This window comes from Streptomyces spiroverticillatus (assembly GCA_014650415.1).
Taxonomy (GTDB): Bacteria; Actinomycetota; Actinomycetes; order Streptomycetales; family Streptomycetaceae; genus Streptomyces; species Streptomyces spiroverticillatus.
On record BMUX01000022.1, the window covers coordinates 57,251 to 110,136 of the forward strand.

A 52,886-nucleotide genomic window follows, 5' to 3' on the forward strand; every position below is an offset into this window, starting at 1 on the left:
GCGGGATCAGCCCCTTCGCCTTCCCGGCGGTCAGGATCGCCCGCGCCTGGTCCCCGTCAAAGGCCCCCTTCTCACAGAACACGTCGATCCACCGGGCGTACGGCGCGCACGCCTCCAGCATGTCCCCGGTGACGAGGTCGACGTACGCGGCCGGATCCTCGGCATAGTCGGGGCTCACGATGTGCGCGCCGAGGTAGGTGACCTCCGACGTCTGCTCGCTCGCGATGCGCAGGGCGCGGGCCTCGTCCTCGACGGTGAGCCCGTACCCGGACTTGGTTTCGAACGTGGTCGTGCCCTGGCGGAGGGCCTCGTGCAGGTGCTTGGCCAGATTGGCCGCCAGCTCCTCGTCGCTCGCGGCGCGGGTCGCGGCGACCGTCGTCCTGATCCCGCCCGCCTTGTACGGCTGGCCGGACATGCGGGCGTTGAACTCCTGCGTCCGGTCCCCGGCGAAGACCAGGTGCGAGTGCGAGTCCACGAAGCCGGGGATCACGGCCTGCCCCTGGGCGTCGTACGCGCTGTCGGCCTGCGGTGCCTTGCTGCTCGGCCCGACCCAGGCGATGCGCTCGCCCTCGACGAGGACGGCGGCGTCCTCGACGAGCCCGAGGGGGCCGGTGCCGAGGGCGGGGTCGTTGGTGACGAGGGAGCGGATGCTGTGGATGAGGGTGGAGGGCATGTTCCTTGTCCGGGGTCGGGGTGGGGGGTGGGAAGCTCCGTGCTCCGCCCCTACCCGTGCAGGGCTGCGATGGAGGCGGACAGGGCGTGCGCGGTGTCCGGCACGGACGCATGGGTCCCGTCGCGGACCACGTGGCGGCCGCCGACGACCGTGTGGCGGACGTCCGCGCCCGTGGCGGCGAAGACGGCGGTCTCGGCGCCCAGTATCGGGACCGGGCCCGCCGTGCGGACCGTGTCCAGGGCGATGGTGGTGAAGTCGGCGAGCGCACCGGGCTCGATGACGCCCGCGCCGGCCCAGCCGAGGGCCGCGTGGCCGTCGGCGGAGGCGGCACGCAGCAGGGCCGCCGCGGTCCAGTGGCCCCGGGTGCGGGTCCGCAGGCGCTCGTTCAGCTCCATGGCCCGCGCCTCCTCGAAGAGGTCGATCACGGCGTGGCTGTCGCTGCCGAGGGAGAGCGGGGAGCCCGCCCGCTGGAGGGCGACGGCCGGGCCGATGCCGTCGGCGAGGTCGCGTTCGGTGGTGGGGCACATGCAGGTGCCCGTGCCGGAGGTGCCGAGGAGTTTGATGTCGGCGTCGGTGAGGTGGGTGTTGTGGACGCCGGTGGTTCCGGGGCCCAGCACACCGTGGTCCGCGAGGAGTTGGGTGGGGGTGCAGCCGTGGGCCGCCTGGCAGGCGTCGTTCTCCGCCGTCTGCTCGGAGAGGTGGACGTGCAGCGGTGCGCCCCGGTCCTGCGCCCACCGGGCGACGGTCGCCAGCTCGGCGGCGGGTACGGCCCGTACGGAATGAATGGCCGCCCCGTGCCGCACGAGAGCGGAGTCGGCGAGGCCGGACACCCGCTCGGCCCACCGCTGGGCCGTCCCGTCCGAGAAGCGGAGCTGGTGGGAGTTGGGCGGTGCGCCGAAGCCGGAGGACAGGTACGCGGTGTCCAGCAGCGTCAGCCGGATGCCCGCGTCCTCGGCCGCCGCGATCAGCGCCGCCCCCATCGCGTTGGGGTCGGCGTACGGGGTGCCGCCCGGCGCGTGGTGCACGTAGTGGAACTCGCCCACCGAGGTGATCCCGGCGAGGGCCATCTCCGCGTACACGGCCCGCGCGAGCGCGTAGTACGAGTCGGGGGTGAGCCGGGACGCGACGCCGTACATGACCTCGCGCCAGGTCCAGAAGGTCCCGGAGCCGACCTGGACGGCCCCGCGCAGGGCCCGGTGGAAGGCGTGCGAGTGGGCGTTGGAGAGGCCGGGGAGGGTGAGCCCGCGCAGGGCGAGAGCCCCTGCCTCCGGGGTGTCGACCCCCTTGCGCACGGCGGTGATCCGCCCGTCGGACACGTCCACGGCCACCCCCGGCTCGACGTACGTGTCGAGCCAGGCGTGTTCCATCCAGTAAGTCGTGGTGCTCGTCATGCGCAGGCGAGACCTTCCGTGACGTCGGCGAGCGCGCGGACTCCGGCGACGCAGTCGTCCTCGGCTGCGTACTCCGCCGGGGAGTGCGAGACGCCGGTGGGGTTGCGTACGAACAGCATGGCGGTCGGCACGGACGCGGAGAGGATTCCGGCGTCGTGTCCGGCGCCCGTACCCAGTACGGGAATCCCGCCGCCGAGCAGCCGCCCGAGCTCGTCGCGCAGCGCGTGCTCGAACTCCACGACGGGCGTGAAGGACTCCCGTACGACCTTCAGGTCGATCCCGGCACGGTTCGCCGCCTCGTGGGCGGCGGCCTCGATGCCCTCGATGACCTTGTCCAGGGTGTCCTGGTCGGCGGCGCGCGAGTCGAGCCAGCCCCGTACCAGCGACGGGATGGCGTTGACGCCGTTCGGCTCGACGGAGATCTTGCCGAAGGTGGCGAGCGCGCCGGTGAGCTGCGCCTGCTCGCGGGCGGCGAGGACGGTCTCGGCGTACGTGAGCATGGGGTCGCGCCGGTCGACCAGGCGGGTCGTGCCGGCGTGGTTGGCCTCGCCGTGGAAGTCGTACCGCCAGCGGCCGTGCGGCCAGATCGCGGAGGCGATGCCGACGGCGTCGCCGGACAGGTCCAGCGCGCGCCCCTGCTCGACGTGGAGTTCGACGAACGCGCCGATGCGGGCGAGGCGTTCGGGGTCGGGGCCGATGGCGGAGGGGTCGTACCCGGCCGCCTCCATGGCCTGCGGCAGTGAGATCCCGTCGCCGTCGCGGAGCTCGTACGCCTTCTCGGGCGTGAGCTGTCCGGCCGCGAGCCGGGACCCGACACACGCGAGCCCGAAGCGGGCCCCCTCCTCGTCACCGAAGTTGGTGATGGCGACCGGCTTGGTGAACTCCGCTCCCCTGCGGCGGAGTTCGTCGAGCGCGGCGAAGGAGGAGACGACACCGAGGGGGCCGTCGAAGGCACCGCCGTCGGGCACGGAGTCCAGGTGCGAGCCGATGACGACGGCGTCGCCCGCTTCCGCGTCCCCGTGCCAGGCCCACTGGTTGCCGTTGCGGTCGAGCTCGTACGTCAGTCCGCGCGACTCGGCCTGCGCCTGGAACCAGGCCCGGCAGTCGGCGTCGGCGGCGGTCCAGGCGTAACGCCGGTATCCGCCGGAGGCGGAGCTGCGGCCGATCGGCAGCAGCTCCGCCCACAGCTCGTGGAACGAGGAGGTCACGCGTCCCCGCCCTCGCGCATCGGCACGCGGACGCCCTGGGCGTGGGCGGTCCGCTCGGCGATGTCGTACCCGGCGTCGACGTGCCGGATGACACCCATGCCGGGGTCGTTGGTCAGCACGCGGCGGATCTTCTCGCCCGCGAGCTTGGTGCCGTCGGCCACCGACACCTGACCGGCGTGGATGGACCGGCCCATGCCGACGCCGCCACCGTGGTGGATGGACACCCAGGAGGCACCCGAGGCGACATTCACCATGGCGTTGAGCAGCGGCCAGTCCGCGATGGCGTCGGAGCCGTCGAGCATGCCCTCGGTCTCGCGGTACGGGGAGGCGACGGAGCCGGTGTCGAGGTGGTCGCGCCCGATGGCGAGCGGGGCGGCGAGGGTGCCGTCGGCGACCATGTTGTTGAAGAGCTCACCGGCCTTGTCGCGCTCGCCCTGGCCGAGCCAGCAGATGCGGGCGGGCAGGCCCTGGAAGTGGACGCGCTCACCGGCCATCTTGATCCAGCGGTGCAGGGACTCGTTCTCGGGGAAGAGCTTGAGCAGCTCGCGGTCCGTCTTGTGGATGTCGGACGCCTCGCCGGAGAGGGCGGCCCAGCGGAACGGGCCCTTGCCCTCGCAGAAGAGCGGGCGGATGTACGCGGGGACGAAGCCGGGGAAGTCGAACGCCCGGGAGTAGCCCGCGAGTTGGGCCTCGCCGCGGATCGAGTTGCCGTAGTCGAAGACCTCCGCGCCGGCGTCCATGAAGCCGACCATCGCCTCGACGTGCTGGGCCATGGACTCGCGGGCGCGGGTGGTGAAGCCCGCCGGGTCCTTGGCGGCGGCGTCCGCCATGTCGTCGAAGTCGATGCCGATGGGGAGGTAGGCGAGCGGGTCGTGCGCGGAGGTCTGGTCGGTGACGATGTCGATGGGCGCACCCTCGGCGAGCATGCGCGGCAGCAGCTCCGCGGCGTTGCCGAGCAGACCGATCGACAGCGGACGGCGGGCGTCGCGCGCCTCGACGGCGAGCTGGAGGGCGTGCTCCAGCGAGTCGGCCTTCACGTCCAGGTACTTGTGCTCGATGCGGCGCTCGATGGCGCGCGGGTCGACGTCGATACAGATGGCGACGCCGTCGTTCATCGTCACGGCGAGCGGCTGGGCGCCGCCCATGCCGCCGAGGCCGGCGGTGAGGGTGATGGTCCCGGCGAGGGTGCCGTTGAACCGCTTCGCGGCGACGGCGGCGAAGGTCTCGTACGTCCCCTGAAGGATCCCCTGCGTACCGATGTAGATCCACGACCCGGCGGTCATCTGCCCGTACATGGTGAGCCCGAGGGCCTCCAGGCGCCGGAACTCCTCCCAGTTCGCCCAGTCCCCCACCAGGTTGGAGTTGGCGATCAGAACGCGCGGGGCCCACTCGTGCGTCTGCATGACACCGACCGGACGCCCGGACTGGACGAGCATCGTCTCGTCCTGCTTGAGCGTCTTGAGCGTGCGGACCATGGCGTCGAACGACCGCCAGTCACGGGCGGCCTTCCCCGTCCCGCCGTAGACGACCAGCTTGTCGGGGTGCTCGGCGACCTCGGGGTCGAGGTTGTTCTGGAGCATGCGCAGGGCGGCCTCCTGCTGCCATCCCAGGGCGCTGAGCTCCGTACCGCGGGGGGCTCGTACGGGTCGGGGTCCTGACATGGGTGCCTCCTGGTCGCGACGCATGACGACGCATGGCGACGCACGAGGTCGCCATGATGTTGTTATTCACATCCTGATCTCTTGAATAGAACTAGTCAACACCTCCGTTCCGATGAGTTCCGGGCCGCCGCGGGGTCTTCTCTCCCATGACGGACACGAAGCACACCCCTGCCCGAGAGCCCGTACGCACCGAGCTGTGCACCGACTTCAGCGAGGCGGAGGCGGTGGCGGCGCCCTGGTCGCGGGCCGTGGAGATCCTCCGGTCGGCGGAACTCTTCTGGATCTCGACGGTACGGAGCGACGGCCGCCCGCACGTGACACCGCTCCCCGCCGTGTGGCGGGACGACCGCCTGCACTTCTGCACGGGCCCGGGAGAACAGAAGGCGGTGAACCTCGGCCGCAACCCGCACCTGGTCCTCACCACCGGCTCCAACCGCTGGAACGAGGGCTTCGACCTGGTGGTGGAGGGCGAGGCCCGCCGCATCACGGACGACGACCGGCTGAAGGTCCTGGCGGGGGCGTGGCTGGAGAAGTACGGCAGCGAGTGGGACTTCGAGGTCGCGGACGGCCACTTCGGCCACGGCCCGGGCAAGGCGGTGGTCTTCGAGGTGGCCCCGGTGAAGGTGCTGGGCTTCGGCAAGGGGTCGCCTTTCAGCCAGACGCGGTGGACGTTCGGCGTACCAGATGTACATCCCGCACACTCGGTACACTTGGTGCATGAGTGAACCCGTAGTCGAGTCCATGGCCGAAGTCCGCAAACACCTCGCCGACGCCATAGACCGCGCTCGCCGCGAAGACACCCCCACGGTCATCACGCGGCGCGGCAAGGAGGAGGCCGTACTGGTAGACATCGACGAGTACCGGCGGCTGCGACGCATCGAGGAGCAGGCCGAGGAGGACTGGCTGAATCAGCTCGCCGATGCGGCCGAGGCGGAGGGTACGGAGGGGTCCGTCTCCCTGGAGGAGATGGCCGCGGAGATCCGGGCGCGGCGGGACTGAGGCCATGGGACACGTCACGCGGTTCACCCCGCACGCCCAGCGCGACCTGCTCAAAATCCCCCAGCCCGACGCCCTGCGCGTCCTGCGCCGGCTCGCCGAACTCCAGAAGGCCATGGATCAGGGGGACACTTCGGCGTTCGACATCAAGGCTCTTCAGGGCCACTCCGCGCGGTGGCGGCTGCGCATCGGCGACTACCGGGCCGTCTACACGGTCGAGGACGGCAAGCTCATCCTCTGGGTGCTGACTGTCGCCAACCGCCGCGACGTCTACCGGCAGATGTAGGGGCCCCTCCGGGGAACAAACCCCTCCGCAGCACTACGGACGGTGACACACCGGAGCCTCCGCGCACAGGCTAGTCCGGAATCGCCCGCTCCGATGGAATATGCCAGAACTCCCTTCCAAAGAGCCCCAGTTGGCTAATCTCAGCCACACCACGCAAGCCCGGAGGGGACCCGGGGGAGGGGAGTTCTGCGTGTCCGGAATCGACGCATGCCTGGTCGAAGCGATGGAGTTGCCCGGTGCACGCGGCGCCGCCGTCGTCGACTGGACCAGCGGCCTCGCCCTCGGCACCGCGGGGGAGGCCGCCGGCGGCGACAGCGAGACCGCCGCCGCCGAATCCGCCGAGCTGGCGCGGATGGCCGCCGAGCACGGCACCTTCGCCCCCGGCCCCGGCCGGCACCGGCGCAACGCGCAGGGGCAGGACGACAAGGGCCTGCCCGTCGAGGACGTCATCATCACCACCCGCACCGACTACCACCTCCTGCGCTACGTCGAGACCTCCTTCGACAGCAGCGTCTTCCTCCACCTGTGGCTCGACCGCGACCAGGGCAACCTCGCCCTCGCCCGGCTGCGCCTCGCCGAGCTCGCCGAACGGCTGGTGCTGGGATGACCACCGCCACTCTGGTTCCGCCCCCTCCCCCGCTCTCCCCGATGCTGGCCCGCCTCGCCGACGAGCGCGCCACCGGCGCCCTGCTGCGCGACCACGGCACCCTCTACCTGGACGACGGCCAGGTGGTGCACGCCGAGAGCCCGGCCGCACCCGGCCTGGAAGTGCTGCTCGACGGGCGGCTGCCGCAGGAGGGCTGGCAGGAGGCGTTCGACCTGGCCGGGCCCGACGGAAGGGTCGGCCGGTACCTGGTGGACAGCGGACGCCTCGCCGACGGGGAGCTCGAACTCGCCCATCTGGGCGTCCTGTTCGACGCCGCGTACTTCGTGCTCGGCCCCGGCGGCGGACCGACCCGCTTCCGGCACGGCGTCGCGCACTGGATGGGTCCGGTGCGCCCGGTGCCGACCCGGGTGCTGGCCCGCGAGTGCCTGCGCCGCAGGGAACTGCTGGACGCCCTGTGGCCGTACCCCGAGACCGACGACTCCCCCGTCGTACGCGCCGACACCGACTTCCCCTACCCCGTCACCCGCCGCCAGCAGGACGTGCTCGACCTCGCCGACGGGGTGCGCACCCCCGCCGACATCGCCCGCCTGCTGGGCCGGGCGGCCTTCCACACCCTGGTCGACGTGCGCCGCCTCGCGGCGGTGGGCGCCGTCGCCACGCCGCAGGAGACGCCCGTGCCCGCGCCCGTCGCACTGCCGCAGTGGATGCCGCAGGTGACCGAGGACCCGGACGTCGCCCTGCTGCGCAGACTCCGCAACGCCCTGGAGGCACTGTGAAACGCGCCCTGCGCACCCGCGCGATACGGGCCGACAAGCGGGCGGAGCGGAGGTCCCCTCCCATGACACTGCCGAAGCCCCCGGACCCCGAAGTCCTCGCGGAACTCGGCAGGTTGCGGGCCCGGCTGCCCCAGCTGACCGGCGCGGTCGCCGCCAGCGTGGACGGCCTGGTGCTCGCCGAGGACGCCCCCGGCATCGAACCGGAGGGCGTCGCCGCCCTCACCGCCGCCGCCCTCGGGGTGTCCCTGCGGCTCACCGACGCCACCGGGCAGGGCGGCTTCCGGGAACTACTGGTGCGCGGCGAGGACGGCTATGTCGCCACGTACGCGGCCGGCGCCTCCGCCGTGCTGACCCTGCTGGCCGAGCCCCGGATCAACGTGGGCCGGCTGCACCTCGAAGCCCGCCGGGCGGGAGCCCGTATCGGCGAGCTGATGGACCGTACGAACGCACCACCACAGGAACAGACCACGAACCCGAACCCGACACCCAACTGACCCACACCGAAGGAAGTGCGACCGCCATGGCCAACACCGAAGCCGCCCTCAAGGAAGCAATGACCAGCATCGAGGGCACCGTCGGCGTCGCCCTCGTCGACTACACCAGCGGCATGGCCCTGGGCACCGCGGGCGGCAGCAAGGAGCTCGACCTCACGGTCGCCGCCGCCGGGAACACCGACGTGGTCCGGGCCAAGGTCCGCACCATGGAGCTGCTCGGGCTCAACGAGGACATCGAGGACATACTCATCACCCTCGACAGCCAGTACCACCTGATCCGCCTGCTGAAGGGCCGCGGCAACAACGGGCTCTTCCTCTACCTGGCACTCGACAAGGGCCGCGCGAACCTCGCGATGGCCCGGCACCAGCTCAAGAAGATCGAGAACGAGCTGGAGGTCTGAGCGCCCTCCGGGGCGGGGGCGCACTCCCCGGCACAGCGCCCCCGCCCACCCCCACCCCCGGGGTCATTCCACGAACAGCCCCCGCGCCGTCGCCCGCACGTCGAACTCCTCCAGCCGCGCCTGCGCCTCCGGGATCCCGTCGCACATCGCCTCCAGCAGCACCCGCCCCAGCAGCATCGGCGCGCACGCCGTGTCGAAGGCGAGGCCCGTCCCGACGGCCGCCGGGATCAGCAGGTCGCTGTGGCGCGCGACCGGCGCGAACGCGGAGTCCGCGACGGTCACCACCGTCATCCCCTGCTCCCGCGCGTACGCCAGCGCCTCCACGACCTCCTTGGGGTGCCGGGGCAGCGCGAAGCACAGCAGCACGTCCGCCCCCGCCCGCCGGGCCGCGTCGATCCGGTCGGCGAGCATAGAGCCGCCCTCGTCGAGCAGCCGCACATCGGGGTGCACCTTCGCCGCGAAGTACGCGAAGCCGCGCGCCTGCGAGGACGCCGCCCGCAGCCCGAGCACCGGCAACACCCTGGAGGACGCCAGGAGTTGACCGGCCCGTTCGACGGGCGTTGGGTCGGCGAGGATCTCGGCCAGGTGCCGCAGGTTCTCGATCTCGCCGAGCACGGCCTGCTGGTACTCGTTGTACGAGACCTCCTGCGCCGGCCCCGCCCCCGGGCCCTCCGCCGGGGCCACCTCCCGCAGGTGCTTGCGCAGCGCCGGGTACCCGTCGAAGCCGAGCGCGACCGCGAACCGGGTCACCGACGGCTGGCTGACCCCGGCCAGCTCCGCCAGCTCCACGCTCGACAGGAACGGCACCTCCCCGGCCCGCCGCACCATGCTGTGCGCGATCCGCCGCTGGGTCGGGGTGAGCCGCCGCCCCTCGAACAGCTGCTGCAACCGCGCGGTGGCCGACCCGGCACCCGCCTCGCTGCTGGTTCCACCCATGTCCGACCCCGTCTCCGTGTTGTCCAGCCCGGCCGCGCCGTCTATTCAGTCCCGCAGCACCCTGCATGACCATATACAGGACGGCGGCCGGGGGGTGCTCCCCCAAGCAGAATCGGGGGTTACCCCCACTGACCCGGCGGCCCCAAATCCGTAGCGTCGAAGCATGGACGCAACAGGCCGCGCTCGCGACCCCGAGCTGAAGAAGGACCTCGACGCCACCGTGCACGCCCGGAGGGAACTCGGGGCGGACTACGAGGCGGCCCTGGTCGAATCGTTCCTGGAGAAGGTCGAGCAGCGCCTCGACTCCACGGTCGACCGGCGGGTGCGCCGGCAACTGGCCGAGCAGCAGATGGTCGTCGCCCGGGGCTCGCACCCCGCCCGGCCGTCCTCGGGCGACGGCGGTTTCGGCGAGCGCTTCGGCCTGGCCATCGTCACGCTGGTGCTGGCCGTCCCGCTCTCCGCCATCGCCGTCGTGAACGCCGGACTGCTCGGCCTGCTCGTGTGCTGGCTGGGCATCTTCGGGGTGAACGCGGTGCACTCGTCGTGGCGCGGCCCCTGGAGTGAGGGGCGCAAGCGGGACCGGGACTGGGAGGACTGAGCCCGCCCGGAACGTACGGACGCGGGGACCGCCGCACCCCCGGCTGACCCGGGGGGCGGGACGACGACGGTCCCCGCGCGGGACACGGTCCGGGTCAGGGCCGGTGCTCCGTGTCCAAGACGTCCGCGGAGGTCCGGGAGCCGCTCCGGTTGTCCGTGACGCCGACGAACACCACTGTGCCGGGCCCGTGTTAAGCGGGTGCTGCCGCAACGTGTCGCGTGCGTACCGTTTGCGCGAAGCCGCCGTTGCTACGGGCTCTTCCTGTACGTACGAGGAGCGCTTCCGTTCGTGTACGACCTGGTCAGCACCGTGCCGGAGGCCTTCAGGGTGGAGGCGGAGCCCATCTCGCAGCCCGCGCTGGACGCCCCCTTGTCCACCACGGCGGGCCCGATGCGGGCCGAGCCGCCGGACGCGGTGAAGAGGTTGGCGTACGACACGCACTTCTTGCCGCCGCCGGAGTCGGACACGAGGCTCACCGCCCGTGCACCCGGGGCCGCCTGACGGACCGTCACCCGTTGACTGCCGCCCTTCTCCAGCTTGCGCACCCAGGTGCCGAGGAGATCGGCGGGGACCCGCTCGCTGCCGGACGGGACGCGGCGGAGCACGGCGGTGCGGTCGAGGCCCTTCCACACCAGGGTGCCGTCCGCGCCCTTGCGCAGGCTCTGCGCCTTGATGATGTTGCACAGGGAGCGCGGGGCGCCGGACACGAAGCTGCCCATGATCGCGACGGTTCCCTGGTGCACGGAGGTCAGCGAGCCGCTGCTGGTGCACTCGTACGCCGAATCGACGCTGGTGCTGCGCATCACGGCGTCCCCGGTGCCGCCCGCGGTGATCGTGAACCGCCGCTCCTGGCCGATCGGTCTGCCGCCCTTGATCACGCTCCCGATCCAGGTGCCCAGGAACTCCTGGGGCACCCGGGCGGCGGTCGCGTCCGGCGTCTGCTGGTTCTTGTCCTTCGCCTTCTTCCCGCCCGCCGACGGGGAGGGCGGGTCGGCGCTCTCCCCCGGCGGGGCCGCGTCGGTGCCGGGCGGCGCGGTGGGCACGGTCCGCCCGCCCTGCGCCCCGACGGGCTCCTCCCCCTTCAGCAGCGGTACGGCGACGGCCACCCCGACGGCCAGCACACCGGCCACCGCCGCCCCGACGACGAGCCCGCGCCGGGTGCCGCGGCCGCTCCGGGCGGGGGTGCCGGTGGTGACGGGGGCGGCGGGACTGTGCGGGACGACGGCGGGACCGTACGGGACGGCAGCGGGGCTGTGCGGGACGGCAGCGGGACCGAACTCGCCGCTGCGGGGCGCCGCTTGAGGGGCGGGCGGGCCCAGCCGCATCGTGCCCGGCGCCGCACCTCCCGGCGTCTCCCCTCCCGTCGGCTCGACGTCCAGCAGACGGGCCGCACGCTGCCCGAGGTCGGCGATGAGGGCGGGCGGCAGCCACGGCGAGACACCCGGCCCCGCGGTGGCCATCCGTACCAGCTCGGCCGGCTCCGGACGGTCCCCCGGCTCCTTCGCGCAGCAGGCCCGCACCAGCGCGGCCACCGCATCCGGCACCCCCGCCAGGTCCGGCTGCTCGGCGGTGATGCGGAACATCACCGCGTGCAGCCCGCCCGAACCGCTGCCGTCGCCGAACGGGAGCCGTCCCGTGGCCGCGTACGCCAGCACCGTGCCCAGCGCGAACACATCGCTCGCGGGCCCGAGTTCCTCGTCCCGTATCTGCTCGGGCGACATGCAGCCGGGCGAGCCGACGACGACCCCGGTGCTGGTCAGGCCGGTGGCGGCGAGCGTCGCCCCGGCCACGCCCTTGGCGATGCCGAAGTCGATGACCTTGGGGCCGCCGATGGTGATGAGTACGTTGCCGGGCTTGAGGTCGCGGTGGACGAGCCCGGCGGCATGGATGTCGGTCAGGGCGTGCGCGAGACCGGCGGCGAGGGTGCGTACCGAATGCTCGGGCAGCGGCCCGTACGCGCCGACGACCTCGGGGAGCGAGGGCCCGGGAACGTACCCCGTGACCACCCACGGCACGTCGGCATCGCAGTCCGCGTCCAGCACGGGCGCGGTCCACTCCCCGCCGACCCGGCGGGCGGAGTCCACCTCCTGCCGGAACCGGCCCCGGAAGTCGGGCCGCCCGGCCAGCTCGGCCCGGATCAGCTTCACGGCGACGGTGCGCCCGGTGACGGACCGGCCCAGGTACACGCGGCCCATGCCGCCCTCGCCGAGCCGCCCCAGCAGGCGGTACGTGCCGATGGCGAGCGGATCGCCGTCCCCCAGGCTCTCCACGACGCGACCGACCCCTTCCCCGACGTCCCCGACGACCCCGAACGTGTATCCCGCACGCAACAAGGCCCGCATCGTACCGTGAGGCTCAGGCCAAGACCTGGGCCGCACCGGTCGATCCGGGCCCGTGCGCGACTGCGTGGAACGGGGGCGTCAGCTCTTCGCGAGGAAGGCCAGCAGGTCCTGCCTGCTCACCACGCCGGTCGGCTTGCCCTCGACCAGGACGATCGCCGCGTCCGCACCGCCCTTGCCGCCGAGGACGCTCATGAGGTCCTCGACCGGCTCGCCGGAGCCGACCTGCGGCAGCGGCTGGGACATGTGCTTCTCCAACGGGTCGCCCAGCGAGGCGCGTTGGGCGAAGAGCGCGTCCAGCAGCTCCCGCTCCACAACGGAGCCGATGACCTCGGCGGCCATCACGTCCGGGTGGCCCGCGCCCGGCTTCACGATCGGCATCTGCGAGACGCCGTACTCGCGCAGCACCTCGATGGCCTCGCCGACGGTCTCCTCCGGGTGCATGTGCACCAGGTGGGGGATGGCCCCGCCCTCCTTGTACTGGAGCACGTCGCCGACCCGCGCGGACGGACCGGAGTCCTCCAGGAAGCCGTAGTCCGCCATCCACTCGTCGTTGAAGATCTTGCTCATGTAGCCGCGCCCGCTGTCCGGCAGCAGCACGACCACGACGTCGTCCGGGCCGAGCCGCTCCGCGACCCGCAGCGCGCCCACGACCGCCATGCCACAGGAGCCGCCGACCAGCAGCCCCTCCTCCTTGGCGAGGCGGCGCGTCATCTGGAAGGAGTCCTTGTCGGACACCGCGACGATCTCGTCCGTCACGCTCTTGTCGTACGCGGTCGGCCAGAAGTCCTCACCGACGCCCTCGACGAGGTACGGCCGCCCGGAGCCGCCCGAGTACACCGAGCCCTCGGGGTCCGCGCCGACGACGGTGACCTTGCCGCCGCTGATCTCCTTCAGGTAGCGGCCGGTGCCGGAGATCGTGCCGCCCGTGCCGACGCCCGCGACGAAATGGGTAATCTTCCCGTCCGTCTGCTCCCACAGCTCGGGACCGGTGGTCTCGTAGTGCGAACGGGGGTTGTTCGGGTTGCTGTACTGGTCCGGCTTCCATGCGCCCGGCGTCTCGCGGACCAGACGGTCGGAGACGTTGTAGTACGAGTCCGGGTGCTCGGGGTCGACCGCGGTCGGGCAGACCACGACCTCGGCGCCGTACGCGCGCAGGACGTTGATCTTGTCCATCGACACCTTGTCCGGGCAGACGAAGATGCACTTGTAGCCCTTCTGCTGGGCCACGATCGCCAGGCCGACACCGGTGTTGCCGGAGGTCGGCTCGACGATGGTGCCGCCGGGCTTCAGCGCACCGCTCTGCTCGGCGGCCTCGATCATGCGGACGGCGATCCGGTCCTTCACGGACCCGCCCGGGTTGAAGTACTCGACCTTCGCGAGGACGGTCGCCTGAATGCCTGCGGTCACTCTGTTCAGCTTCACCAGCGGGGTGTTGCCGACGAGGCTGATCATCGAGTCGTGAAATTGCACGTCTTCTCCGGGGTTTCCGTGATGGTGCCGCCCACAGTAGGCCCGTCCCGTACGACTGCTCCACTCCCCGTATTCACCGATGGCGGAGATTACGCAGCACCCGTTACCGGGCAGTTAGGAGATGTACGGACTGCTTTCCGTACGGATGTTCCCTGGATGTTCCTGCGCTTGGTTCTTCGAGGAGGTGGCTGCGACGGTGTCGAGGGCGAGGGTGGCACGGCGAATCGCCGCGGGCGCGGCGTACGGAGGCGGCGGGATCGGACTGATCGGCGTCGCGACGGTGGGACTGGTGCTGGCGGAGGTGCAGTTGGCGAAACGGTCGGTGGGCGGTGGGGTGGCCCCGATCGCCCCGCCGGCGGACGGCTTGTACGGGACGGCCTTCGCGGGCCGGTCCGGCCTGCCGGCGCTGCGGCTGGGCGTTCTGGGCGACTCCACCGCGGCCGGCCAGGGCGTACGGCGGGCCGGGCACACACCCGGGGCGCTGCTGGCGTCGGGGCTGGCGGCGGTCGCGGAACGGCCGGTGGAGCTGCGCAACGTGGCACTGCCCGGGGCCATGTCGGACGACCTGGACCGTCAAGTCTCCTTGCTGGTACGGGATCCCGTACGCCCCCCGGACGTCTGCGTGATCATGATCGGCGCGAACGACGTGACGCACCGGATGCCGCCCACACAGTCCGTACGCCATCTGGCCTCGGCGGTCCGCAGGCTGCGCACGGCGGGCGCGGAGGTGGTGGTCGGCACCTGCCCCGACCTCGGGACCATCGAGCCCGTCTACCAGCCCCTGCGCTGGCTGGCGCGGCGCGTCTCGCGGCAGCTGGCGGCGGCGCAGACCATCGGGGTGGTGGAGCAGGGCGGCCGGACGGTCTCCCTCGGCGACCTGCTGGGCCCGGAGTTCGAGGCGAACCCCCGCGAGCTGTTCGGCCCGGACAACTACCACCCCTCGGCCGAGGGCTACTCCACGGCCGCCATGGCCGTCCTGCCCACCCTCTGCGCGGCCCTCGGACTCTGGCCGGAATCCGACCGCCTGGACGGCGACCGCAACGAGTCCATGCTCCCGGTGGCCCGGGCGGCTACCCGCGCCGCGGCGGAGGCGGGCACGGAGGTCACCGGTGCGCGGGGCCCCTGGGCCCTCCTGAAGCACCGGCGCAGGCGGCGCATCCCGGCGGCCCCGGACCCGGCCCACGCACCGAGCGCGACGCGCTGAGGGGGCAGGGGATGCGGGGGTGCGACGGCTCCTCGCACCCCTCCCAAATGAGCGCCCGCTTAGAATTGCGGCCCGTGTCACACCGCGCACCCGGTGACCCGCCCGGTACGGGCCGGTAACTTCGAAGGCGGACCGGCCACTTCGCCCTGCACCGCGCAGAAGCACTCGCCCCGTACCGCCCAGAACCAGGAGCCCCGATGCCCGAAGCCGTCATCGTCTCGACCGCCCGCTCCCCCATCGGCCGCGCCTTCAAGGGCTCCCTGAAGGACCTCCGCGCCGACGACCTCACCGCGACCATCATTCAGGCCGCCCTCGCCAAGGTCCCCGAGCTGGACCCCCGGGACATCGACGACCTCATGCTCGGCTGCGGCCTCCCGGGCGGCGAGCAGGGCAACAACCTCGGCCGCATCGTCGCCGTGCAGATGGGGATGGACCACCTCCCCGGCTGCACGATCACCCGTTACTGTTCGTCGTCGCTCCAGACCTCGCGGATGGCGCTGCACGCCATCAAGGCGGGCGAGGGCGACGTCTTCATCTCGGCCGGTGTCGAGATGGTCTCGCGCTTCGCCAAGGGCAACTCCGACTCCTGGCCCGACACCCACAACCCCCTCTTCGCCGACGCCGAGGCCCGCACCGCCGCCCGCGCCGAGCAGGAGGGCGCCGACTGGCACGACCCCCGCGAGGACGGGCTCGTGCCGGACGCGTACATCTCGATGGGGCAGACCGCCGAGAACCTGGCCCGCCTCAAGGGCATCAGCCGGCGCGAGATGGACGAGTTCGGCGTCCGCTCGCAGAACCTCGCCGAGCAGGCGATCAAGAACGGGTTCTGGGCACGGGAGATCACCCCGGTCACCACCCCCGACGGCACGGTCGTCAGCCAGGACGACGGCCCGCGCGCCGGAGTCACCCTCGAAGGCGTGGAGGGCCTCAAGCCGGTCTTCCGCCCCGACGGACTCGTCACCGCCGGCAACTGCTGCCCGCTCAACGACGGCGCCGCCGCGCTGGTGATCATGTCCGACACGAAGGCCGCCGAGCTGGGCCTGACCCCGCTCGCCCGCATCGTCTCCACCGGCGTCTCCGGCCTCTCCCCCGAGATCATGGGGTACGGCCCGGTCGAGGCCAGCAAGCAGGCGCTGAAGCGCGCCGGGCTGAGCATCGGCGACATCGACCTCGCCGAGCTGAACGAGGCCTTCGCCGCCCAGGTGATCCCGTCCTACCAGGACCTCGGTCTGGACCTGGACAAGGTCAACGTCAACGGCGGCGCCATCGCCGTCGGCCACCCCTTCGGCATGACCGGCGCCCGCATCACCGGCACGCTGATCAACAGCCTCCAGTTCCACGACAAGCAGTTCGGCCTGGAGACCATGTGCGTCGGCGGCGGCCAGGGCATGGCCATGGTCATCGAGCGCCTCAGCTGATTCTTGTGCTGTGCGTACGGGGATGCCCCGGCCCGAGCGGCAGACGCTCACGGGCCGGGGCATCCCCGTAACCCCGCCCGGTGTGGAACAGCTCACGAATCACCGGGATCAGCGAGCGCGCGAGCCCCGTCGAGCGCACAATCGTGTGAGCGCTTCCGGAGCGCGCCTTGCCCGCGCGCCCCTCCCATCGCTCCGCGTCCCAGTCGTGACCCAATCTCCCCCAGGATGTGACCTGTGTCCGGGGAGACGGGGAAACGTGCAGGTCACAGCAGAGATGGTCGGTTCGCCAGGCCCAAAGGCCCGTCCGATTCATGACGTTATGCACTGTGAGCGAGCGAACGTGCACGGGAAGCTGATGTAGGAAGTTCGGGGGATCGGTCGGGGGACCGATGCAGGCTGGGGTCCGCCCCGGAGTCCGCCCAGGGGATCGCAATGAATTCAGGAGTACGCACGTGAGCGCCATGTCCTTCGCCCTGCTGCTCGCCACCGCTGCCACGGCGGCCGTCGGCGGCGCCGCCCTGCACACCGTGCGCGGTCTCCGCCAGGAGGTCGCCGCCCTGCGCGCCGACCGGGCCGCCGACCGCGCGGAGGCTGCGGAGCTGCGGGCGCAGGCGGCACTGACCGCGCTCCCCCAGCAGACCCGCGGCGGCGAGACCCCGGCCGCCGAGATACGGGCCGCGGTGTCCGAGGCGCTGGCCGAGGAGCGCGAGCGGGAGCTGGCCGAGGCGCGTGCCTTCTGGGCGGCGCAGGAGGCCCGCGACGCGGCCGACGCGCCCTCGCTGCTGGGCGGCCTGACCACCGCCGAGCAGGAGTCCCTCTCGTACTACATGCCGCAGCCCTCGGACTTCACCGGGCTCAAGGAGAGCGACCTGGAGGCCTTCCTGGCCACCTCCCGGGGCGAGCTGAACTTCGCCGAGGAGTTCGACCTGACGCCGCCGCCCGGCATCGAGGAAATCGCCGCCGAGTCCACGGAGTCCACCGACGACGAAGCCGCGGAGGACGACGAGCTGGACGGCGACCCGGCCGCGCTGGCCGCCGCCCGCCGCCGGCATCCCTCGCACCCCGACTTCGTCCCCGTGCAGACCTCCCCCGTGACGGGCGACCACGCCTTCACGATGTCCCGCCTGGAGGGCCTCGCCGCGGCCCGCGCGCCGCTGGCGGACGTGCGTCCGGGCCCGCTGGGCACCCTCGACGTGTACGTCTTCGCGGACGGTACGACGCTGTGCATGACCCCCGGGCACCGCGAGACGGCGGAGCAGCTCGCGGACGCGCTGCGGGCGGGCAACACCCCGGTGCTGCTGGGGGGCTCCGGGATCTCGGGGGCGTACGCGCTGACCTTCTCCTGCGGTGCGGAGAACGTCTACATCCTGGCCGACCGGGTCATCGCGTCCGTCCCGGACTAGAGGTTCTTCTCCACCGCTTCGACCAGCTTCACGGCCTCGTCCAGTTCACCGGACGGGGCCGTTCCCATGGCCAGCGCCAAGTCCCGGCCCGCGACGGCCAGTTGGTCGGCGACCGAGAAGAGGCCCGCGTCGGGCAGCTCGCGCGGCTCGCGGTCCGGGAACTCCAGGCGCTGTGCGCGCAGGGCGAGTTCGCGGGCCAGCGCCAGTCCTTCGGCTGCGGCGCCGCGCCGCAGCCGGCTCTCGGGGGTGGACCGCAGGCGGTCGGCGAGCCGTTCCACGGCGGTCAGCAGGGGGGTCGTATCCAGCACATCGCGACCCTACGCGCCCGCCCGGGACTGTTGCCAACAGGCCGACACTCAGGCACGGTGCAGTGAAGGACCAGCACCGCGCAAAGCCTTCCGGAGGCGCCGATGTCCCAAGTCTTCTCCGAAGAGACCCACCGCAACCTGCTCTCCCGCATCCCCCACTGCACCGGTCGTGAAGTGTCCGACTGGCTGCGCACCGTCGAGGACGGTCCCTCCCTCTTCCGCTTCGAGGAAAAGGTGAGCTGGCTCCGCAGCGAGCACAACCTGGCCCACGGGCACGCCAAGGCGATCATCCACGAGTACGACCTCAGGCGCGCCGCCCGCAAACTCCGCTGACCCCTACTCCCCCGCTCCCCCTACGGACGCGGAAGGGCCCGCGGACCATTCGGTCCGCGGGCCCTTCCCGTGCTCACCGGCTCTGCTAGTCGTCGCCGCTCAGGATCGAGACGAGACGCAGCATCTCCAGGTAGATCCACACCAGGGTCATGGTGAGGCCGAAGGCCGCCAGCCAGGACTCCTCGCGGGGGGCACCGTAGGCGATGCCGTCCTCGACCTGCTTGAAGTCCAGCGCCAGGAAGAAGGCGCCGAGCAGGACACCGACGATGCCGAAGACGATGCCCAGGCCACCGCTGCGGAAGCCGAGGCCGTCACCGCCGCCGAAGACCATGAACAGCAGGTTCACGGCGGTGAGCACCATGAAGCTGATCGCGGCGATCATCACGAAGCGCGTGAAGCGGGCGGTGACGCGCACGATGCGGGTCTTGTACAGCACGAGCATGGTGGCGAAGACCGCCATCGTGCCGAGGACCGCCTGCATCGCGGCGCCGGGCGCCACCCAGGTGTTGATGTAGTTGCTCAGTGCGCCCAGGAAGAGGCCCTCGAAGCCCGCGTACGCCAGGATCAGCGCCGGGACCGGCTTCTGCTTGAACGACTGGACCAGACCGAGCACCATCGCGACGAGCGCCGCGCCGATGGCCAGACCCAGGCCCATGTTGGTGATCCACGCCACGGCCGCGCCGCCGACCACGAGGCCGAGGGTGATGGCCGTGCGCGTGACGACGTCGTCCATCGTCATGACGCTGCCGCGCGGCGGCGCCACCGGGGCGCCGTACTGGTCCTGCTGTGCGTACGGGTTGGTCGCGTACGGGTTCGTCGCGTCCTGGGCGTACGGGTTCCCCTGGGCGTACGGGTTGCCCTGGGTCCCTACGGCGGGGCCCCCGGCCTGCGGCTGCTGGGCGTTGAAGCCCGCGTGGCCGTTGTCGCGGCCGAACCCCCGTCGCGAGAAGACCGGGTTGCTGCTCCTCATCTCACTCCTCCATGGCCACCGTGTGCGACCTTGCTGTCAAGGGTAATGGGGTCGCAAAGAAACCACCCCTGTACCAGAGGAGGATCTTTCTACGATCGTGACGAACCGACGTCGCCGCGGAAATGTTCCCGAGGGGGCTCCGGCGGGAGGAATGTGCCCGGAACCGGACTCGAACCGGTACGCCCCCGAGGGGCAGCGAGGTTTAAGCTCGCCGTGTCTGCATTCCACCATCCGGGCAGGCGCGCGGGCCGCGACAATGGCTCAGAGCCTATCCGCAGGCGTCCCCCGAACAGCGGTACATCTCCCCAATGCTGTCTTATTTTATGGGCGCTTGATGGAGCGTCAGCAGCCGCGGCAGACCATCGGCACATGCCGGAGCGGGTGCGGAGCCGTGTCGTCCGGTGTCGGAGCGTGCACGGGATTGACGGAAACTCGACCTCTTGTGCACAGGTGACCACGCCTTGCGCACACCCGCCGGGCTCTCGGGGTCACCGTCATACCTAGGTAGGACAGCGGGGCGTACGGGTCAGACCGGAGACTGCCCCAGGACTGCCGTGCGGAGTGACTCGTGGACGTAAAAGCGCCGTGAGGATGGAAAGCGTCCCCCCGAGCGTCCCGACAGGAGTCCCGCCGTGACCACGTACCCGTACCCCACCGCGCACCAGACCGTGGCGGTCGCCGCCCGCGCCACCGAACTGTCGAAGGTCTACGGTCACGGCGAGACGCAGGTCGTCGCGCTGGACCGGGTGAGCGTCGACTTCCGGCAGGGCGAGTTCACCGCGATCATGGGCCCCTCGGGCTCCGGCAAGTCGACCCTGATGCACTGCGTCGCGGGTCTGGACTCCTTCTCCTCCGGCTCGGTGCGGATCGGCGAGACGGAGCTGGGCACCCTGAAGGACAAGCAGCTCACCCAGCTGCGCCGGGACAAGATCGGCTTCATCTTCCAGGCGTTCAACCTGCTGCCGACGCTGAACGCCCTGGAGAACATCACGCTCCCCATGGACATCGCGGGCCGCAAGCCCGACAAGGCGTGGCTCGACAAGGTCATCGAGATGGTCGGCCTCTCGGGCCGCCTCAAGCACCGCCCGTCCGAGCTGTCCGGCGGCCAGCAGCAGCGCGTGGCCGTGGCCCGCGCCCTGGCCAGCCGCCCGGAGATCATGTTCGGCGACGAGCCGACCGGAAACCTGGACTCGCGCTCCGGCGCCGAGGTGCTGGGCTTCCTGCGCAATTCCGTACGGGAACTGGGCCAGACCGTCGTGATGGTCACCCACGACCCGGTGGCCGCCTCCTACGCGGACCGTGTGATCTTCCTGGCCGACGGCCGGATCGTCGACGAGATGATCAAGCCCACCGCCGACGGCGTCCTGGACCGCATGAAGGACTTCGACACCAAGGGCCGTACGAGCTGAACCCCCCGCTCCGGCCCCCGATCACCCCCCTCTCTTCCTCCAGGACGTAACCCCATGTTCCGCACCGCCCTGCGCAACGTGCTCGCGCACAAGGCCAGGCTGCTGATGACGATCCTCGCCGTGATGCTCGGCGTGGCCTTCGTGTCCGGCACCCTGATCTACAGCGACACCCTCAACAAGGCCTACGGCAACCAGGCCACCAAGAGCCTGAGCAACGTCTCCGTCGGCATCACCTCCCACCACGCGGCCAACGACACCAAGCAGGCCCCGGGCCTCAGCGAGAAGCAGATCGGGCAGATCGCCGCGCTGGACGGCGTCGAGTCGGTCAGCCCGCGCGTCAACGGCTTCGCCGGCGCCGCCTCCCGCAAGGGCGAGCTGCTCGCCGAGGGCTGGTCCAACAACGGTGCGAACTTCTCGCCCGGCAAGGACGGCAAGGACCCCTTCTACGCCTTCACCGACGGCAACGGCCCGACGAAGGCCGGCGAGATCGCCCTCGACGCCGAGACGGCGAAGAAGGGCGGCTACAAGGTCGGCGACAAGGTCCGCGTCGCCACCAACAAGCCCGCCGAGGAGAACACCCTCACCGGTGTCTTCACCACCGAGGACGGCCTGGTCAACGCGGGCGGCTCGCTCGTGCTGTTCGACTCGAAGACCGCCCAGAAGATGTTCCTGGCGCCGGGCTACTACTCCGACCTGTCGGTCACCGCGAAGCCCGGCACCGACAACGACAAGCTGCTCGCCGAGATCAAGCCGCTGCTGCCGGAGAACGCGCAGGCCCAGACGGCCGCCGAGCTCGCCGCCGAGCAGACCCGCAGCATCAAGCAGCTGACCGACGGGCTCACCCAGATCCTGCTGGCCTTCGCCGCCATCGCCCTGTTCGTCGGCATCTTCCTGATCGCCAACACCTTCACCATGCTGGTCGCCCAGCGCACCAAGGAACTCGCGCTGATGCGCGCCGTGGGCGCCTCCCGCAAGCAGATCACCCGGTCCGTGCTCCTCGAAGCGATGATCGTCGGCCTGGTCGCCTCGGTGGTCGGCTTCGTCATCGGCGTCGGCATGGCCGCCGGCATGGGCCCGCTGATGGACCTCATCGGCGCCCAGCTCCCGGCCGGCGGCATGGTCATCACCGCCACCCCGGTCCTCACCGCGCTCGCCGTCGGCGTACTGATCACGATGCTCGCCGCCTGGCTGCCGGGCCGCCGCGCCGCGAAGATCCCGCCGGTCGCCGCGATGAACAGCGTGCACGCCACCGAGACCGTCAAGTCCCTGGTCGTACGGAACACCATCGGCGCGATCCTGGCGCTCGGCGGCGGTGCGGTCATCGTCGGCGGTGCGGCGATGGGCAAGGACGGCCGCACGGTCATCGGCTTCGGCGCGTTCCTGACGCTGCTCGGGGTAATCGTGCTGATCCCGCTGCTGTCGCGGCCGCTGATCCGGCTGATCCAGCCGCTGCTGAACCGCGCCTTCGGCATCTCCGGCAAGCTCGCCGGGCTGAACTCGGTGCGCAACCCGCGCCGCACCGGCGCCACCGCCTCCGCCCTGGCGATCGGCCTGACCCTGGTCACCGGCCTGACCGTGCTCGGCGTCACCGCGGGCGACTCGCTGGACCGGGCCACCCGCAAGGACATCACCGCCGACTACCAGGTCTCGATGGCCAACATGTCGGCGATGAGCCAGTCCACCGTCGACGCGCTCGCCAAGGCCCCCGGTGTCGTCTCCGCGACGCCGAAGCTCTCCGGCGGCGCGCAGGCGGGCCAGAACGACTACCTCGGCATCTCCGGCATCGAGCCCAAGGCGCTGGGCCCGGCCCTGCACCTGAACGTCCTGGACGGCTCCGAGAACCCCCTCGCCCGGGGCGAGGTCGCGGTCACCAAGGCATACGCGGACAGCACGGGCCTCAAGGTCGGCCAGACGCTGGACCTGCGGTACGAGGACGACAAGAAGTCCTCCGTGAAGGTCGGCGCGATCTTCGAGGACAGCGACAACTTCGGTGACGTCGTCATGGACGTCAAGGAGCTGCTGCCGCACTACCAGACGCCGATGTACTACGAGGCGTTCGTGAAGATGGACGGCGGCGAGTCCGCCGCCAACAAGCAGGCCCTGGTCGACGCCACCGGCAAGAACCCCGCCATGGTGATCATGGACAAGAACGAGATCGCCGCGAAGATGGGCGGCATGATCACGCAGATGCTGAACATGATGTACGGCCTGCTGGCGATGGCCCTGGTGATCGCGGTGCTCGGCGTCGTCAACACCCTCGCGATGTCCGTCTTCGAGCGGCAGCAGGAGATCGGCATGCTGCGGGCGATCGGCCTGGACCGCGGCCGGGTCAAGTCCATGATCCGCCTGGAATCGGTCGTGATCTCCCTGTTCGGCGCGGTCGTCGGCGTGGGTCTGGGCACCTTCATCGCCTGGGCGATCGGCCAGACGGTCAAGCACAACATCCCGGAGTACGCCCTGACGATCCCGTGGGGCCGGGTCGGCATCTTCCTGCTGCTGGCCGGTGTGGTGGGCGTGCTGGCCGCCATGTGGCCGGCCCGCAGCGCGGCGCGGCTGAACATGCTCGCCGCCATCAAGGCCGAGTAGCCCGGCGGGACGGCAGGCAAGGGACACGGGGCGGCCCCACCACGTATGTACGTGGTGGGGCCGCCCTCCTGCATGCTCAGGACCCCTTGCAGTAGCTCATGATCTGCTGGTGGTTCGCCTTGAACTGGTCGTAGATCCCCGCGTCGTCGATCTTCAGCAGGGTCTCGTCGTTGGCCCGCAGCGCCGCGTAGCTGAGGTTGTGGCTGCCGGTGAAGACCAGCTTGCGGCCGGCCCTGCCCTCGTACGTGCCGTTGATCAGGACGTACTTGGAGTGCAGGCCGACCGGGTTCTTGCCCTCGCGCTTCTCGGCGCACTCGACACGGTCGGCGATCTTCCCGGCGAGGATCTTCCGGACGTCGTCGCTCGTGGAGGCGCCGCCGTCACCGGCCAGGCGGACCGTGCAGCCCGCCGCCTCCATGGAGACCAGCTTGCCGGCGACCTCGCGGCGCGAGAAGAGGTTGGCGGCGACCCGCACCTCGGTGCCCGCCTTGCAGTCCACGTTGCCGAGGATCAGCGCGACGGTGTCGGTGGAGGCGTCGGCGTTCCACTTCTTGCCCGCGGCTTCCTGGCGGGGGAAGAAGTACGTCTTGTACGCGCCCGCCGACGGGGTCTTGTAGTAGTTGTTGTTCACCTTCCGCTTGGCGAGGTCGGCGAAGTAGTCCTGGTAGACGCCGTAGAGCGCGGAGTCCACGATCGTCACCGCGTTGTTGAACAGGTCGGTGCGCTGGAGGCTGGTCATGTTGGCGGAGGCCTGCACGACGACGTTCTTGGTGCCGCCGGTCTCGGAGAACGTCCAGAACTTGTTGTGGTTGATCGAGCCGTCCTCGGAGCCGTCGACCAGCTCCCGGTGGCCGATGCAGCCCCGGTCGGCACCGCAGTTGGTGACGTAACTGGCCTTGGACTGGTCGGTGCCGAGCGCTGTCTTCAGCACGTCGTACTGGCCGCCCTTGCCGGTCGAGGCGTTGTCGATGACGATGCGGACGTTGACGCCGCGCTTCTTGGCGGCCGTGAGGGCGCCCGAGACCTGCTCGTCGGTGAAGGAGTAGAGCCCGGCGGTGATGGTGGAGCCCTCCGCCGCCCCCTCGATCAGGCCCTTGACATGGTCGCGGATGCGGCTCTGGGCGGCCGTGTCGCCCGCCGGGTCGTTGAACGTCGCGGTGGTCTGCACGGCTGCCGCCGCCTCGGGCGCGGCGCCCGCGAAGGCGACCGCCGGGACCGCGAGCGCGGCGACGCCGATGCCCGCCCCCCACATCCAGATCTTCTTGGTCCGCGTGCTCCTGCGGTGCTGCACGTCGGCTCCCCTCTCCCCTGTGTACTTGTCTCCGTACGTCACGGAACTCCGCGCCCAAAGCCACGGAAGGGGCTGGAGCGCGGAGTTCCGCAATGGGTCAACGTATCGGCGGCAAACGGGGGTTCAGCCGATGTCCCTCAGTTGGTCACCCACCCCACACACGCGAGCGCAGCGGCATCCCGGACGCCCCCGAGGCAACCGGCCTGACCGCGAGGACCTGGTTCACGCCGATCTTGTTGTGCTCGAAGGAGAGCGCGGAGGCGGCCATGTACAGCCGCCAGACGCGGGCCCGGCCGGGGGTGACCGTCTTCAGGGCCGCCTCCCAGTTCTTCTCCAGGCGGGCCACCCAGTGCCGCAGGGTCAGCGCGTAGTGCTCGCGGATGGACTCCAGGTCGCGGACCTCGAACCCGGCCTCCTCCAGCAGGGCGACCGTACGGCCGACCGGGGCCAGCTCCCCGTCGGGGAAGACGTAGGAGTCGATGAAGGAGTCGACGTGGTACGCCTCCTCGTCGGCCAGCGGCCGCCGCGCGATCTGGTGGTTGAGCAGCCTGCCGCCGGGCCGCAGGAGGGCGTACAGGTCGGCCGCGTACTCCCCGTACTGGACGGCTCCCACGTGCTCGGCCATGCCGATGGAGGAGATGGCGTCGTACGGGCCGTCGTGGACGTCGCGGTAGTCCTGCACCCGGATCTCGATGCGGTCGGTGAGGCCCTCCTCGGCGATGCGCTTGCGGGCGAAGGCGGCCTGTTCGGAGGAGATGGTGACGCCGGTGACGTGGACGCCGTAGTGGCGGGCGGCGTGGATGGCCATGGAGCCCCAGCCGCAGCCGACGTCCAGCAGCCGCTGCCCCTCCTTCAGGTCGAGCTTGCGGGCGATGAGGTCGAGCTTGTCGCGCTGGGCGTCTTCGAGGGTGGCGTCGGGGTCGGGGAAGTAGGCGCAGGAGTAGACCATGGACGGCCCGAGGACCAGGGAGTAGAAGTCGTTGCCGACGTCGTAGTGGTGGCTGATGGACTCCTTGTCGCGGCGCTTGGTGTGCAGCCGTCCGGTGTGGCGGCGCAGCTCCTCGGGCGGCGGGGGCGGCGGCGGGAGGGGGCCGCCGAGCTTCAGCAGCTCGCGGGCGGCGGCGCGCAGGCGGGGATCGCGTACCGGATGAACGGCGTCCTTCACGTCGCCGTCGCGCTCCCAGATCAGCTCGGCGAGCAGGTCCAGGGCCTCGTAGAGGTCGCCGTCCACGTCGATCTCGCCGGCCACCCAGGCGCGGGCCAGGCCGAGCTCTCCGGGCTTCCACAGCAGCCGGCGCAGGGCCTTGCGGTCTCGTATCGCGAGGACGGGGGCGCCGGGCGGGCCCGCCTCGCTGCCGTCCCAGGCGCGGATGCGGACCGGGAGCGGGGTGGAGAGGAGTTCCTCGGCAAGTCTGGTCAGCCGCAGTGCGGCATCGGCCATGGTGCACACCTCCAGGGATTCGAGATGACGTACGACTATCGGCGTACTACTCGAATAACACCGCGGGAGGGCTGCCGCATCCCGGATTCGGGTCACGGCCCGGCAAAATACATGGCCTCTACATGCACTTTGCGGCGGAAAGGCCGAAGGGGCCGCCCGCACCACGGATGGCGGACGGCCCCTTCGGACCAGAGCGACGGAGCGCGACTACCGACGGAGCGTCAGGAAGCCTTCGCTTCGGCCTTCTTGGGCTCGGCGGCGGCCGGAACCTTCGCCGCCTCGACCGGAGCCGGAGCCGGCTTGGCGGCCTCGTAGAACTCCTCGCGCGGAGTCTCCATGGCGCCCAGCGAGACGACCTCGCGCTTGAGGAACATCCCCAGCGTCCAGTCGGCCAGCACGCGGATCTTGCGGTTGAACGTCGGCATCGCCATGCCGTGGTAGCCGCGGTGGGCGTACCAGGCGAGACGGCCCTTGAGCTTGATCTTGATCTTGCCCATGACGATCATCGCGACGCCCTTGTGCAGGCCGAGACCCGCGACGGCGCCCTTGTTGGCGTGCTCGTACTCCTTCTGCGGGAAGCCCCGCATGCCGGAGACCACGTTGTCGCCGAGGACCTTGGCCTGACGCAGCGCGTGCTGGGCGTTCGGCGGGCACCAGGCGTTCGGGTTGCCGTTCTTGCGGCCGACCAGGTCCGGGACCTGGGCGTTGTCGCCCGCGGCCCAGATGTAGTCGCTGCCCTGCACCTGGAGGGTGGCCTGGGTGTCGACGTGGCCACGGGGGCCGAGCGGCAGACCGTAGCGGGCGAGCGCCGGGTTCGGCTTCACACCGGCGGTCCACACGATGGTGTTGGAGTCGACCTCGAGGCCGTTCTTCAGCACGACGTGACCGTCGACGCAGGAGTCCATGGAGGTCGAGAGGTGAATCTCGATGCCGCGGGACTCCAGGTGCTCCTTGCCCCAGCGGCCCAGGTCCGGGCCCACCTCGGGAAGGATCTTGTCGGCGGCGTCGACCAGGATGAACCGCATGTCGTCGCGCGAGACGTTGGAGTACTGCTTCGCGGCGTCGCGGGCCATGTCCTCGACCTCGCCGATGGTCTCCGCTCCCGCGAAGCCACCGCCGACGAAGACGAAGGTGAGCGCACGGCGGCGGACCTCTTCGTCGTGGGTCGAGTCGGCCTTGTCGAGCTGCTCGATGACGTGGTTGCGCAGGCCGATGGCCTCCTCGACGCCCTTCATGCCGATGCCCTGCTCGGCGAGGCCGGGGATCGGGAAGGTGCGGGAGACCGCGCCGAGCGCGACGACCAGGTAGTCGAAGGGCAGCTCGTAGGCCTCGCCGACGAGCGGCGCGACCGTGGCGACCTTGCGGTCCTGATCGATGGTGGTGACCCGACCGGTCAGCACCTCGGCCTTGGGGAGGACGCGTCGCAGCGGTACGACGACGTGCCTCGGCGAGATGTTGCCGGCGGCGGCTTCGGGCAGGAAGGGCTGGTAGGTCATGTACGAGCGGGGGTCGACGACCGTGACGGTCGCTTCCGCATAACGCATCTTCTTGAGAATGCGCTGTGCCGCGTACAGGCCTACGTACCCACCGCCTACTACGAGGATCCTGGGACGCTCCGTGGTGCTCATGGAATCGAGTATCCACCCCCTCGGAGGGGTCCCCTCGTGAGCCCCTTCACAAGGTCTGCGACACCCTCTGCTACACTGCGCGGCCCACGTGACCCAGCTCATGCTCCGTACGGGGAACCACCGTCCCGTCCGGCACGTTGGAAACCCCTTCCCAACTGGCCCGATGGCATCTCGCGGCCGCTGAACCACTTATCTGATTCATACGTCGGTAACGCGCCCGGAACAGTCCGTTATGCGCCTACTCAGGTCCGAGGACCCACCCCTTCGGCCCTTCCGCGTGAAAAAGGGGCCCATCGGGCCCCTTTTCCTTGTGAAGAACTTCACGAAGTTCGTTCGGCGCGGTGTTCCGCACCGCCCGGATCACACCCGGACCGCCCTCCGTCTCAGGCGATGCTCCAGCCGATTCCGTCCAAAATGTCGTGCTCGGAGACCACCACTTCCGAGGCCCCGACGCGCTCCATGAGGGCCAGCAGGATCAGCGCCCCGGAGACGATGACGTCGACCCGGCCGGGGTGCATCGCGGGGATCGCGGCCTTCTCGTCGTGGGTGGCGCCCACGAGCGACTCGGTGATCTCCCGGACCTTCTCGTACGGGATGCGCGCGTGGTGGATCGCCTCCCAGTCGTACTCCCGGAGCCCCAGCGCGATGGCGGCGATCGTGGTCACCGAACCCGCGAGCCCGACCAGCGTGCGCGGCTTGTCGGTCAGCGGCACCGTCCCGGCCGCCAGGTCCAGGGCCTTCGCGACGTCCGCGCGGATCGCGGCGACCTGCTCGGCGGTGGCGGGCGCGGACGGCCGGTGGCGCTCGGTCAGACGTACGCAGCCGATGTCGACGGAACGGGCCGCCTCGACGCTCTCGCGGCCCACCACGAGCTCCGTGGAGCCGCCGCCGATGTCCACCACCAGGTAGTCCTCGCCGGAGCCCGTGAGCTCCTTGGTGGCCCCCGTGAAGGAGAACGCGGCCTCCTGGTCACCGGAGATCACCTCGGGCTCGACGCCCAGGATCTCCAGGACGCCGGAGACGAACTCGTCGCGGTTCTCGGCGTCGCGGGAGGCGGAGGTGGCCACGAAGCGGACCTTCTCCGCACCATGTGCCTTGATGATCTCCGCGTACTCGCGGCAGGCGGCGAAGGTGCGCTCCAGTGCCTCGGGGGCCAGGCGCCCGGTGCGGTCCACGCCCTGGCCGAGGCGGACGATCGTCATCCGGCGGTCCAGGTCGACCAGCTCGCCCGTCTCGGGGTTCGCGTCGGCGACCAGCAGCCGGATCGAATTCGTACCGCAGTCGATGGCGGCGACCCGGGTCACTGGGCGCTCTCCTCGGCCTTGTCGGCGCACGGCGTCACACAGGGGCCCTTGGCCCACCACTCGGGCAGCAGGGCCAGGGCCTCGTCGCCGAAGGGGTTCACGCCGGGGCCGGCGACCAGCGAGTGGCCCACCAGCACGTGCAGGCACTTCACACGGTCGGGCATCCCGCCGGCGCTGGGGAAGCCCACCAGCTCCTCGATCTCGTCGCGCCGCTTGAGGTAGTCCTCGTGCGCGGCCCGGTAGGTGTCGGCCAGCTCCGGGTCGGTGGCCAGGCGCGCCTGCATCTCCTTCATGAGCCCGGAGCCCTCCAGGGTGCCGATGGCGCCCGTGGCCCGGGGGCAGGTCATGTAGTAGAGCGTGGGGAACGGCGTGCCGTCCTCCAGGCGCGGGGCCGTCTCGACCACGTCCGGGTTGCCGCAGGGGCAACGGTGCGCGATCGCGCGCAGCCCGCGCGGCGGGCGGCCCAGCTGGAGCTTGAACGCCTCGATGTCCCTCTCGGTGGGCTCGGTGCGCGGCGTGGTCGGGGGCGGGGTGTCCATGCGTGCCTTCTGTCGGTCTGCTCTGGTGAGGTCTTACGGTTCGCTGCGGTCGGCCCGGTCGACGCCGTTCCAGACGCTGGAGTACCAGGGCTGGTCGGCCGCCTCGTCCCCGTCGGGACGCTGGGCGGTGCCGGGGGCCTTGGGGTCGTACACGGTGAAGCCGGTCTCGCCGGGCTTCACGTAGTGCAGGTGCTCGCGGGAGAGGCGGACGATGTACGCGTCGTCCTGCAGGCGGGCCTTGGCGTCGCGGAGCTGCTCGACGCGCCGCTCGGCCTCGTTCCTGGCCTGCTCCTGGTCGGCGATGTCGGTCGCCTGCGAGAAGTAGCTCCGTATGGGGTACGCGAGGGCCACCACCAGCGTGCACACCACCAGCACCAGCAACGCCGCCCGGCCGGTGAGCCGGGAGCGGCGGGCCTGGCGGCGGGTCTGGGAGCGGTAGACGCGGGCGGCGGTCTGCTCGCCGAGCAGCCGCAGCCGGGTGGTGGTGGAGAACCGGTCGCCCTTGTTCCGTGCGGCCATCCCTCTGTCCTCCCCATTACGCGCCGACGTCCCCGCACACGGTACGGGACCGGGTACGGGGACGTACGGAAGCTGGAGCCCTGTGGCCCTTAGCCCTTGAAGCGGGGGAACGCGGAGCGACCGGCGTACACCGCGGCGTCGTCGAGGATCTCCTCGATGCGCAGCAGCTGGTTGTACTTGGCGACGCGGTCCGAGCGGGCCGGGGCGCCGGTCTTGATCTGACCGCAGTTCACGGCGACGGCGAGGTCGGCGATGGTGACGTCCTCGGTCTCGCCGGAGCGGTGGCTCATCATGCACTTGAAGCCGTTGCGCTGCGCGAGCTCGACGGCGTCCAGCGTCTCGGTGAGCGAGCCGATCTGGTTGACCTTGACGAGCAGGGCGTTGGCCGAGCCCTCTTCGATGCCGCGGGCCAGACGCTCCGGGTTGGTGACGAAGAGGTCGTCGCCGACGATCTGGACCTTGGAGCCCAGGCGGTCGGTGATGACCTTCCAGCCGGCCCAGTCGTCCTCGTACAGCGGGTCCTCGATGGAGACCAGCGGGTACGCGGAGACGAGCTCCTCGTAGTACTCGGTCATCTCGGCGGCCGAGCGGGACTTGCCCTCGAACTCGTACTTGCCGTCCTTGTAGAACTCGGAGGCAGCGACGTCGAGCGCGAGCGCGATCTGCTCGCCGGGGATGTAACCGGCCTGCTTGATGGCCTCGACGATGAGGTCGAGGGCGGCGCGGTTGGACTCCAGGTTCGGGGCGAAGCCGCCCTCGTCGCCCAGGCCCGTGGACAGGCCCTTGGTCTTCAGCACCTTCTTGAGGGTGTGGTAGACCTCGGCGCCCCAGCGCAGGGCCTCGGAGAAGGACTCGGCGCCGATCGGCGCGATCATGAACTCCTGGATGTCGACGTTGGAGTCGGCGTGCGACCCACCGTTGAGGATGTTCATCATCGGGACGGGCAGCAGGTGCGCGTTCGGACCGCCGAGGTAGCGGAACAGCGGCAGGTCGCTGGCCTCGGAGGCGGCGTGCGCGACGGCGAGGGAGACACCCAGGATGGCGTTGGCGCCCAGCGAGCCCTTGTTCTCGGTGGCGTCGAGGTCGAACATCGCCTGGTCGATCAGGCGCTGCTCGGTGGCGTCGTAGCCGACGAGCTCCGGGCCGATCTGCTCGATGACGGCGAGAACGGCCTTCTCGACACCCTTGCCGAGGTAGCGGTTCGGGTCACCGTCGCGAAGCTCGATGGCTTCGAAGGCACCGGTGGAGGCGCCGGACGGAACAGCAGCACGACCCGTGCTGCCGTCGTCGAGGCCGACCTCGACCTCGACCGTGGGGTTGCCTCGGGAGTCCAGGATTTCCCGGGCTACGACGACGTCGATGGACGGCACGAGCATCTCCTTATGGGATGTGACGCGAAGGTGGCGGGCCCCTTCGAGGGGCACACGGCGCAGGGTCTCTTTCGGCCTTGCGACAAGAGCCTAACCGCCTTGGGGGCATCGGCCAGCCGATCGACCGCACGATGGGACGAAAAGATGCCCGAATGCCTGTAATACAGGACGAAGGACCCTGGTGACGTCACCGAGGGTTACGGATCCGTTCACCGGCGAGTACGGCCCGTATGCACGCCTGCGTGCGTACGTGCACGGATGAGCCCCTCCGTACGGGGGACTGGGCATAGGGGTCGACCCCGGCCGGACGCGTTCGGGGGGAAGTCGCGCCCTGCCGGGGTCGGGGTGCGAAGGGGACGGGGGTGAGCCGCCCCCTTCGCGGTGCGGGAACCGGGCGGGGGTGGGCCGCCGGTGGTTCCCGCGGGGGCGGGGACGGACGGGGGTGGGCCGTCGGTCCCCGCTGGATCAGCTCAGGTGGAGCTGCTGACCCGGGAAGATGAGGTCGGCGTCGGAGACGACGTCCTCATTGAGGTCTGCGATGTGCTGCCAGCCGCCCTTGACGTGGTGGCTCTCGGCGATCTTCGAGAGGGTGTCGCCGGCCTGCACCTTGTACTCGCCGTCACCCTTCTTGATCGGGCCACCGGCCTTGGACTCGACCTTCGGCACCGAGCGGGACTCGCTGCGGGACGCAGCCGGGGCCTCGGAGCGCTTCTTCTCCGCCTTGGGGGCGGACTGCTTCGAGGACTGCTTCTGGGAGCCGGTGCTGACGCCCGGGTCCACACCGTCGTTGCTCAGGTTGCCGGCACCCGCGCAGGCCCAGGCGCCGGGGCCCTGGATCTTGAGCAGCTTCTCGGCGGTGGCTATCTGCTGGCCCTTGGTGGCCAGGTCGGCGCGCGGGGCGTACTGGGTGCCGCCGGCCGCGGCCCACGAGGAGTTCGTGAACTGGAGGCCGCCGTAGTAGCCGTTGCCCGTGTTGATGGACCAGTTGCCGCCGGACTCGCACTGGGCGACGGCGTCCCAGGTGTCGACGGAGGCGGCGGAGGCCGCGGAGGCCCCCATCAGCGGGGCGGCGACCGCGACACCGGTGACGCCGACGACGGCGGCGGCACGGGTGGCCTTGGACGGACGGCGGTGCTTGCCCTTGCTGCTGAAAAGCGACATGGAAATTCCCTCACCGACGCCTTCGAGGTGAGCTGTCGGGTTCGGGCTGTGAGTTCGCCCGGCCACCGGTCCGGATTCCCGCGCCGCCGGCATTGCTGCCCGCTGCGGCCTTCCGTTTCGGCGGCTTCACCCCAAGCCGTTCCCGTCACGTCTCTCAACGTCCGGGCCCGGCACTTACCTTGGGTCCCCCGCTCCTGCCTACGGCGCTTTCGCGACGACTGCTTCCGAGGCCCGCCGGCAGGATTCGGCGTGCGGGCTCCGGTGCTCACCGGTGGCGAGCGAGGACGACCGTAATCACAGGTGTCCCCGATGTTCAAAGAGGCACATTAGGGACATCCACCCCCTACTTGCCCCCTCCTCCCTTGCGTTTACGCAGGTCAGAGGGGGCTTACCGGGAGTCGCCCCGAGGGACACGCCAGTTGGGGCGAAGAGACTCATGTCTCACTTGCGCAAAACCGGACACAAGCCCCCCAACCACCCCTACTTTTCGCCCTTCTCCGCCTCTTCCGCGACCTTCTCCCCGGCCTTCCCCTCGCCCTTCTTCTCCGCCTTCTCGCTCTCCTGATCCTCACTCAGATCAAGATGCTGACCAGGCTTGATGAGGTCCGGGTCGGCGCCGACGGACTTCTTGTTGGCCTCGTAGAGCGCGGCCCAGCCGCCGGGCACCTTCGCCTCGTCCGCGATGTGCCAGAGGTTGTCGCCGGGGCGCACGGTGTACGTACCGGGCTCGGGCGCACTCTGCCCCTTCCCGCCGCCGTCCCGCGAGGCGTGCCGCCCGGCCTCCGCGCCCCTTTCGAGAGAATCGTCCGGTACGGGGAGGGAGTTCTCCGGCGCGGGCTCGCCCCGGTGCTTGCCGCTGCCGGGGGCGCTCGGGTCGACGGTGCCCGGGGTGGCGTCGGGCGCGGTCGGGCTCGTGGAGGCGTCGGGGCCGGTACTGGGCGAGACGCTGGAGCCGGGGGTGGGCTCGGCGGGAGCGGTGGCGTCGCCGGAGGGCGTAGCGGCGTCGGGGGTGGTGCCCGGGTCCGGAGTACGGGTGGGATCGGCGCTCGGGTCCGCGGACGGGGTCTCCTGGCCGGGCTCGGCGCCCTGTGCCGGGTCCTCGGACTTCGCGGAGTCCGCCGGGGGCGTGGGAGGCGTACGGGAATCGACACCGGCGTCCGCGCCGGGATCGGCGGCATCCACCCCGCCCTGCCCGGAGCCCGAACCGGAGTGCCCGCCGCCGCCCGGGGCGAGCCCGGATATGACGGCGCAGCTCGGCCAGGCCTGCGGGCCCTCGGCCTTGAACACCTTCTCGGCGACCTCGATCTGCTGCGAGCGGCTGGCCAGATCGGCACGCGGGGCGTACGAGGCGCCTCCATACCGCTCCCACTTCTCCTGGGAGAACTGGAGCCCGCCGTAGTACCCGTTGCCCAGGTCGGCGCTCCACGCACCGCCGCTCTCGCACTCGGCGACGCGGTCCCAGGTGCCGGCCTCGGCCGCACCGGCGCTGGTGGCGCCGAGGAGCGGAATCGCGAGCGCGGAGCCGGTGACCCCGGCGGCGACGACGATTGCGGGGGCCTGACGCGGGCGGCGGTGTTTACCGTTCCCGGAACGCATGCGGTTGCCTTTCGCTGACGGTGACTCGGCTTCTGGCGAAACAGCCGGGTCGCCCGTGAACGTAGCCGCAGTCGAACATCCGTCACAAGTCGATGCAGCGGAGATCACGCAAAGGTCACATCCCTGATCCCCCGTCACTTTCTCTCTCTCCCGGGACACTTCCGAACTCCACCGGAAGCGTGCGCAGTCCACGCATGATGAGCCCTCCCCGCCACCGCAAATCATCGGATTCCACCGCGAGTCGCAGGTCAGGGAGACGGGTCAGCAGGGTCGCGAGAGCGGTCTGCGCCTCCAGTCGCGCGAGGGGCGCACCGAGGCAGTAGTGGATGCCGTGGCCGTACCCGAGATGCTGGTTGTCCCGACGGCTGAGATCGAGGCTGTCCGGATCCTGGAACCGCTCGGGGTCACGGTCGGCGGCCGCGAGCACGACGAGTACGGGGTCACCCTCTCCGATCTCCTGCCCGCCGAGGGTGAGCGCCTCGGTGGCGTACCGCCAGGTGGCGAGCTCGACGGGCCCGTCGTACCGCAGCAGCTCCTCGACCCCGGTGGCGAGCAGTTCGGTGTCGCCTCCGGCAAGGGCTTCCTGAAGCCTGCCCCTCTGCCCCGGATTCCGAAGCAGGGCATACACCCCATTACCGATCAAATTGACCGTCGTCTCGAACCCCGCGAAAAGCAGGATGAACGCCATCGCGGCGGCTTCGTTCTCGGTGAGGTGCTCGCCGTGGTCACTGGCCCGGATCAGATTCGAGATGAGGTCCTCACCCAGGTCCTCGCGCTTGCGGTGAATCAGCTCGGCCAGATAGTTCCGCATCTTCTTGACCGACCGGGCCACTCCCCCGCGCGGCCCGCCGCCGTGCCGGATCATCATCCCGGCCCAGTCCCGGAAGTCGTCCTGGTCCTCGCGCGGCACCCCGAGGAGGTCGCAGATCGCGTAGATCGGCAGCGGAAAGGCGAACTCGTGAATGAGGTCGGCGGACCCCCGGCCCTCGAAGCGGTCGATGAGCTGATCCGTCAGCTCCTGGACGCGGGGCGCGAACTCGGCGACGGTACGCGGCGTGAACGCCTTCGACACGAGGCGCCTCAGCCGGGTGTGGTCCGGCGGATCGATGTTCAGCAGGTGCGTCATGAGATCCGCACTGCGCTCTCCGGGAATCCCCGTCTTCCCCTTCGCATGCGCGGAACCGGCATGGTTCGCCGGATTCTTGCTGAGCCGCTGATCGGCGAGAGCCTGCTTGGCATCCCCGTACCGCGTCACGAGCCAGGCCTCGACCCCACTGGGCAGCCGGGTCCGATGCACGGGCGAGTGCTCACGGAGCCAGGCGTAGGCGGGGTAAGGGTCGGTGGCGAACTCCCAGGTGAAGAGTTCGGGGGCGGGGGGTGCGGTGCTCACGGGCTCGACGGTAACGGGTGCGGGGGCGTTGCGGGCCCTCGGACCGGAAGGGGGCTGGCTGCCCGGAGGGCATGCCACCAGGGGCGCGGGGAACTGCGCGACCAGCCACGACACACCCGCCCAGAACAGAGACCCCTGGGTAAAGGGGCGGGACTGGGGCACGCGCCGCAGGCAACCGGGGTGCCGGGCGCGGCACACACGAGGCCCCGCCGCAGGGAGGTCAGGCCGACTCGACCGCCAGGATCGCGTCCCGGTAAGCGCGAGCGACCTCTCGCAGAGCCGTCTCCGGGTCGACCCCCTCGGCCTCCGCCCGCGCTGCCAGGGCGAGAAGTTCGTGCCCGAGGCCGTCCCCCGCCGGAAGCGGCACGGAAAGCCCCCCGGAACGTACCCGCGAGGACAGCTTGGCCGCGAGGGCCAGGGCGGGCTGGGTGAGGGGGATGCCCTCGGTGACGGAAGTCCGCTGCTTCTCGACGGCCTTGGTGCGCAGCCAGGTCGCCTTGACGTCCGCAGGGGTCTCCGCGGTCTCGTCGCCGAAGACGTGCGGGTGGCGGTGGATGAGCTTGTCGATGAGGGTGGCGGCGACGTCGTCGATGGAGAAGGGTTCCTCGCCCGAGTCATCCTCGCCGGAAGCGTCCTCGGCGATCCGCGCATGGAAGATCACTTGGAGAAGTACGTCGCCCAGTTCCTCGCGGAGTTCCGCGCGGTCGCCCGCCTCGATGGCCTCGACGAGTTCGTACGCCTCCTCGATGCCGTACTTGGCGAGCCCCTTGTGGGTCTGCTGGGACGACCACGGGCACTCACGCCGGATCCGGTCCATGACCTGGACCAGGTCGAGCAGGCGCGCGCCGGGCAGGTCGTACGAGCCGGGGAGGAGTTCCAGGTCGGGCATCTGGACGCGGTTCGAGCCGGCGAGGCGGGCCAGGCCGTCCGTCAGCCGGGCGTCCCCCTCACCGGAGCCCTCGGAAGAGGGGAGCACGACCACGGTCCGCCCGCCCTCCGCGCAGTAGGCGACCAGTTCCTCCGCCACCGGCACGACCTGCTCGACCCGCACGCCCGCCTCGTACAGATACGGAAGCTGCGGATGCCCGGCGTCCGCGCACAGCACCCGGTCCGCCGAGCGCAGGGTCTCCCAGGCCGGCCAGGACAGCAGGCCGGGGGCGACCCGGTGGCTGGCGGTGAGCAGGACGATACGGCCGGGGGCGGGGGGTGCGAGGGGTGCTTCTGTGGTCACCCCTCGACCGTACCCGCGCCGCGTTCCGAAGGGCTACGGCACCTGCTGCGCCCCCGCGTCGGCCGCCGCCTGGGCCTCCTTGTCCTTGGTCTTCTGGACGATCCACGGCGTCTTCTGCGCGACCAGCATGATCTGCTCGTCGTTCCACTTGCCGAAGCGCGGATTGACGTTGATCTTCAGGGCCTTGGAGGCCTTGGCGAGGACGGCGGTCATCTTCTGCATGCCCTCGTTGGTGGAGAGGTCCGCCTGGTGGAGGGCGGCCAGCTTGGTGAGCTGGATGTCGCGGCGGACGGCGGAGTCGATCTGCTCGGGCGCGTACCCCTGGCCGAGCAGGTCGGACTTCAGGCGTTCCTCGCCGCCCTTCTGCTGGACGGCGGCGGCCCGCGCCTGCTGGATCTCCTTGCGGCTGACCGTGAGGCCCGCGTCCTCGGCGGCGCGTTCGACGACCCGGCGGAAGAGGGTGATCTGGAGTTCGGCGCGGGTGAGCTGGCCGGTGCCGCTGATGACTTCCTTGGCCTGCGGGGTCTTGGCCTGCGCCGCCCGTACGGCGTTGGACTGGCCCTGGAGGGCGGACACCTCGATGCGCTCGCCGCCGACGATGGCCGCGGCTCCGGGGTGGGACTGGCTGCCGCAGGCGGTGAGGACGGGGCCTGCGACGAGCAGTCCGGCGGCGGCGAGGAGCGTGGAGCGGGTGCGCGTACGGCGGTGCAAAGGGTGCCTCCCGGGGGCGGTGATCGTGCGGCGTTGCACAACAGCCTTGCGGTTGTTGATGTTAGGCAGCCGGAGTGGTCCGGGCCACTGGTTCGACCAACGAGTCGTGTACGAGTGGGGATGCGGCGGCCGGGACGCCGTGACCGGGGCTTGGGCGGCTGTTCGTTTCGGGATCGTGGCGGGGTACGTCGGCGTCGGTCTCGCCGACGAGGAAGTGCGGGCGGCGTTTGGCCTCGTAATAAATGCGGCCGACGTATTCGCCGACGACGCCGAGCAGCACCATCTGCACTCCGGAGAGCGCGGTGACGGCGACGAGGAGGGTGACGTATCCGGGAGTTTCCACTCCGTTGACGACCGCGACACCGACAATCCACGCGGTGTACGCCATGGCGACGGCGAGCAGGAGGAGTCCCAGATAGAGGGCGGCGCGCAGGGGTTTGTTGTTGAAGGAAATGACGCCGTCGAGGCCGTAGTTGAGGAGTTTGCCGAAAGTCCACTTGGAGCGGCCCTGTTCGCGTACCGCGTTCTCGTAGGCGAAGGTCTCCGTCGGATATCCGATCCAGGCGAAGATGCCTTTGGAGAAGCGGTTGTATTCGGTGAGTTTGAGGACGGCGTCGACGGCGCGGCGTGACAGGAGGCGGAAGTCACCGACGCCGTCGACGAGTTCGACGTCGACAAGTCGATTGACGAAGCGGTAGTAGGCGCGGGCGGTCAGGGTGCGGGTGACGCGGTCGCCGGCGCGGGTGCGGCGGGCGACGACCTGGTCGTTTCCCTGGGTGTGCAGGGTGATCATGCGGGCGATCAGCTCGGGCGGGTGCTGGAGGTCGGCGTCCATGATGACGACCGCGTCGCCGCCCGCGTGCCGCAGTCCGGCGAGCATGGCGGCCTCCTTGCCGAAATTGCGGCTGAAGGAGACGTACCGGACGCGGGAATCCTCTCCCGCGAGGCAGCGGAGATGGCGGAGTGTTTCGTCGCCGCTGCCGTCGTCGACGTACACGAATTCGAAAGTCAGCCGCTCGGAAAAGGTGGGGGTGAACGAGGCGATTTCCCGGGACACGTGCGCGTGGAATCGGCGCACGACCTCCGCCTCGTTGAAACAGGGCACGACGAGGGAGATGAGCATGTGCCATGGGAGCGCGGCCAGATGACGTTCTTTCAGGAGTCGGATGACGGGGAAAGGGCGGTTCGGTTAACGGAATCGCGGGGTGGTGGTGAAAGGGCCGGTGACGTGTTTACGGTCGGTTCCATGCTGAATCGGCCCCGGTCCGCCCTCCCCCGTTTCCGTCCTGTCGCGGCGTCGTCGCTGCTGGCCGCCGCGCTGGCGGCGTTCGCGCACTGCCTGGGCTCGGCGGTGGCGGGCAGTCAGCCCTTCGGCGCGATGAACCGGAATGTGAACGACCTGGGAACGCAGTTCGTCCCCTTCCACGCGCATCTGTGGGATCTGCTGCACGGCCGTGCGGACGGCGGCTGGCTGATCAACTGGCAGTCGGGGTACGGCTCCAGCTTCCTGCCGGACGTGGGGACGTATCTGTCGAGCCCCTTCTCCTTCCTGGTCGCCGTCTTCCCCCGCGACCAGATCGACCTCGCGGTGTACGTGACGTCGGTGCTGCGGATCGCGGTGGCGGCGGCGGTGATGGCGTGGCTGCTGTTGCGGATGCGGCCGGGCGGGCGGTGGTGGCTCGCGGGGACGCTGGGGGCGGCGTACGCGCTGTGCGGGTGGTCGGTGATCGAGGCGTCGTACAACCCGATGTGGCTGGACGGGCTGATCGCGTTCCCGCTGCTGTGCGGGGTGGGCGAGGCGATACGGGCGGGCCGGCGGCCGGTGCGGTGGTTCTTCGGCGGCGTCCTGCTGGTCGCGTACGTGTGGGTCGCGAACTTCTACACGGCGTACATGGCGACGCTCGGCGCGGGCCTGGTGCTGGCGGCGCGGCTGCTGATGGACGGCGGTGCGTGGCGGCCCCGGCTGCGGGTGGCGGGGAAGGCGTGCGCGGTGGTGGCGCTGGGCATCGGGCTGTCGGCGCCGCTGCTGCTGACGGTGTACGCGGGGACGAAGCACGCGTATCCGGGGATGGGGCTGACGTTCCGGCCGGCGGGGTGGGGGGATCTGCTGGGGCGGCTGCTCCCGGCGACGTACTCCTTCAACTCCCCCGCGATGTATGTCAGTTCCTTTGTGCTGCTGCTGGCGTGCGCGCTGCCCTTCCACCGGGGGCTCGCGGTGCGGGAGCGGGTGGGGTGGCCGGTGCTGGCGGTACTGATGGTGCTGTCGATGCAGTGGGGGCCGACGCATCTGGCGTGGCATGCGTTCACGGAGCCGAACGGGAGCCCGTACCGGCAGACGTTCGTGCTGTCCGGGGTGCTGGTGATGGCGGGGTGGGTAGCGGTGGGCAAGGGGGCATTGCCGCGCCCGGCGCTGCTGGGCGGGGTGGGGTGTGTGGTGCTGCTGGGGCTGGCGGGGCTCGGGAGTGCCTTCACGGTGCGGTGGTCGTGGGTGGCGGCGGCGGTGGGGCTGGTAGCGGCCGTGGGGGCGCTGATGCTGCTGGGGCTGGGGCGTCGGGGGTACGCGGTGGTGGCCGCCGCGCTGCTGATCGGCTGCACGGTGGGTCAGTCGGCGCTCACCACCGCGTGGGCGGCCAAGCGGCGGGTGGCGGCGCAGGACGACCACGCCCCGTACGGGCCGCGGCAGGTGGCCCACCGTGCGGCGATCGCATCGGTGGACGGCTGGCCCCGCTACCGCACCGACCCGGGCCGGACGCAGACGGTGCACAACGACGCGATGGTGGTGGGCGGCCAGGGAGCCTCGTACTACAGCAGCGTGACGTCGGCGGTGCTGACCCGCACGCTGTCCGCGCTCGGCGACGGCTGGAACGGCAGCGGGCGCGCCCCGCACAGCCTGGACAACCCGGTGACGGACGCGCTGTGGGGCGTGGGCGCGCGGCTGCGGTCGACGTACCGGCAGGGTGCGGACACGGAGTTCTCGGTGGTGCGCGGGGAGGCGGCGCCGCTGGTGACGGTGCGGGAGGCGCTGCCGGAGGGGACGGACTACGGGCGTTCGGCTTTCGCCAACCAGGAGTTGCTGCTGGGGTCGCAGGTGTACGAGCGGCTGCCGGGTACGGAGGGGCGGTGCACGCCGGGGGCTGCGGTGTACGTGTGGGCGCCGGGCCTGAAGGGGACGGCACGCCTGGACGCGAACCCCGCTGTTGGCTTCGACTCCAAGCGGGGCCGGGTGCGGGCGCCGATGCAGCAGGTGGGGATGGCGCCGGGGGACGGCCGGGTGCGGGTGCGGCTGGAGGGGCCGGGGCAGCGGGGGGCGGAGGTGGCGTGCCTGCGGGCGGACCGGCTGGAGGAGGCGGTGCGGGGGCTGCGGGGCGCTTCGGGGATCTCGTTCGGGGACGGGACGGTGGAGGCCCGGATTCCGGCGGGCGCGGGGGCACGGGTGGCGGTGGTTGCTGTGCCGAGGATCGCGGGGTGGCAGTGCGCGGCCCCGGGCACGGAACTGGCTCCGGCCGCCTCCTACTTGGGGATGCTGTCGGTGCCGGTGGGCCCGGAGGGCGGGCTGGTGCGCTGCGAGTTCCGTCCGCCGGGGCTGCGGGCGGGGTCGGCGGTGGGGGGTGTGGCGCTGGTGGGGGTGGCGGGGGCCGGGGTGTGGGTGTGGCTGTCCCGGCGGAGGGGCGCATCAGCCCGTCCGGCGTTTGAGGACGCGCGGCGAAGCCGTGCAGGGGGCAAGGGGCGCAGCCCCATCAGGAACAGCAACCCCACCCCAACAGCCCCGCGGGTCTAGGTGAAGGGGCGGGGCTGGGGCGAATTCACCCCGGTACCGGGTCACGCATCCACGGACGCCCGCCCCGCCCCACCCTCCGCCAGCAGAATCCGCCTCGACAGCACGTACGTGACGGGAATCGCCCCTACCGCCGCCGCCAACGGAGCGATCCGCTCATCGACCCCCCACCACTCCACCAGCACAAACACCCCCACCGACGTCACGACGAAGTTCGTAAGGTTCGTCAGCGGAAACAACAAGAACTTCCGCCAGGTCGGACGCGTCCGGTACGTGAAGTACGTGTTCAGGAAGAAGGAACCCACCATGCTCACCACGAACGCCAGCACGTACGCCGGGTAGTACGGCAACCACCCGTGCAGGGCGAGGTAACACCCGTAAAAAGTCCCCGTGTTGACCCCACCCACCAGGGCAAACCGCAGGACCTGAAAGAGCTGCGGGCTCACGCGACCGGGCGGGCCCGGAGGAAGGCCGAGGTCGCCACCCGCCCGAGGAGTTCGAGGCGGGAGCCACTGTCCGCGAGGTGTTCCGCGAGCGCTTCACCCACACCGGGCCACGCGGCGTCGCCGTAGTCGTCCAGGACGACGACACCCCCGTCGGCGACGATCTCCTCGACCCACCGGAGGTCGGCGAGAACACCCTCCCTGGAGTGGTCACCGTCGACGATCACGACCCCGTACCGCCGGTCGGAGACGGCCTCCCGCACGTCCTCGTCCTGCGAAAACCCCTTCTGGATGCGGAAATTGGTGTCGCCGAGCGCGAGATTCGCCCGTACGACGTCCTCGCGCACCGGCGTCCCCGTCGGGTCGTCGGCCTCCCGCACCGCGTCCGGCTGGAGCTGCGAGCCGATGAGCGGGTCGACGATGGTGAGCCGCGCCTCGACGCCCTCGCGGTGCAGCATCCGCGTGAGGGCGGTGGCGAACAGCCCGTACAGGGTGCCGATTTCGAGTACGTCGGGGTGCTTCGGCGGTGCCAGCAGCGGGATGGTGGCGAGCTTGCCGCAGACGTTGGAGGTGCCGCCCGCCATCCGGCCGACCCCGAGGGCCTCCAGGGCGACGACGGTACGGAACGCGGAGGTGACCGCCCGCCGGGCGTGCCCGCTGCCGGTGATCTCGGCGACCTGGGCGACCAGGGTGGTGATCTGCTCCTCGGAGGGCATCCGATGAGCACCACGGCCGGTGCGGTCGAGCAGCATGCCGACGGCGGTGCTCTGCTTCTTCAGGGCGTCCAGTTCGGCCCGCATCGCCTCCAGGCGGGCGCGGTCCGCCCGGGTCTGGCTGTGTACGCGCTGATCGACGAGGGCCGCGAGGGGGCGCAGGGCGCGGCGGGCGAGGGGGTGGGTCAGCAGGGGCATGGCGGGGACGGTAGGGGGTGCGGGGGTGCGGGGCGTGGCGGCGGACTGTCCGCGGGGCGAAGGGAAGGTGTCGGCGCGGGTCCCTCGGCGCCCGTTCAGCGCAGCCCCCCGAACTGCCGCTGCCGGTCGAGTCCGCGCCGGATCTCCTGCACCAGGGGGTGGTAGGACCCGTACGCTCGTTCCGCGTCGTAGAGCAGGCCCTGGAGCTGGCGTCCGGCCTCCGTGTGGTCGCCCATCGCCAGCAGCAACTGTGCCACCCGGTGCCGGAGTTCGAAGGCGCGCGAGGGGTCGCCCCCGGAGACGTACCCGTTCTCGTAGTACGGCAGGAGCGCCCGGTACTCGGCCAGCGCCGCCGCCGGTTCGCCGAGTTGCTCCAGGCACTGGGCCGCGTCGTACCGGAACTGGAGTGCCTGCGGGTCGGCCGGGCCCGTTTCCGCCGCGCGTTCGTCTGCGAGGCGGCGCAGCTCCGGCAGGGCGCGCCGGTACTGGCCGTCGTCCAGGAGCGTCGCCGCGTACTGCTTGCGCAGGATGCGCACCACCGGGGAGCGTTCCCCGTGCTCGGCGGCGGCGGCCGGGAGGATGTTGCCGAGCAGGTCGACGGCCTGGGTGATGCGGCCCTCGCCGAGGAGCTGCTTGACCTCGTCGACGGCGCCGGCGACATCCGGCTTGGCGGGCGCCGACACCGGTGCCGTCGCCGGCGCCGGCGTCGCCGCCCGGTCCGGCCATGGTGCCTGCGGTCGCAGGAAGGGGCGCGTCGGGTCCAGCGGTCCGGCCGGCCGGCCGCGCTCCGGCAGCAGCGGCGCCAGCCGCTCGTACACCTCCTGCACGGAGCCGGGCCGGTGCTGGGGGTCCTTGGCGAGGAGGTGCAGTACGAGTGCCTCCAGCGCCTGCGGCACCTCGGGGCGCAACTGACGCACCGGCGCCGGTGCTTCGTAGAGGTGCCGGTGCAGGATGCCGAGTGCGGTCGTCCCGGCGAAGGGGACGTCGCCGGTGAGCAGTTCGTGCAGCAGCACGCCGAGTGCGTACAGGTCTGTGTACGGTCCGACCGCGCCGCCCATCGCCTGCTCCGGTGCCATGTACGCCGGGGTGCCGATGGGGGTGCCGGTGTGGGTCAGGCGTGTGGTGTCGGTGTCGAGGACGGAGGCGACGCCGAGGTCGAGGACGGTGATGGTGCCGTCGGGTTTCACCATGACGTTGCGCGGCTTGAGGTCGCGGTGGACGATCGGCACCGCGTGCACGGCGGCCAGCACCGCGCACAGCTGGGCGGCGAGGGACACCGTCCACTGCCAGGGGTACGGGTCGTTGTGCTCGGCGAAGTGGTCGGCGAGGTCGGCGCCCTCGACGAACTGCATGACGAGGTAGAGGTCGTCGCCGTCGCTGCCCGCGTCGTGCACGGTGACCAGGCCCGGGTGGTCGACCTGCGCGGTGACCCGGCACTCGCGCACGAAGCGACGGCGCATGTCCTCGGCCTCGGTGGCGGCGTGCATCCGGTCGGGGCGCAGGAGTTTGACGGCGACGCGCCGGTCGAGGCGCTGGTCGTACGCCGTCCAGACCTGGCCCATGCCGCCCTGGCCTATGAGGGTGGCGAGCTCGTAACGGCCCGCGATGACACGGCCGTTCACCGGGGCTGTCCTCCGTCGCCGCGGCCGTCCCTGGGCTCCTTGCGCAGCAGCTCGCTCAGTTCGTCCAGTTCGGCGCGGACCTGGTGGATGCGGGGCTGCGGCTGCTGCACGGGCGGCTGCTGGTACGTCGGGGGCTGGACCGGGGGCTGTACGGGCTGCGGCACGGGCGGCTGCTGCTGCACCGGCGGGTACCCGTACGACGGCCCGGCGGTGGGCTGCTGCTGCGGGTAGCCGTACGGGACCGTGGGCTGCCCCGGGCCGGCCGCCGCGCCCGGTGCCGTCCCCCACGCGTAGGAGGCGGGCACCGGCTGCGAGAAGTGGTTGATGTCGGCCACCAGGTAGTGCGTGGTCACCCCGGCCGCCATCGCGAACAGCAGCAGGAGGCACACCCAGTCGACGGCGGTGAGCGGCGCGTCCGGATCGGAGTTGCCGACGACACCGATCGTGATGAAGAGCGCCACCGACAGGGCCAGCGCCAGACCGAACAGCACCCAGTCCGCGCGCCGCCGCCGCACCACCGCGATGCGCAGCATCGCCGCCCAGGAGAGCAGCCCGCAGCTGAACAGGGTGAGCACGACGAACACCACCCTGAGCGTGACCAGCACACCGGTACTCGGCTGGCTGCGCGGCGGCGTGAGGCCGGGGCCGGGCATGGCTGCTCCTGGGGTGACGGCACGTGGCGGGACGTGCTGGGGACGTACGACGAGCGTATACAGCGACTCCGACAACGGCCCCAGGGTTGTACGGATCGGACCACCGATTCCGTGCCTGTTGCGCGCCCGCTTCGCGCCTCCCTCGCGCCTACTCCGGCGGAACCGTCCCGTCCGCCAGCCCGTCGTACAGTCCCTGCACCAGTTGCTCCCCCAGCCTCCCGGCCAGCCGCAGTGCGTCCTCGAACGCGGCGAGCGCGCGGAAGCGGTCGCCGTAGCGGCGCTGGTCGGCGAGCGGCAGCCGGGGCAGCTGGAGGCGGCGCACGTCCAGCCGGGCGGCGGTGGAGGCGAAACTGCTCGCCTGCCGGTTGTTGGCGGTGCCGCGCAGGAAACCGGCGAGGAACCACGGGTCGACGGCCGCCGGGTCCGGCCGCAGGAGGTGCAGGTTGCGCCCGAGCACGGCACCGGCGCCCGCCTCGTCCACCACGCGGGCGATCGAACCGCCGCCCAGCACCGGCACGACGACGTCACCGGGTGCGGTGAGCACGGCGTCACCGTCGCCGGTGTCCCCCGGTGCTCCGGAGGCGGTGCCACCGGTGAGGACGTCCTGCTCGGTGAGCACCCGTGCACCGGCGGGGCCGCCGCCGGCCGCCGATCCGGTACGGAGCACCAGGGCGCCCGCGCGGGCGAGTTCGCCGACGGTGGTGAGGGGCCAGTGCGCGGGCGGTGCGCTCGCACCGGTGCCGGTGTGCGGATTGAGCTCGGCCGTCAGCCGCAGGGTGTCCGCGAGTCTTTCCCGTACGGAGGCCAGCTCGGCGACGCCGCCACCGGCGGCCGAGGGCGGCAGGTGGCGGGCGGGGGCGAGGTCGACGTCGTCGTCCAGCAGCTCGATGACGGGCACGGCGCGGCTCACCCCGGGGCGCTCCTCGACGGTGCCGTCACGGTCGAAGGTCTGCCAGGTGGTGAGCACGGCGGTGTGCAGGGCGGCCCAGTCGAGCCGGTCGCGGCCTGCTTCGGAGAGGTCGGCGGTGTCGACGAGGAGCAGTTCGGGGGCGGTCCTGGCACCGGGGCCGGTGGCGTTCCGCCCACCGCCGGTGGCGGTCCTCGCACCGGCGGTGGTGCTCGCGCTCGCACCGGCACTGGTGCTCGTTTCGGGCTTGCGCAGGATCCACAGGTGGAGCGGGATTCCGTAGGGCGGGGCGGCCCCTGCGGGCAGGGCGACGACGGCGCGCAGGGCGCCCCGGCGGAGCAGGTCGGCGCGGATGCGGCGGCCGGAGCGGCGGGAGGCGGCGGCGGGCGGCATCAGCAGCACGGCGGTGCCGCCGGGGCGCAGGCGGGCCAGGGCGTGCTGCACCCAGGCGAGCTCGGACTCGGTGCGGGCGGGGAAGCCGTACTCCCAGCGGGGGTCGTAGGCGAGTTCGTCGTGCCCCCAGTTGCGTTCGTTGAACGGCGGGTGGCTGACCACCGCGTCCACGCTGATCTGCGGGTAGGCGTCGGCGCGCAGGGTGTCGGCGGCGGCGGCCCGCACCTCGGTGGTGCGGGCATCGGCGCGCAGGGCGAGCCGGAGCGCGGCGAGGGCGGCGAGGTCCGGGTCGGCGTCCTGGGCGTACAGGGCGCTCGGCCGGTCGCTCTCGCCGCCCGCCTCCGCCACGGCGCACAGCAGGGATGCGGTGCCGCAGGCGGGGTCGAGGACGGTGCGGGGGTGCCCGGCGAGGGCGGCCATGAGGGCGGCGGGGCCGGGCGGGGTCAGCGTGTACTGCCGGGGGTTGGCGTCGAGGTGCCGGCCGAGCAGGAACTCGTACGCCGGTGAAGGCCCTTCCTGTGCGGCGAGTTCGGCGGCGGCCCGCAGCAGCGGCACGGAGGCGGCGAGGGCGGTGGCGTCCGGGGTGCGCACGGCGCGCAGCCATTCGCCGCCGAGCCGCCCGTCCAGGACCTGCGCCAGGGCGGTCGGCAGGAGTTCGGCGCACGTGTCGTCGGACCCGGCGGCCGTCGCCCGCCACGCCGTGGGCCTCTCCCGTACGAGAAGCAGCACGCATCCGGTGTGCACCAGGGCGGTGACCGCACCGGCGGGGTGGCCGGCCACCTGCTGCCAGACGCGCTCGCGCAGGGGGACCTCGGCGAGCTTGCCCTGGGTGCGCAGCCAGTCCTCGATCTCGGCGAGCGCGAAGGAGGGGCTGGTCTCGGTGCCGCCGACGGGTTTGGGGAAGTCGGCGTGCCTGCGCCGCCAGTTGCTCACGGCGGCCCGGCCGACTCCGGCCAGCCGGGCGATCCCGGCTGCGGTCACCTCTGTTGCGTTGTCCGGCACCGCTGTTGCCCCTCTCGGCGTATGAGCTGTGATCCGAGCATACCGACAGACCTGTTCACACCCCGCTTCACAACGTGAACTCTCGAATCTCCGTGAACCGTGTTGACTCGGTTCACAGGTTCTGTTGTCATTGACCCATCGCACCCCGTCCCCATCGAGGGCCTCTGCCGGAGGGCATCCCATGTCTCAGCACTCGAACCACCCGACGTACCCCCAGGGCCCCGAGCCGCAGTACTACGGCGGCCAGGACGGCCAGCCGGGCGGCCACCCCGGCGGCTACCCGGGTGGTCACGGCGGCCATGGCGCCCCCCGCGCCGCCCGCAACGGTCTGGGCACGGCGGCCCTGATCCTCGGCCTCATCGGCGCACTGTCCGGGCTGATCCCGCTGATGTTCTGGCTGGCCGGCGTCCTCGGCCTGATCGCCCTGATCCTGGGCCTGACGGGCAACGGCCGGGTCAAGCGCGGCGAGGCCACCAACAAGGGCGTGACGCTGACCGGCGCGGCGCTCGGACTGGTGTCGCTGATCCTGTCGGCGGTGGGCGCGGTACTGCTGTTCAAGGCGGTCGACGACGGCATCAAGGAGCTCGACAAGACGCTGTCGGGGCAGGAGGCCACCAAGAAGGGCGGCACGGCCGACGGCGCGAAGTCCGAGGACAAGGCCGCGGGCGGGGAGAAGGCCGGGAAGTCCGACAAGGACACAGCCCTCGCCGCGGGCGACTCCGCCGAGTACGACGACAAGCTGACCGTCACGGTGTCCGCACCGACGAAGTTCACGCCCGGCGAGTACGCGGCCGGTCACACCAAGGGGAACAAGGCCCGCCTGGTGACGGTGGTCGTCCACAACGCGGGGACGGAGAAGTTCAACGCCTCGACCGTCATGGCGACGGCCCGCGCCGGCAAGGACGGCACGGAGGCCGAGCAGATCTTCGACGAGAAGGCCGGGACGATGTTCCAGGGCAGCATCCTGCCCGGCAAGAAGGCCACGGTGAAGTACGCCTTCAGCATCCCGGCCGACGCGAAGAACCTGACCGTGGAGATCGCCCCGGACTTCGAGCACAAGGCGTCGCAGTGGGAGCTGAAGCTCTGACACCGGGCGCAGGAAAGCCGAACGCCCCGGCAGGGCCCCTGGAGGGGGGCGGCCCTGCCGGGGCGTTCCCGCGCGATCTGGCGACGGACGCGGGATCCCGCTACGGACGCGACGCGCCACAGATACCGGATCCCGCTACGGACGCGGCGCGCCACAGACGCCGGATCCCGCTACGGACGCGGCGCGCTACCGCTTGACGGGAGCCTCCGTCGGGTTGCCGCCGCTGGGCAGCCCCTGCTTCGGGCAGCCCTGGAGCACGGACTTCATGGCGTCGCGCTCGCCGTCGGTCACCCACAGCCCGTACTTCTTCTTCACCGCGACCTGCGAGGCGACGTACGCACACCGGTAGCCCTTGTTCGGCGGCAGCCAGGTCGCGGTGTCGCCGTCGCCCTTCTTGCGGTTGGCGGAGGCCTCGGCGGCCAGCAGGTTGAGCGGGTCGTTGGCGAAGGCGAGCCGCTTGCCCGGACTCCACTGCTGGGCGCCCTTCTGCCAGGCGTCCGACAGTGCCACCAGGTGGTCGATGTCGACCTTGCTCGCACCGCGCTTGTACTCGACGCGGGTGCCCGTGTACGGATCGTCCTCCAGCACCCCGGAGGCGACCTTGCACCGCTTGGTGCCGTCGGTGAACTTCACGTCCTTCAGGTCCCGCTTGAGGATGTCGTCGCGGGTGCCGCAGCCGTTGTCGTCGGTGTCCGCCCAGGCCCGGCCGAACGACTTGCGCTCGTAACCGGTCTTCGGCGCACGGCCCTTGACGGGAAGGTCGCCGACGGCGGCCAGCGCGGACCCGGGCTTGCCGACGGGCCCGGCCTGGCCCGACCCCGAGCCGCCCCCGTCCTTCATGCTGTCGCAGCCGACGGTGCCCACCAGCAACGCGGCACCGAGTCCCGCCGCGGACACGGCTTTCCAGGCCCTCCTGGACGTACGAGACGCATGAGACGTACAAGACGCATGAGACGTACGAAACCCACGAGCTATCACGACGAACCCCACCCCACGACTTCTTCAGCTGTTCAGCACCGGCAAGCGCCCCACCCTAGGAATGCCTGCCCCGAACGAACCGCCCGACCCGCGACATACCACCGAAATGTGGTCCGCTCCACACAGCGCGCCGGAGGCTCCCCGGCGCGCGCGATCCCCCGGCCCGGCGTAGCGTCGGAAATGTCCCGTTCTCTTCTGCGGAAGGAGCCCGCCCATGGGGATCTTCGACAGGTTCAAGGACCAGGCCCAGGACAAGGCGAAGGACATTTCCGACGCCGTCGAGGAAGAGGTCAACGAGAAGACCGGCGGAAAGTACTCCGAGAAGGTCGACCAGGCCCAGCAGAAAGTGGAAGGCGCGTTGGGGATGGGCGACCGCAAGGAAGACCCCGCACCCTAGCCGTACGGGACCGAGTCCCGGCCGTACGGCACCGAACGGAACCTCCTGAACCCCCGCCCGCGAAGCCGCTCATCCCGGCCTCGCGGGCGGTGTGTTGCCCACTCCCCAAAGGTGTCAGCTCAGGATGGTGGTGAGGAACTCGCCCGTCCAGGACAGCAGCTCCCGGCCCACCACCGGCTTCCCGCCGATCTTGCCCGTCGTCGGCCTCGGTACGAGGATCTGGTGCGCGGCGGACTTGATCACCGTGCGCGGGTACAGCCGCTTCAGGCGCAGCTCCTGCGACTCCCGCAGCTCCACCGGCGCGAACCGGATGTTCGGCCCCTGGAGCACGATCTCCCCGACCCCGCAGGCACGGGCCAGCATGCGCAGGCCGGCGACCAGCAGCAGGTTCTCGACCGGTTCCGGCAGCTTGCCGTAGCGGTCGGTGAGCTCCTCCCGTACCGCCGCGATGTCGGCCTCGGTGGTGGCGGCGGCGATGGCCCGGTACGCCTGGAGGCGCAGCCGCTCGCCGGGCGCGTAGTCGTGCGGAACGTGGGCGTCCACCGGGAGTTCGATCTTGACCTCCAGCGGAGCCTCTTCCTCCTCGGCCCCGTCGACCGCCGCCCGGTAGTCGGCCACGGCCTCGCCGACCATGCGGATGTACAGGTCGAAGCCGACGCCCGCGATGTGCCCCGACTGCTCGCCGCCGAGCAGATTGCCCGCGCCGCGGATTTCGAGGTCCTTCATCGCCACGTACATGCCCGCACCCATCTCGGTGTGCTGGGCGATGGTCGCCAGCCTCTCGTGCGCGGTCTCGGTCAGCGGCTTCTCCGGCGGGTAGAGGAAGTACGCGTAACCACGCTCGCGACCACGGCCCACACGGCCACGCAACTGATGCAGCTGCGACAGACCGAAGTTGTCGCCACGCTCGACGATCAACGTGTTCGCATTCGAAATGTCGATACCGGACTCGACGATCGTCGTCGACACCAGCACGTCGAACTTCTTCTCCCAGAAGTCCACGACGACCTGTTCGAGTGCCGTCTCGGACATCTGGCCGTGCGCGGTGGCGATGCGCGCCTCGGGGACGATCTCACGCAGCTTGGCGGCGGCCCGGTCGATGGACTCCACCCGGTTGTGGATGTAGAAGACCTGGCCCTCGCGCAGCAGTTCACGGCGGATGGCCGCGCCGATCTGCTTCTCCTCGTACGGACCGACGAAGGTCAGCACGGGGTGCCGCTCCTCCGGCGGGGTGGTGATCGTCGACATTTCGCGGATGCCGGTGACCGCCATTTCGAGCGTGCGGGGGATGGGTGTCGCCGACATTGTCAGTACGTCGACATTGGCCCTCAGCTTCTTCAGCTGCTCCTTGTGCTCGACGCCGAAGCGCTGCTCCTCGTCGACGATGACCAGCCCCAGGTCCTTGAACTGGGTCTCCTGCGAGAACAGCCGGTGCGTGCCGATGACGATGTCGACCGCGCCGTCCTTGAGCCCCGCGAGGGTGGCCTTCGACTCGGTGTCGGTCTGGAAGCGGCTGAGCGCGCGTACGTTGACGGGGAACTGCGCGTACCGCTCGGTGAAGGTCCCGAAGTGCTGCTGCACGAGCAGCGTCGTCGGCACCAGTACCGCCACCTGCTTGCCGTCCTGCACTGCCTTGAACGCGGCCCGCACCGCGATCTCCGTCTTGCCGTAGCCGACGTCGCCGCAGATCAGCCGGTCCATGGGCACCGACTTCTCCATGTCCTCCTTCACCTCGGCGATGGTGGACAGCTGGTCGGGCGTCTCCGCGTACGGGAAGGCGTCCTCCAGCTCGCGCTGCCAGGGGGTGTCGGGGCCGAAGGTGTGGCCGGGGGCCGCCATCCGCGCGCTGTACAGCTTGATCAGGTCGGCGGCGATCTCCTTGACCGCCTTCTTGGCGCGCGCCTTGGTCTTCGTCCAGTCGGCGCCGCCGAGCCGGTGCAGGGTCGGGGCCTCGCCGCCGACGTACTTCGTCACCTGCTCCAGCTGATCGGTCGGGATGTACAGCCGGTCGCCGGGCTGGCCGCGCTTGGCGGGCGCGTACTCCACGAGCAGGTACTCGCGGGTCGCGCCCTGCACGGTCCGCTGCACCATCTCGATGTAGCGACCGACACCGTGCTGCTCGTGCACGATGAAGTCGCCGACCTGGAGGGTGAGCGGGTCGACGGACTTGCGGCGGCGGGCGGGCATCCGCCCGAGTTCCTTGGTGGCGGTGCGCTGGCCGGTGAGGTCGGTCTCCGTCAGCACGGCGAGCTGGAGGACCGGGTCGACGAAGCCGTTGTCGAGGCCGCCGCAGGCGACGTGCACGACATTCGGCGAGATCTCGCCCAGGTCCGAGTCGAGCCGGGCGGCGATGCCCTCCCCGCCCAGCACCTCGACCGTACGGGAGGCAGTCCCGTGCCCCTCGGTCACGAACACCACGCGCCAGCCGTCGGCCAGCCACCCCTTGGTGTCGGCGAGGGCCTTGGCGGTGTCGCCCCGGTACATCTCGGGGGCGTGCATGGCGAGCTTGAGGGTGTCGTCCTCGAAATCCGCGTCGTCGGCGGCGAACGGCGACACCGACCACCACATCATCCCGAGCTCCCGCGCCCGGTCACGGACGTCCGCGATCCCCCACAGCGAAGCCGCACCGACATCAATGGGCGCCTCGCCGCCCCCAGCGGTGGCGGCCCACGACGCCTGAAGGAACTCCTGGCTCGTCGCCACCAGGTCGGCGGCCCGCGTCCGCACCCGCTCCGGGTCGCAGACGACCGCCATCGACCCCTCGGGCAGCACGTCGAGCAGCAGCTCCATGTCGTCGACGAGAACCGGAGCCAGCGACTCCATCCCCTCGACAGCGATGCCTTCCGCAATCTTGTGCAGCAGCTCGCCCAGCTCCGGGTGGGCCTCCGCCAGCGCGGCGGCCCGCTCCCGTACGTCGTCCGTCAGCAGCAGCTCGCGGCAGGGCGGTGCCCACACCCCGTGCTCGGCGACTTCCAGGGACCGCTGGTCGCCGAGTCTGCCTATGCAGAGTCACGGGAAACCACCGATCTCCCTACCGAACACGAACTAGGTAAGGGAGCGCACACCA

Annotated in this window: 45 protein-coding genes, 1 tRNA gene, 1 pseudogene and 1 riboswitch (1 of these 48 cut by a window edge); of the genes and pseudogenes, 17 read left to right on the top strand and 30 right to left on the bottom strand. The window is 71.1% G+C overall.

What is annotated here, in order from left to right:
• The 4 genes in view from hutI to hutU are tightly spaced (at most 50 nt apart) and all read right to left on the bottom strand, a layout consistent with a single transcriptional unit that may run on beyond the window.
• Positions 1-673, bottom strand: the 5' portion of a protein-coding gene (gene hutI / locus IE269_RS37235) for an imidazolonepropionase (RefSeq protein WP_189827742.1). Its footprint begins 497 nt before the window's first position; the window shows 673 of its 1,170 coding nt (coding positions 1-673); its start codon is at positions 671-673; the stop codon falls past the left edge of the window.
• A gap of 50 nt (positions 674-723) precedes the next feature.
• Positions 724-2,064: a formimidoylglutamate deiminase gene (locus IE269_RS37240; RefSeq protein WP_189827743.1), complete on the bottom strand. Its 1,341-nt coding sequence runs from the start codon at positions 2,062-2,064 to the stop codon at positions 724-726.
• The gene (locus IE269_RS37245) at positions 2,061-3,272 is read right to left on the bottom strand and encodes an allantoate amidohydrolase (RefSeq protein ID WP_229898543.1); all 1,212 of its coding nucleotides are present in this window, start codon (positions 3,270-3,272) and stop codon (positions 2,061-2,063) included. Before IE269_RS37245 ends, IE269_RS37240 begins: the two co-directional genes overlap by 4 nt.
• A complete protein-coding gene (hutU, locus tag IE269_RS37250; RefSeq protein ID WP_189827744.1) occupies positions 3,269-4,933 on the bottom strand; it encodes a urocanate hydratase in 1,665 nt (554 codons plus the stop codon). Before hutU ends, IE269_RS37245 begins: the two co-directional genes overlap by 4 nt.
• A gap of 146 nt (positions 4,934-5,079) precedes the next feature.
• Between hutU and IE269_RS37255 the strand changes: the two genes are divergently transcribed.
• From IE269_RS37255 to IE269_RS37285, 7 genes are all read left to right on the top strand, one after another.
• A complete protein-coding gene (locus IE269_RS37255) occupies positions 5,080-5,658 on the top strand; it encodes a pyridoxamine 5'-phosphate oxidase family protein (RefSeq protein WP_189827745.1) in 579 nt (192 codons plus the stop codon).
• Positions 5,651-5,932, top strand: coding sequence for a type II toxin-antitoxin system Phd/YefM family antitoxin (locus IE269_RS37260; RefSeq protein ID WP_229898542.1), 282 nt, complete (start codon positions 5,651-5,653; stop codon positions 5,930-5,932). The genes IE269_RS37255 and IE269_RS37260 overlap by 8 nt, the downstream gene beginning before the upstream one ends.
• A 4-nt stretch (positions 5,933-5,936) precedes the next feature.
• A complete protein-coding gene (locus IE269_RS37265) occupies positions 5,937-6,215 on the top strand; it encodes a type II toxin-antitoxin system RelE family toxin (RefSeq protein ID WP_189827746.1) in 279 nt (92 codons plus the stop codon).
• A 190-nt stretch (positions 6,216-6,405) separates the two neighbouring features.
• Positions 6,406-6,822, top strand: coding sequence for a hypothetical protein (locus IE269_RS37270; protein ID WP_189827747.1), 417 nt, complete (start codon positions 6,406-6,408; stop codon positions 6,820-6,822).
• Complete coding sequence (locus IE269_RS37275; protein WP_189827748.1) at positions 6,819-7,598, top strand: DUF4388 domain-containing protein; 780 nt, start codon at positions 6,819-6,821, stop codon at positions 7,596-7,598. Before IE269_RS37270 ends, IE269_RS37275 begins: the two co-directional genes overlap by 4 nt.
• A gap of 62 nt (positions 7,599-7,660) precedes the next feature.
• On the top strand, positions 7,661-8,092 hold the full coding sequence (locus IE269_RS37280; protein ID WP_189827749.1) for a roadblock/LC7 domain-containing protein: 432 nt from the start codon (positions 7,661-7,663) through the stop codon (positions 8,090-8,092).
• Positions 8,093-8,118: 26 nt separating this feature from the next.
• A complete protein-coding gene (locus IE269_RS37285; RefSeq protein WP_189827750.1) occupies positions 8,119-8,493 on the top strand; it encodes a hypothetical protein in 375 nt (124 codons plus the stop codon).
• A 63-nt stretch (positions 8,494-8,556) separates the two neighbouring features.
• Here IE269_RS37285 and IE269_RS37290 read toward each other — a convergent pair whose 3' ends face one another.
• Entirely contained in the window at positions 8,557-9,429 is an 873-nt protein-coding gene (locus IE269_RS37290; RefSeq protein ID WP_189827751.1) for a MurR/RpiR family transcriptional regulator, read from the bottom strand.
• Between the two features lie 163 nt (positions 9,430-9,592).
• On the opposite strand from IE269_RS37290, the gene IE269_RS37295 reads away from it, so the two are divergent.
• A complete protein-coding gene (locus IE269_RS37295; RefSeq protein ID WP_189827752.1) occupies positions 9,593-10,027 on the top strand; it encodes a hypothetical protein in 435 nt (144 codons plus the stop codon).
• 248 nt (positions 10,028-10,275) lie between these two features.
• Here IE269_RS37295 and IE269_RS37300 read toward each other — a convergent pair whose 3' ends face one another.
• Together IE269_RS37300 and IE269_RS37305 are read right to left on the bottom strand one after the other, a co-directional pair.
• Entirely contained in the window at positions 10,276-12,360 is a 2,085-nt protein-coding gene (locus IE269_RS37300; RefSeq protein ID WP_229898541.1) for a serine/threonine-protein kinase, read from the bottom strand.
• A gap of 87 nt (positions 12,361-12,447) precedes the next feature.
• On the bottom strand, positions 12,448-13,839 hold the full coding sequence (locus IE269_RS37305) for a cystathionine beta-synthase (RefSeq protein ID WP_189827753.1): 1,392 nt from the start codon (positions 13,837-13,839) through the stop codon (positions 12,448-12,450).
• A gap of 211 nt (positions 13,840-14,050) precedes the next feature.
• Between IE269_RS37305 and IE269_RS37310 the strand changes: the two genes are divergently transcribed.
• The 3 genes from IE269_RS37310 (at position 14,051) to IE269_RS37320 (ending at position 17,864) form a co-directional block, all read left to right on the top strand.
• The gene (locus IE269_RS37310; protein WP_189827754.1) at positions 14,051-15,043 is read left to right on the top strand and encodes an SGNH/GDSL hydrolase family protein; all 993 of its coding nucleotides are present in this window, start codon (positions 14,051-14,053) and stop codon (positions 15,041-15,043) included.
• 197 nt (positions 15,044-15,240) lie between these two features.
• Positions 15,241-16,461, top strand: coding sequence for an acetyl-CoA C-acetyltransferase (locus IE269_RS37315; RefSeq protein WP_189827755.1), 1,221 nt, complete (start codon positions 15,241-15,243; stop codon positions 16,459-16,461).
• 461 nt (positions 16,462-16,922) lie between these two features.
• A complete protein-coding gene (locus IE269_RS37320; RefSeq protein ID WP_229898547.1) occupies positions 16,923-17,864 on the top strand; it encodes a hypothetical protein in 942 nt (313 codons plus the stop codon).
• Here the strand turns inward: IE269_RS37320 and IE269_RS37325 are convergent.
• A complete protein-coding gene (locus IE269_RS37325) occupies positions 17,861-18,172 on the bottom strand; it encodes a hypothetical protein (protein WP_189827756.1) in 312 nt (103 codons plus the stop codon). The two genes, IE269_RS37320 and IE269_RS37325, sit on opposite strands and share 4 nt — an antisense overlap.
• 102 nt (positions 18,173-18,274) lie before the next feature.
• On the opposite strand from IE269_RS37325, the gene IE269_RS37330 reads away from it, so the two are divergent.
• On the top strand, positions 18,275-18,505 hold the full coding sequence (locus IE269_RS37330) for a DUF4287 domain-containing protein (protein WP_189827757.1): 231 nt from the start codon (positions 18,275-18,277) through the stop codon (positions 18,503-18,505).
• 85 nt (positions 18,506-18,590) lie between these two features.
• Here IE269_RS37330 and IE269_RS37335 read toward each other — a convergent pair whose 3' ends face one another.
• Together IE269_RS37335 and IE269_RS37340 are read right to left on the bottom strand one after the other, a co-directional pair.
• Complete coding sequence (locus tag IE269_RS37335; RefSeq protein ID WP_189827758.1) at positions 18,591-19,475, bottom strand: Bax inhibitor-1/YccA family protein; 885 nt, start codon at positions 19,473-19,475, stop codon at positions 18,591-18,593.
• A 154-nt stretch (positions 19,476-19,629) separates the two neighbouring features.
• Positions 19,630-19,712, bottom strand: a tRNA-Leu gene (locus IE269_RS37340).
• A 395-nt stretch (positions 19,713-20,107) separates the two neighbouring features.
• Here IE269_RS37340 and IE269_RS37345 point away from each other — a divergent pair.
• Positions 20,108-20,884: an ABC transporter ATP-binding protein gene (locus IE269_RS37345; RefSeq protein ID WP_189827759.1), complete on the top strand. Its 777-nt coding sequence runs from the start codon at positions 20,108-20,110 to the stop codon at positions 20,882-20,884.
• A gap of 54 nt (positions 20,885-20,938) precedes the next feature.
• Complete coding sequence (locus IE269_RS37350) at positions 20,939-23,470, top strand: ABC transporter permease (protein ID WP_189827760.1); 2,532 nt, start codon at positions 20,939-20,941, stop codon at positions 23,468-23,470.
• Positions 23,471-23,546: 76 nt separating this feature from the next.
• Here the strand turns inward: IE269_RS37350 and IE269_RS37355 are convergent, their stop codons facing one another.
• The 13 genes from IE269_RS37355 to IE269_RS37415 form a co-directional block, all read right to left on the bottom strand.
• Positions 23,547-24,761 (bottom strand): phospholipase D-like domain-containing protein, encoded by a 1,215-nt coding sequence (locus tag IE269_RS37355; protein WP_189827761.1) that lies wholly within the window; start codon positions 24,759-24,761, stop codon positions 23,547-23,549.
• A 145-nt stretch (positions 24,762-24,906) separates the two neighbouring features.
• Complete coding sequence (locus tag IE269_RS37360) at positions 24,907-26,202, bottom strand: SAM-dependent methyltransferase (protein ID WP_189827762.1); 1,296 nt, start codon at positions 26,200-26,202, stop codon at positions 24,907-24,909.
• 221 nt (positions 26,203-26,423) lie between these two features.
• Positions 26,424-27,830, bottom strand: a complete 1,407-nt coding sequence (locus IE269_RS37365) for an NAD(P)/FAD-dependent oxidoreductase (RefSeq protein ID WP_189827763.1) — start codon at positions 27,828-27,830, stop codon at positions 26,424-26,426.
• Between the two features lie 383 nt (positions 27,831-28,213).
• Complete coding sequence (locus IE269_RS37370; RefSeq protein WP_189827764.1) at positions 28,214-29,134, bottom strand: Ppx/GppA phosphatase family protein; 921 nt, start codon at positions 29,132-29,134, stop codon at positions 28,214-28,216.
• The gene (locus IE269_RS37375; protein WP_189827765.1) at positions 29,131-29,673 is read right to left on the bottom strand and encodes a DUF501 domain-containing protein; all 543 of its coding nucleotides are present in this window, start codon (positions 29,671-29,673) and stop codon (positions 29,131-29,133) included. The genes IE269_RS37370 and IE269_RS37375 overlap by 4 nt, the downstream gene beginning before the upstream one ends.
• Before the next feature lie 33 nt (positions 29,674-29,706).
• The gene (locus IE269_RS37380) at positions 29,707-30,192 is read right to left on the bottom strand and encodes an FtsB family cell division protein (RefSeq protein ID WP_189827766.1); all 486 of its coding nucleotides are present in this window, start codon (positions 30,190-30,192) and stop codon (positions 29,707-29,709) included.
• 89 nt (positions 30,193-30,281) lie between these two features.
• The gene (eno, locus tag IE269_RS37385) at positions 30,282-31,568 is read right to left on the bottom strand and encodes a phosphopyruvate hydratase (protein WP_189827767.1); all 1,287 of its coding nucleotides are present in this window, start codon (positions 31,566-31,568) and stop codon (positions 30,282-30,284) included.
• Between the two features lie 459 nt (positions 31,569-32,027).
• Positions 32,028-32,723 (bottom strand): LysM peptidoglycan-binding domain-containing protein, encoded by a 696-nt coding sequence (locus IE269_RS37390; RefSeq protein ID WP_189827768.1) that lies wholly within the window; start codon positions 32,721-32,723, stop codon positions 32,028-32,030.
• A gap of 2 nt (positions 32,724-32,725) precedes the next feature.
• Positions 32,726-32,939: riboswitch (cyclic di-AMP (ydaO/yuaA leader) on the bottom strand.
• Positions 32,940-33,203: 264 nt separating this feature from the next.
• Complete coding sequence (locus tag IE269_RS37395; RefSeq protein WP_189827769.1) at positions 33,204-34,319, bottom strand: LysM peptidoglycan-binding domain-containing protein; 1,116 nt, start codon at positions 34,317-34,319, stop codon at positions 33,204-33,206.
• Between the two features lie 115 nt (positions 34,320-34,434).
• Positions 34,435-35,709 carry a cytochrome P450 family protein gene (locus IE269_RS37400; protein ID WP_189827770.1) on the bottom strand — a complete coding sequence of 425 codons (1,275 nt, stop codon included), beginning with the start codon at positions 35,707-35,709 and terminating at the stop codon, positions 34,435-34,437.
• A 220-nt stretch (positions 35,710-35,929) separates the two neighbouring features.
• Complete coding sequence (locus tag IE269_RS37405) at positions 35,930-36,940, bottom strand: nucleoside triphosphate pyrophosphohydrolase (protein WP_189827771.1); 1,011 nt, start codon at positions 36,938-36,940, stop codon at positions 35,930-35,932.
• 33 nt (positions 36,941-36,973) lie between these two features.
• Positions 36,974-37,651, bottom strand: a complete 678-nt coding sequence (locus tag IE269_RS37410) for a SurA N-terminal domain-containing protein (RefSeq protein WP_189827772.1) — start codon at positions 37,649-37,651, stop codon at positions 36,974-36,976.
• Between the two features lie 61 nt (positions 37,652-37,712).
• Positions 37,713-38,774: a glycosyltransferase family 2 protein gene (locus tag IE269_RS37415; RefSeq protein WP_189827773.1), complete on the bottom strand. Its 1,062-nt coding sequence runs from the start codon at positions 38,772-38,774 to the stop codon at positions 37,713-37,715.
• 123 nt (positions 38,775-38,897) lie between these two features.
• On the opposite strand from IE269_RS37415, the gene IE269_RS37420 reads away from it, so the two are divergent.
• A complete protein-coding gene (locus IE269_RS37420) occupies positions 38,898-41,429 on the top strand; it encodes a YfhO family protein (protein WP_189827774.1) in 2,532 nt (843 codons plus the stop codon).
• Between the two features lie 41 nt (positions 41,430-41,470).
• Here IE269_RS37420 and IE269_RS37425 read toward each other — a convergent pair whose 3' ends face one another.
• The 5 genes from IE269_RS37425 to IE269_RS37445 all read right to left on the bottom strand — a co-directional run bounded on the left by IE269_RS37425 (position 41,471) and on the right by IE269_RS37445 (position 47,357).
• Positions 41,471-41,872: a GtrA family protein gene (locus IE269_RS37425; protein WP_189827775.1), complete on the bottom strand. Its 402-nt coding sequence runs from the start codon at positions 41,870-41,872 to the stop codon at positions 41,471-41,473.
• Entirely contained in the window at positions 41,869-42,780 is a 912-nt protein-coding gene (locus tag IE269_RS37430; RefSeq protein ID WP_189827776.1) for a class I SAM-dependent methyltransferase, read from the bottom strand. The genes IE269_RS37425 and IE269_RS37430 overlap by 4 nt, the downstream gene beginning before the upstream one ends.
• Positions 42,781-42,875: 95 nt before the next feature.
• Positions 42,876-44,402 (bottom strand): serine/threonine-protein kinase, encoded by a 1,527-nt coding sequence (locus IE269_RS37435; protein WP_189827777.1) that lies wholly within the window; start codon positions 44,400-44,402, stop codon positions 42,876-42,878.
• Positions 44,399-45,055 carry a hypothetical protein gene (locus tag IE269_RS37440; protein ID WP_189827778.1) on the bottom strand — a complete coding sequence of 219 codons (657 nt, stop codon included), beginning with the start codon at positions 45,053-45,055 and terminating at the stop codon, positions 44,399-44,401. The genes IE269_RS37435 and IE269_RS37440 overlap by 4 nt, the downstream gene beginning before the upstream one ends.
• A gap of 148 nt (positions 45,056-45,203) precedes the next feature.
• Positions 45,204-47,357 (bottom strand): N-6 DNA methylase, encoded by a 2,154-nt coding sequence (locus IE269_RS37445; RefSeq protein WP_229898540.1) that lies wholly within the window; start codon positions 47,355-47,357, stop codon positions 45,204-45,206.
• A 181-nt stretch (positions 47,358-47,538) separates the two neighbouring features.
• On the opposite strand from IE269_RS37445, the gene IE269_RS37450 reads away from it, so the two are divergent.
• A complete protein-coding gene (locus tag IE269_RS37450; protein WP_189827780.1) occupies positions 47,539-48,444 on the top strand; it encodes a DUF4352 domain-containing protein in 906 nt (301 codons plus the stop codon).
• A 186-nt stretch (positions 48,445-48,630) separates the two neighbouring features.
• Here IE269_RS37450 and IE269_RS37455 read toward each other — a convergent pair whose 3' ends face one another.
• The gene (locus IE269_RS37455) at positions 48,631-49,284 is read right to left on the bottom strand and encodes an HNH endonuclease family protein (RefSeq protein ID WP_189827791.1); all 654 of its coding nucleotides are present in this window, start codon (positions 49,282-49,284) and stop codon (positions 48,631-48,633) included.
• 352 nt (positions 49,285-49,636) lie between these two features.
• Between IE269_RS37455 and IE269_RS37460 the strand changes: the two genes are divergently transcribed.
• Positions 49,637-49,819 (top strand): antitoxin, encoded by a 183-nt coding sequence (locus IE269_RS37460; RefSeq protein ID WP_189827781.1) that lies wholly within the window; start codon positions 49,637-49,639, stop codon positions 49,817-49,819.
• Between the two features lie 114 nt (positions 49,820-49,933).
• Here IE269_RS37460 and mfd read toward each other — a convergent pair.
• Positions 49,934-52,816 (bottom strand): annotated as a pseudogene (gene mfd / locus IE269_RS37465) (transcription-repair coupling factor); the annotation flags it as partial.
• Positions 52,817-52,886: the final 70 nt, after the last annotated feature.

What these genes read in the sequence shown, in the direction of transcription:
- IE269_RS37240 (WP_189827743.1), bottom strand. Translation starts at nt 2,064, where the DNA reads ATGACGAGCACCACGACTTACTGGATGGAACACGCCTGGCTCGACACG.
- hutU (WP_189827744.1), bottom strand. Translation starts at nt 4,933, where the DNA reads ATGTCAGGACCCCGACCCGTACGAGCCCCCCGCGGTACGGAGCTCAGC.
- IE269_RS37255 (WP_189827745.1), top strand. Translation starts at nt 5,080, where the DNA reads ATGACGGACACGAAGCACACCCCTGCCCGAGAGCCCGTACGCACCGAG.
- IE269_RS37260 (WP_229898542.1), top strand. Translation starts at nt 5,651, where the DNA reads ATGAGTGAACCCGTAGTCGAGTCCATGGCCGAAGTCCGCAAACACCTC.
- IE269_RS37265 (WP_189827746.1), top strand. Translation starts at nt 5,937, where the DNA reads ATGGGACACGTCACGCGGTTCACCCCGCACGCCCAGCGCGACCTGCTC.
- IE269_RS37275 (WP_189827748.1), top strand. Translation starts at nt 6,819, where the DNA reads ATGACCACCGCCACTCTGGTTCCGCCCCCTCCCCCGCTCTCCCCGATG.
- IE269_RS37280 (WP_189827749.1), top strand. Translation starts at nt 7,661, where the DNA reads ATGACACTGCCGAAGCCCCCGGACCCCGAAGTCCTCGCGGAACTCGGC.
- IE269_RS37285 (WP_189827750.1), top strand. Translation starts at nt 8,119, where the DNA reads ATGGCCAACACCGAAGCCGCCCTCAAGGAAGCAATGACCAGCATCGAG.
- IE269_RS37290 (WP_189827751.1), bottom strand. Translation starts at nt 9,429, where the DNA reads ATGGGTGGAACCAGCAGCGAGGCGGGTGCCGGGTCGGCCACCGCGCGG.
- IE269_RS37295 (WP_189827752.1), top strand. Translation starts at nt 9,593, where the DNA reads ATGGACGCAACAGGCCGCGCTCGCGACCCCGAGCTGAAGAAGGACCTC.
- IE269_RS37315 (WP_189827755.1), top strand. Translation starts at nt 15,241, where the DNA reads ATGCCCGAAGCCGTCATCGTCTCGACCGCCCGCTCCCCCATCGGCCGC.
- IE269_RS37320 (WP_229898547.1), top strand. Translation starts at nt 16,923, where the DNA reads ATGTCCTTCGCCCTGCTGCTCGCCACCGCTGCCACGGCGGCCGTCGGC.
- IE269_RS37330 (WP_189827757.1), top strand. Translation starts at nt 18,275, where the DNA reads ATGTCCCAAGTCTTCTCCGAAGAGACCCACCGCAACCTGCTCTCCCGC.
- IE269_RS37335 (WP_189827758.1), bottom strand. Translation starts at nt 19,475, where the DNA reads ATGAGGAGCAGCAACCCGGTCTTCTCGCGACGGGGGTTCGGCCGCGAC.
- IE269_RS37350 (WP_189827760.1), top strand. Translation starts at nt 20,939, where the DNA reads ATGTTCCGCACCGCCCTGCGCAACGTGCTCGCGCACAAGGCCAGGCTG.
- IE269_RS37360 (WP_189827762.1), bottom strand. Translation starts at nt 26,202, where the DNA reads ATGGCCGATGCCGCACTGCGGCTGACCAGACTTGCCGAGGAACTCCTC.
- IE269_RS37365 (WP_189827763.1), bottom strand. Translation starts at nt 27,830, where the DNA reads ATGAGCACCACGGAGCGTCCCAGGATCCTCGTAGTAGGCGGTGGGTAC.
- IE269_RS37375 (WP_189827765.1), bottom strand. Translation starts at nt 29,673, where the DNA reads ATGGACACCCCGCCCCCGACCACGCCGCGCACCGAGCCCACCGAGAGG.
- IE269_RS37380 (WP_189827766.1), bottom strand. Translation starts at nt 30,192, where the DNA reads ATGGCCGCACGGAACAAGGGCGACCGGTTCTCCACCACCACCCGGCTG.
- eno (WP_189827767.1), bottom strand. Translation starts at nt 31,568, where the DNA reads ATGCTCGTGCCGTCCATCGACGTCGTCGTAGCCCGGGAAATCCTGGAC.
- IE269_RS37390 (WP_189827768.1), bottom strand. Translation starts at nt 32,723, where the DNA reads ATGTCGCTTTTCAGCAGCAAGGGCAAGCACCGCCGTCCGTCCAAGGCC.
- IE269_RS37395 (WP_189827769.1), bottom strand. Translation starts at nt 34,319, where the DNA reads ATGCGTTCCGGGAACGGTAAACACCGCCGCCCGCGTCAGGCCCCCGCA.
- IE269_RS37415 (WP_189827773.1), bottom strand. Translation starts at nt 38,774, where the DNA reads ATGCTCATCTCCCTCGTCGTGCCCTGTTTCAACGAGGCGGAGGTCGTG.
- IE269_RS37420 (WP_189827774.1), top strand. Translation starts at nt 38,898, where the DNA reads ATGCTGAATCGGCCCCGGTCCGCCCTCCCCCGTTTCCGTCCTGTCGCG.
- IE269_RS37430 (WP_189827776.1), bottom strand. Translation starts at nt 42,780, where the DNA reads ATGCCCCTGCTGACCCACCCCCTCGCCCGCCGCGCCCTGCGCCCCCTC.
- IE269_RS37440 (WP_189827778.1), bottom strand. Translation starts at nt 45,055, where the DNA reads ATGCCCGGCCCCGGCCTCACGCCGCCGCGCAGCCAGCCGAGTACCGGT.
- IE269_RS37450 (WP_189827780.1), top strand. Translation starts at nt 47,539, where the DNA reads ATGTCTCAGCACTCGAACCACCCGACGTACCCCCAGGGCCCCGAGCCG.
- IE269_RS37455 (WP_189827791.1), bottom strand. Translation starts at nt 49,284, where the DNA reads ATGAAGGACGGGGGCGGCTCGGGGTCGGGCCAGGCCGGGCCCGTCGGC.
- IE269_RS37460 (WP_189827781.1), top strand. Translation starts at nt 49,637, where the DNA reads ATGGGGATCTTCGACAGGTTCAAGGACCAGGCCCAGGACAAGGCGAAG.